The sequence below is a fragment of the Mesorhizobium sp. L48C026A00 genome (genome assembly GCF_000502375.1).
In the GTDB taxonomy this organism is placed as follows: Bacteria; Pseudomonadota; Alphaproteobacteria; order Rhizobiales; family Rhizobiaceae; genus Mesorhizobium; species Mesorhizobium muleiense.
The window spans coordinates 455,772-513,442 of record NZ_AYWU01000006.1 but is presented as its reverse complement, the minus strand read 5'-3'; the positions used below and the strand labels follow the sequence as shown (position 1 = coordinate 513,442).

The window sequence follows — 57,671 nt, the reverse complement described above, 5'->3', positions numbered from 1 at the left end:
ATAGGCGAGCGCAATGTTCTTGCCGATGGTCGGGCCGTAGGCGACCGAGGTCGTGAACGATCGGCGGCCGAGTTCATCGACCAGCGTTTCACCCGTTTGCGGGTCCATCACCGGCAGCGTGCCGACGGGATAACGGGCAACGCCGTTGGAATCGACATTATCCGTCATGACAAGTGTGCAGAGCATGGCCGGCTGATGCGCGCGGGCGCGATAGTCCAGATGCTTTGCCTTGCCACTGAAATCGGCCTCCTTGACCTTTGGGCGGGCAAGATCGGCCTCCAGCAGATTGTACTCGGTCAAAAGATCCGCATTCTGCAGGCGCAGGCTCTTCTCCATGCGGCGGCTGTTGGCATAGGTCTCGACGCCAAAAGCCATCACGCCGGTCGAACGCAAAGCATCCCATACGGCCAGGCCGTCTTCGTATCGCATGTGCAGTTCCCAGCCCTGCTCGCCGACATAGGAGATCCGGAAAGCGGTCACGTCCTTGCCGGCGATCCTGACAGGCTTGATCGCCGCAAAGGGGAAATTCTCCGGCGTCAGGCCGTCCGGGTCTTCCACGACCTTGCTCAATGTTGCCCGGGCGTTCGGACCCCAGATACCGACGGTCACGTATTTTTCGGTCACGTCGGTGATGGCGACATCGAACCCTTTGTCTTCTGCCGTCCGCCGCATGTAGTGGAAGTCGCGCGGACCGGCATCTGCGCCGTCGATGACACGGCAGCGGTCGGCCATGCGGATGACGGTCAGGTCGGCGCGCACCATGCCCTCATCGTCGAGGAAATGGGTGTAGATGCCTTTGCCGATATTGCCGTCGCCGCCGATCCTGGCCGCGCACAGCCACTCCATCAGCGCGACATGATCAGGGCCTTCCACGTCGTACATTGCGAAATGCGACAGGTTGACGATGCCGCAATCCTCGCTCATGGCGAGATGCTCGGCATTGGAGACGCGCCAGAAATGGCGGTTGTCCCACTCGTTTTCGCGCACCGGCACGCGGTTGCCATATTTCTCGAGCAGGTGCTCGTTGGCGGCATAGCCATGGGCGCGCTCCCAGCCGCCGAGTTCCATGAAATAGCCGCCGAGTTCCTTCTCGCGCTCCCAGAAGGGCGAGCGGCGCACGTCGCGAGCCTTGGAGAAGGGCTCGCGCGGATGGACGGCCGGATTGTAGACCTTCATCGCCGTTTCGGTGCAGCGGTCCCAGATGAACTGCTCTTGCGTCTGGTGCGGATAGAAGCGCGAATAGTCGATGGCGTGGTGGTCGATCGACGTCCGGCCGTCCGTCATCCAGTCGGCGATGAGCTTGCCCATGCCGGGGCCGTCCTTGACCCAGATCGCGACGGCATACCAAAGGCCCCGCACCTTCTGGCTCTCGCCCATGGAGGGGCCGCCGTCTGCCGTCACCTGCAGAAGCCCGTTGAAGGAATGGCTCTCATTGTAGCCCAGTTCGCCCAGGATCGGCGTCAGTTCCATGGCGCGCTCGAGCGGCGCCAGGATCTGTTCCATGTCGAGGTCGCGCTGCGAGGGCGATAGACGGGCCTGGTCCTTCTCCAGAAGGTCGCGCGGATGGCAAAGGCGCGGATTGGTCTCTTCGTAGTAGCCCCACTCGATCTGCCCGCCTTCGGCGGTCTTGGGATCGCCGGTGTCGCGCATGTAAGCCGAGTTGCCCTGGTCGCGCAGCAGCGGCCAGCCGATCTCCTTGCCGGTGCCGGCGAACTCGGTATAGGGCCCGAAGAAGGTGAGCGGATGGTCGATCGGCATGACCGGCAGGTCCTCACCCACCATTTCCGCGATCAGCCGGCCCCAGATACCGGCGCAAACGATCACGTAGTCGGCTTCGATGGTGCCGCGATCGGTCACCACGCCCTTGATGCGACCGTTCTCCACGACGAGCGACCTGGCCGGCGTGTTGGCGAAGGATTTGAGTTTTCCGGAGGCTTCCGCCTGGTCGACCAGCTTGCCGGCGACCGTTTGCGAGCGCGGGATGACAAGACCGGCATCAGGATCCCACAGGCCGCCCTGCACCATCTCTTCTTCGATCAGCGGGAATTTCTGCTTGATCTCGGCCGGCTCGATCAGGCGGGCACGCGTTCCGAAAGCCTTTGCCGAGGCGATCTTGCGCTTGATCTCCGCCATGCGATCGTCGTCGCCGACGCGGGCAACCTCGAGGCCGCCGATACGGGCGTAGTGACCCATCTTTTCGTAAAAATCGATGGAGTAGAGCGTCGTCCAGCAGGACAGGAAATCATGGCTGGTGGTGTAGCAGAAGTCGGAGGCGTGCGCTGTCGAGCCGATATCGGTCGGGATCCCCGACTTGTCGATGCCGACGATGTCGTCCCATCCGCGCTCGATCAGGTGATGGGCGACCGACGCGCCGACGATACCGCCCAGCCCGACGATGACGACCTTCGCCTTTTCCGGAAATCCTGCCATTGCCCGCGACTCCAAAGTGGTAAAGCGGGCACCGGCGCCCGTTGATCGGCGCACAATATGCAGGCGCCAGCCGCCGTGCTACCGCCTGTTTGCGACACGCTGCAGATGCGACGCGACCCGAAAGATCAGCTGCTTTCGGGCCCGGGGCTACCCCTCAGGCGAAGGCCCAGATGTCCTCGGCCTGGAAGCCGACCTGGTAGCCGGGGTCTTCAACTTGACCACGACCTGGCCGATCTCGGCCGCCGGCAACGCACCAACCTCGACCTTGATCATGCCGGGACGGTAGCGCTCGAGGTCGAGCTGCTCGAAGACGATCCAGTCGGCGCCTTCGCAATCGACAAGGAAGGCGTCGATATGGGTGATGCCGTTGCGGTCGAGCAGCGTCTGCAATGTCTCCGACGGCACTTCGATATCCCTGAGGTGCGGCGCGAATTTATTGAAGTTGGCATCGGCCTGGCCCCAGGCATTCTTGCCCGACATCAGATTGGTGTCGGTCACCGACGAGCAGCCGATGAACTCGATCGGCAGCGTGCCAGCCTCGAGTGCGGCGGCATCGAAGGTGTGGACCGTGATCGTTCCCTTGCTCTTCGTCACCGCGACCGGCTCGATGATGAAGCGGCCCGTATCGGTATAGTTGGCGCGCAACCGCTTCTGGTTGTGCGGGATCGGCTCGACCAGTATGGCGCGAGCGTGCGGGATGCGGTGCAGCCACGGCGTCACATCGTCGAACAACACGCCATCGCAGGCGCCGATATTGACCATCTGGAACCGCCTTTTTGCCCCACTGAGGCGCGCCTTCAGCGCGGCCTTCGCCAGGAACTTCGTACCGCGCATCGACGGCCCGCGATCGAGGATGCCAGCGGGGGGAGGCCGAGCGACAGCGCGATGCGCGCCAGGCTGGAAACGGAACTCATGACTTGTCTCCAGGAATGACGTGCAATGGCGCGGCGCCGCGCCCTTTGGTGCTCGCTGATGCCCACAACGCCATGAATGGCCCGGCGAGCAGCAGGAATGGCGGGATCAGATTGGGAAAATAGATGCGGGTGTCGTGGATCGGGAAGACCGTGAATTTGGCCAATACGCCGAGCACCAATGCCGCAAACAGAATGCCGGCGCGGCGGTCGAGCTTGAAGCCGGCACGGCTTGAGGCATACCACCCCGCCAGCGCCATCACCGAGACGCCGACCCAGTTGTTCAGGCTGACGGCACGGATCAGGGAGGCGGCAAAAGCCCGGAGGTAGGCGACAGCCGAGAACGGCGGATCGAAGCCGGCCATATTGTAGTGCTGCTCGATCGAGGAGAACCACAGATGCGGCCACCAGCCGGGATGCTGCGCCCAGTGCGAGATGGCGAAATAGGCGACGAGCGAGGCGGCAAAGCCGGCCAGCGCGCCCCACGCCTTCTGCCGGAAGACCAACAGCAGCACGGCAAAAATAGCAAGGAAAACAATATTGTCGGGCCGAGCCATGAAAGCGAGGAAGAGCAGGATCGCGGTGGCCACTTCACGACCGCGCCTATAGGCAAAGAGCCCGCCGAGGAACAGCGCTGAGCACAGCAGGTCAGGCGTCAACGCCCGCGCCGCGTCGCCGAAATCGGCCATCATCAGCACCGCGCCGAGAACCGGCGCCAGCGCCAGCGCGCCCTCTGAGCGCAGCCAGAGCAGCGCGATCGCGCCGAACAGCAGCACCGAGAACACCTGCAGCAGCCGCATTGCCGCGATCGGCGACATCGCCGAGCTCATCGTCGACAGGATCTCGGCGTAAAGGAACTTGATCCGGTACATGCCGAGCAGCGAATGGAAATCGGCGGCATTCCCGGCCATATGACTGCGGAAGCCGCCGCCATCATCGGTCAGCGCCTTGTAGTCGCTCGCCGATAGGCCGTCCCTGACCGTGCCATAGGCATAATCGTGCAGCGCCTGCACATCGCGATAGGTGCCCTCCTCGGCGATCGCAAGGTAGGGCAGCATGTCCCAATTGGCGTCAGGCATGAACCATGCCGTCGCCGCGGTCAGCAGGATGTAGAGCGCGAAGGCAGCNAGACGCGCATATGTGCCCTCGCCCCATGCCAGACTGGCCTTGGTCAGCCGGTCGAGCAGGTTTGTCGGAGCCGGAGACTTGCTCAGCATGGTCTCGCTCGGCGCACCTGGCTAACGAACCTGGCTTTTGACGAAATCCTTCACGATCGACACGATGCCGCGCGACAACAGGCTGTCGAGCGCCTCGACGAAGCGGTCGACATGTTCGCGCTGGCAGATCAGCGGCGGTTCGAGACGGATGACGTTGCGGTTGTATTCGGTGAAGGCAACGAGCACGTCATAGTCACGCAGCAGCAAAGCACCAATAAAACCGGACAAGGATCCCTTCAGCTTGTCGTCAAGCACGCTGACCACAGGCCGCAGCACCATCGGCAAGGTCTGCGAAAAGTCGTGGAATTCCAGCCCGACCATAAGGCCTTTGCCGCGGACCTCCTTGATGATCTTCGGGTATTTTTCCCGCAACGTCTGCAGGCGTTGCAGCAGATAGTCGCCGGTGACCGCGGCGTTGTCGATCAGCCCCTCGTCGTAAAGCACGTTGAGCGCCTCGATCGAGGTGACGCAGGCCTCGCCCATGCCGCCGAAGGTGGCCATGGCGTGGATCATCGCAGTCTTCGGCGTGCCGTAGGCCTTCATATAGACCTCGCGCCTGGCGATCATCGCGCCGACCGCCGCCTTGCCGCCACCGAGCGACTTTGCCAGCGCCGTCACGTCCGGAACGACGCCGTAGTGCTCGAAGGCATAGAAGCGGCCGGAGCGGCCATAGCCGCACTGCACCTCGTCGGCGACCCACAGAACACCGTATTGGTCGCAGAGCGCACGCAGCTTCTGCCAGTATTCGGCAGGCGCCTGGATGATCCCGCCGCCGCCCTGGATGGTTTCGAGCACGATGACGCCGACCTCGGGATCGGAGCGGAACGTGCGCTCGACCGCTTCGACGTCGCCGAACGGAATGCGCATGACATTGTCGGCCATCTTGAAGTCGGCGCGATAGAGCGAGCCGTCGGTGATCGCCAGCACGCCCTTGGTCTTGCCGTGGAAGGAATTCTCGGCATAGACGATTTTCGGCCGCTTCGGGCCGGCGGCGCGCTCGGCGAGCTTCACCGCCGCCTCCATGGCTTCGGAGCCGGAAGAGCCCAGAAACACCATGTCGAGGTCGCCGGGCGAGCATTTGGCGAGATTGTGCGCCAGCGCCGCCGCATATTGCGACATGAAGGCGATGGCGATCTCGTGCCGCTTCTCCTCCTGGAACTTTTTGCGCGCCTCGAGAAGGCGCGGATGATTGTGGCCGAAGGCCAGCGAGCCGAAGCCGCCGAAGAAATCGAGGATCTTGCGGCCGTTCTGGTCGATGTAGAACATGCCTTCGGCGCGCTCGACCTTGATCTTGTGGAAGCCGAGCAGCTTCATGAAATGCAGCTGGCCGGGGTTGAGATGCGCCTTGAACAGGTCGGTCATGCGCGCGACGTCCATCGCCTTGGCCTGCTCGACGCTGATCAGATCGGGCTTGGCGGTGGTGGCGGGCGAAAGCGCCGGCGCGCTGACCGTGGCGCGCGCAGTCGTGTGGTCTGGCTTGGTCATCACGGTCATCTCAAGAGTCTCCTGCTGGCCCGTCACTCGGCGGGCACATGTTTGGCGGCGACGGCATGGCCGTCTTTCTTGGCGCGATATTCGCTGTAGGCGGCGATCAGCATGTCCTCGTCGCGATATTGCGGCACCCAGCCGAGCTGGCGTTCGGCCTTGGACACGTCGAGCACGCAGTCCTCGTCGGCGATCAGATACTGCTCCGGATCCATGATCGGCATGTTCAAGAGGTCGAGCAGGTCGAGCGTTCGCTTGACTGCCCAGCCCGGGGTCGGGATCAGGATCGATTTCGAGCCGGCATGCCTGATCAGGTCGCCGAGCAATTTCCGGACCGGCGGCGGGTTGAGCGAGCCGAGATTATAGGCCTCATCAGGCACGCCGGCCTTCCACGCGGCGCGCGCCGCCTCGGCGCAGTCGAACACCGAGATGAACTGATACGGGTTCTTGCCCGAGCCGATCATCGGCACCGGAAGGTTCCAGTCGATCAGCTTGAACAGTTTTTCGAGGATGCCGAGGCGGCCGGGGCCGATGATCAGGCGCGGCCGAAACAGCGAGATCGACATGCCGCGCTTGCGCCATTCGACGGCCAGTTCCTCGGTCTTCTGCTTCGACCAGCCATACTCGCCGAGCGGCGCAACCGGGTGTTCCTCGGTCATCGGCTGCGTGACCGTGTGGCCGTAGATCATGTCGGTCGTGTAATGGACGAGCTTGGGCGCGCCGGCTCTGTCCATCGCCTGCATGATGTGCTCGGTGCCGTGGAAATTCACCGGGAAGAAGAATTCGTGGCGCCTGGCGCGCACCTGGATCGGCGACAGCATTTTCGCCGACAGATTATAGACCATGTCGTCGGCCTTCAGCCCGACCGAATCGACCGAGGCCGGATCGGTGACGTCGCACCCGACATATCGGGCGGAGCGGTAATGCGGCAGGTCGCTTTTAGCGATATCGGCGACGACCACCTCCTCGCCGTCGGCCAGAAGTTTTGGGGCAAGGTGGCGGCCGACGAAACCGTCGCCGCCGAAGATCACATGTCTCATCGAACGATCCCACTGTGAATCTTGTCGGACGAAAGGGAGGCGGTTTCCTCGTCATGCCCGCGACCACCCAAATCCCGGCCGCTTTGGGCGATCAGCACCGTGCCGACGCAGATGAAAGCGATGCCGGCGATACGCCAGCCATTGAGGTCTTCGCGGAAAATGAAATAGGCGAAGATCGCAACGGCGACATAGGCGAGACTGAGGAACGGATAGGCGAAGCTGAGCTCTACTTTGGACAGCACATAGAGGTGCGACGCCATCGAGATGACGAAGGTGCACAGGCCGAGGAAAATCCATGGGCTGAAGACGATCTGCAACAGCTTCAGCAACGGATTGGCGCCTTCGAAGGAAATCGAACCGAGTGACATCATGCCCTGCTTCAGCATGAGTTGCGCGGCGGCATTGGTCATGACCGTGAACAGAATGAAGACGATGTATTTCATGTTTTTTCCATCAACCCTCCCCCGTCCTATTGAAAACCTCCAAACATTTCGTGAAGCACAAAAAGTCTTGAGGAAAGCTTGAGTTATCGACGCATTAACCACGACCTATTCGAATGTTATCTATTCCGCGGCTTCGGCGGTTCCGTGTCGCGCCTCGAGCTTTTTCGCCGTTCGCGCCCAGAAACTCGACATGAAGGCGGGATCGCGGATCGCTTCGAGGCGTTGCCATTCCGGAAAGGAGGCTGCGAAAACGTCGTCGCCCATGCGGGCGTCCTTGTAGGGATTGATCGCGCCACCGGCCTCGACTGTGATTTGGTCGAGTTCCTTCAGCAGCGCCAGCGTCGCCCGGCCACGGTTGGGGAAATCCAGCGTCAGCGTGAAACCCGGCCGCGGGAACGACAGCAGTGCCGGCGAGCGGACCCCGCCGAAGCGCTTCAGGACTGTGAGGAACGAGCCCTGCCTGGCCCGTTTTGCCGCCGCAAGCAACGTCGGCACCACTCGGCGCGCGACGTCTTGCGGCATCACGCTCTGGTGCTGGAAAAGCCCGTTCGGCCCATAGAGCCGGTTCCAGTTGCCGACGCCGTCGAGCGGAAAGAAGAAACCCTGGTACCCGACCTGGCGCGGCGCCGTCGACCGGCCTTTCTTCCACCGGTAGGCGGCATTGAACGCAGTCAGGAACGGCCGGTTGAGCACGTTGAACGGCGGCTGGAACGGCACCGAAAGATTTTCACCGGCCCGCAAGGCCACATGGGAGCCATGCTCGGCGTGATTGCCGGTGAACAGCAGCCCGCGCCCGCGACTTTGGCCGCCGGCAAGCTGGTCGATCCAGGCGACGACGTATTCGTTGGCCTGATCGGCCGCTTCTGCAAGTTCGAAGAACTCGCCGAGATCACGGAACGGCGTCACCTTCTCGATGATGTCGAGCGATGGCACCCTCATCAGCCGGATCGATGCGGACAGTATCAGGCCAGTCAGCCCCATGCCGCCGATCGTCGCCGCGAACTGGCGTTCATTCTCGGTGGCCGAGCAATAATGGGCCTGTGCGTCTGATCTGAGCAGCGTCAAGGATTCGACGTGGCAGCCGAAGGTGCCGCGCCGGTGATGATTCTTGCCGTGAACGTCGTTGGCGATGGCGCCGCCGAGCGTGACGAACTGCGTACCCGGAACGACGGCGGGAAAGAAGCCGTATGGCGCTGCATGGGCGATGATGTCGGACAGAAGCACGCCGGCCTCGGCCTCGATCACGCCGGTCTCGGCATTGAAGGCGCGGATCCTGTTCAGCGGCCGCATATCGACGATCGTGCCGGCTCCATTCTGGCAGGAATCGCCATAGGAGCGGCCGTTGCCGTAGGCGAGCAAAGCGTTTCTTGTCGCGTTGCCGCTCTTCAGCAGCGCAACAGCGTCGTCCGCCGGGATCACATCGAGTGCCGGTGGCGTGGCAAGACCGAAGCTCTGGAACCGCTCCTGCCCCACGTCTACCAGCCTCCGACGACCAGAAACACAGCGCCGATGAGCACGACGATCTGGCTGCGCCAGTCGCGGATGATGAAGACGACCGGATCGTCATGCATCTGGTCGCGGCGGGCGAGAATCCAGACGCGCATGGTCAGGTAAAGCACGATCGGCGCCAGCGGCCAGACCAGCCAAGGATGCGGATAAAGTTCGCGCACCGCAGCGCTGTCCATATAGAGCGCCAGCACCAGCGCCGAGGAAAAGGCCGACGCCATGCCCGCCTGGGCGACGATCTCCTGGTCTTCGGTGCGGTAGCCGCGGCCGGCAATGCGCTCGCCGGCCGGAATGGCGGTCGTGCGCAGCTCGACAAACCGCTTCACCAGCGCCAGCGACAGGAAAAAGAAGATCGAGAAGGCCAGCAGCCAGAACGAGACGTCGACCCCGGTCGCCGCGGCGCCAGCCAGAACGCGGATGGTGTAGAGACTGGCCAATGTCAGCACGTCGATCAGAAGCATGCGCTTGAACGACAGCGAATAGCCGGTGGTGATGACCATGTAGCCGCAGAGCACGCCGAGGAATTCGATCGGCAGCAGAAGCCCTGCGCCAACGCCTATTGCGAGCAGCACCATCATTGAACCGAGGCCGAACGGGATCGACAGCGCGCCGCTGGCGAATGGCCGGTTGCGCTTGGTCAGGTGTTTGCGGTCGAGCGCGAGATCGAAGAAATCATTGAGGATGTAGATGGCGGAAGCGACCGCGCTGAACGAGACGAATGCCAGCAGGCATTCCCAGATCATGTCGGCGTTGAAGTATTCGTGCGACAGCACCATCGGCACTGCGATCAGCGAGTTTTTCAGCCACTGATGAACGCGCAGCATCTTGACGATGGTTCTGAATGTCGGCTTCGGCGCCGGCATGATTTCAGCACTGTGCGCGGCCTGCCAGCGCGCGGCATGACGGTCGGGCGCGACGACGATTGCCGTGCGCGCGGCGTCGAATACCTTAAGGTCGTGCCGACTGTTGCCGGCATAGTCGAAGCCGCCATCGCCATAGGCGGCGACAAGCGAGGCGCGCTTTCTGCCTGACGTCATGTTGTGGGGGCCGTCAGTCGCCAGGACGCGATCGAATATCCCGAGATGTGCGGCGATCGCCTCGGCGAATTTACGCGGCGTCCCGGTCGCCAGCACGATCTTGCGGCCTTCGCCATGTTCGGTGCGAAGGCGCTGAAGCAGCGCCTCGCGGTAGGGCAGCGACGCAGGATCGATGTCGATGCGTTGAGCGATGGCCTGCTTCAACCGCGCCGGCCCGCCGGCGAGCCAGAACGGCACCAGGAAAACATAGAGCGGATTCTTCTTGAGAAGGATGAACAGACCTTCCCACAACAGGTCCGTCGCGATCAGCGTGCCGTCGAGATCGACAGCAAGCGGGATTGCGTTCCTGTCCGACCGCGCATCCATTCTTCGTTGCCCTGCCTAAAAGCGCATGATCCCGAAAGCCGACCTATCGGAAAGGATCAGGCGCCGATCCAAAACCCCATGCTTCGGCGTCTTCGGCCCGATATAGCGGGCAACAGCGCAGCGATCGTTAAAGCGTCCGGCCCGGCCTGGCTTGCCTGACGGTATTTTCCCTTTCATCGTTAAGTTTCGATAACCCGAAACGATCAAAGGCCGGGCATTTGCCCGGCCTTCTAAAAACTAGTCAACGTTTTTTGACGCGGTTACTTGATGCGGGCGACGCCGCCAGAGATTTCGATTGTTTCCGAACCGGTCAGCGCTTCGAGGTCGCCATTCGGCATGGTAACGAAACAGCCGGTCGGGCAGAATTCAGCGGTTTCGCCGGCGGCCAGCGCCAGCTCCGTCTTGCCACCGCCTTCGGTCACGACGAGTGTGCGGGTCTCGGCGTCCTTGTTGGTGGCGCTGGCGGCAAAGGCTGAACCGCCCACGGCAAGAAAAGCGATGGCGGCGACGAGCGACTTCCACATTTGCAGTATCGGTGTTGCCACCGCCTCTGTTGCATTTCGCAAGGCATTCCCGCCCTTTGCATGTGAGCTTATATGAGATGCAAGCTGAACGGCAACTGAATGCCGCATTCATGCCGCAATTGCTTTGGCTGCGTCGGAAGCGCAGGTATCAGCCGTTCGCAGGCCGGCTGAATATCAATAAACCCTAATCGGGATCCGGCTTGCGGGTCTTGCGCCCGGATCTGGCCAGGCGTTTCGTCTCGGCCACGGCTTCCGCCTTTGCTTGCTCCTGTTCGGCAAAATCGACTTCGATCTTGTCGTCATCGATCGGCCACGCCTCATGCTTCTTGGTCTCGACGACGGCGCGCGGCGCCGACGGAATTTCGATATGCTGATCGGCGAACTCGTCGAGGACGGCAAACCGAATGTCGTTCTGCACGATGTTGCCGTTCATCACGTCGGCCAGGAACACACGGATTTCGAATTCGAGAGCGGCCGCCCCGAAATTGGTGAACAGCACGAAGGGTTCCGGATTTTTCAGCACCAGCGGATGACCGCGCGCAATCTCCAACAGCACAGCATGGGCCTGCTTGACGTCGCTGCCGTAGGCGACGCCGACCTTGATGTCGATGCGACCGAGCTTGTTGCGGTGCGTCCAGTTGCCGACCGCATTGTTGATCAGGTTTGAATTGGGCAAGATCACCGACTGCCGCTGGAACGTCTCGATCTCGGTAGCGCGCACGCTGATCTTCTTGACCGTGCCGCTGATCTCACCGGCGACGATCCAGTCGCCGACCTTGAACGGCCGCTCGGCCAAGAGGATCAGGCCGGAGACGAAGTTGGAGACGACATTCTGCAGGCCAAAGCCGATACCGAGCGACAGGGCGCCGGCGACAAGCGCCAGGTTGGAGAGATCGATGCCCGCCGCCGAGACGCCGACGAGGGCTGCGAGCGCGACGCCGGCATAGCCGACCGCCAGCCGGATCGAGTTGCGCACGCCGGTATCGACCTTGCCGCGCGCCATCACCGAGCCGTCGAGCCAGCCCTGGAACCAGCGCGTCAGGAAATAGCCGATGATGAAGACGACGATGCCGGTGAGGATGCCGGTCACCGAGATCGTCACGGAGCCGACGGTGAGGCCCGTCGCCAGCTTGTAGGCCCAGGCCTCGATGTCGCCGGGCTGGAAGCCCCACATCAACAGGATCAGCGGCAGGAACACCAGCACGATCATCAGGTTGATGGCGACGCTGACGACCAGGCCGAGCTGGTCGAGCGCGGACTCCTCATAACTGGAATTGGTCGATAGCCAGCGCCCGATCGACGTGTTGGCAAAGCCACCTTCCTCGCTGATCGCCCGCGCTGACAGGAAGCCGATATAGGCGGTCACCAGAATGGTACCGGTGACCACGACCTGCAGCGAGACGAAGATGGCAAGGCCGATATAGCCGAGCAGCGCCGTGGCAATGGTGAAAAGGCCTAGCGCGACAGCGGTGTAGCGCAGCCACGCCGGCCAGGGGCGCCAGCTTCCGTCGGTGGCCTTGAACGGCTTCAGCAGCGCCATCAGGATCAGGATGATGCCGACGATGACGGTGGCGACAAAACTTCTGGCGATGGTCAGAGACAGCGGCGAGCCCATCGTGTCGTTGACCACCGACAGGAAATAGTTGACGCCGATCACCACCGCCATGGCGGTCGTCAGCCGCACCAGCCAGCGTGCCGGGCCTGATTCAACGGGGATGAGCCGCCAGTTCGGCAGCCGCGGCTCCAGCGTCGCATTGGCCAGTCGGTTGACGCAGAACACCACCGCGATGACCCCGACCAGCGCCTTCAGGAAAACGCCAATGTCGCCGCGCAACACATTGTAATAGTTGAAAAAGAACACGGTCGAGACCAGGAAGACGCCGACCGCCAGCGTCGGCAGCAATGTCGACCAGAACGCCACCGACAACCGGCTGAGATAGGACGGATCTTCGACCGACGGGTCCGCTTCGAAGATACGCCCGAACAAACGCCGCCCACCGACAAAAAGCACCGCCGCCAGGGAAAGCGCCGTCAAGGTCGCGGCCAGCACGGCCTGGAACTTGAACTTGAAGACAAAGGCCAGCCACGACGACACTGCCTTGCTGAAGCCGGTAAATTCACCATTGGCATCGGAAATGACTTCAGGGCTCAACGCGTCGGACAGCACGTAGCGCTTGGTGAGCAGATTGCGAAACAGCTCGCTGCGCATATTGGCGATCTTGGCGATGAGGCCGCTGATTCGGATCGACAGGTTTTGCGCCGCGGCGATGACAGCATTGATCTCGGCCTTTTCGGACGCCAGCGCCTGGCGTTCGCTGGTCACGATGTCGGGTTCGGGTGGCTGGCCCGCGGCCGGCGGCGCCGCGAGCTGATCGAGCCTTGCGTTGATCTCCGAAAGGCGCGGGCGGAAGACAAGCGCGCTGTCCAGCGCACCTCGCGACATTTCCTCGAGCTGCAGGCGGATGTCGACAAGGCTGGCGTCGTCGTCACCGTCCTCCTGGATTTTCTTTTCGAGATTGTCGGTCCTCGTCGTCAGGTCCTGCAGGATTTTCTGCTGGTCGGCGACCACTCCAGAGGCAGCCTGCTCAAGCCCCTGCGCCGCCGCATCAAGCGACAGCGGCGCCGAGGCGACGATCGCCAGGACCAGAACGAAGCGGAGCAGTCGGAAAAGCATGATCGTTTGGCGACTCACAGGCGGTAAGGCGTTCTAAAGCTCGCCTTTGATAAAGACGCTGATACCGGGGAGCAAGCCGTCCCGCCCTGCCCGCCCTTCGGAGTCGGCCAGTCGAAAAGCGATGGCGCAATATTGGCTTTGCGGCAGCGGCCTGCTCTATAATGTGCCGCATCGCCCAAAACGGCTGACGAAAAGCCAGAACGGACAACAAAAAGAATGGCGGAATATTCGGCCTTCTCGCTTCTCAAAAATGCGCTGACCGGCAACAAGGACTGGAAACCGGCCTGGCGCAAGCCGGACCCGAAGGCGTCCTACGACGTGATCGTCATCGGCGGTGGCGGCCATGGCCTGTCGACCGCCTATTATCTCGCCAAGGAGCACGGCATCACCAACGTGGCAGTGCTGGAAAAGGGCTGGCTCGGCTCCGGCAATGTCGGCCGCAACACGACAGCCGTCCGCTCCAACTACCTGCTGCCGGCCAACACGCGCTTCTACGAACATTCGATGAAGCTGTGGGAGAACCTGTCGCACGATCTCAACTACAACGTCATGTTCTCGCAGCGCGGCTGCCTCAACCTCGCGCACACGCCCGCCCAGCTCGACGATTTTGCCCGCCGCGGCAACGCCATGCGCCATCTCGGCGTCGACGCCGAACTGATGACCACGGCCGAGATCGCGCGCCTGGTGCCGGCGCTGGACGTCTCCGCCACGGCGCGCTTCCCAATCGTCGGCGGCCTGATGCAGCGGCGCGCCGGCACCGCCCGGCACGATGCCGTCGCCTGGGGCTATGCGCGCGGCGCCGACCGCCGTGGCGTCGACATCATCGAGAATTGCGAGGTCACCGGCTTCCTGCGCGACGGCGAACGCATATCGGGCGTCACGACCTCGCGCGGCGAGGTCCGCGCCAGGAAGGTGGCGGTCGCGGTGGCCGGCAGCACCGGGCAGGTCATGCGGCTCGCCGGCATCGATACGATGCCGATCGAGAGCCACGTGCTGCAGGCCTTCGTGACGGAATCGCTGAAGCCGTTCATCAACACGGTCCTGACTTTCGGCATGGGCCATTTCTACATGTCGCAGTCGGACAAGGGCGGCCTTGTCTATGGCGGTGACCTCGACGGCTACAACAGCTACGCCCAGCGCGGCAGTTTGCCTGTTGTCGACGAGGTGATGAGCGAGATGCTGGCGCTGTTTCCGGGTCTCGCCCGGGTTCGCATGCTGCGCTCCTGGGGTGGCGTTTGCGACATGTCGATGGACGGTTCTCCCATCATCACCACCGGCCCGCTGCCGGGCATGTATCTCAACTGCGGCTGGTGCTACGGCGGCTTCAAGGCGACGCCGGCCTCCGGCTGGTGCTTTGCGTGGACCATAGCCAAGGATGAACCGCACGACATCAACGCGCCCTTCACCCTGGATCGCTTCCATCGCGGCCTGGTGATCGACGACAAGGGCCAGGGCGCGACGCCGCGGCTGCATTAGACCATGATCCCGAACCGCAGGTCGGCGTAACCAAGAGTGGAAACCGGTTTTCGGCCAAGATCATGGTCAAACGAGAAGATACAATCGCATGCTGATTACCTGCCCCTATTGCGGCCCGCGCGACGTCATCGAGTTCACCTATCAGGGTGACGGCAACCGCGAGCGCCCTCAGCCTGCCTCGCAGGACCTCGATACCTGGAATGCCTATGTCTATGACCGATTGAACCCGGCGGGTGACCACAACGAGATCTGGCAGCATTCCGGCGGCTGCCGCGCCCATCTCAGGGTCGTGCGCAACACGCTGACACACGAGATCTCCAGCGTCGCGTCCACGCGCGGCGACCACAAAGTGGCTGCCCGGCACAAGGCGGAGGCCAAGTCATGAGCCCGCGCCGCACCGATGCCGGTGGCCGGATCGACCGGCTGCGAACCATCCGGTTCACCTTCGACGGCGCGCCTTACACCGGCCATGCCGGCGACACCCTTGCCTCAGCGCTGCTGGCCAATGGCGTCACCCTGTTCGGACGCTCGTTCAAATATCACCGTCCTCGCGGGGTGCTGACAGCAGGCGTCGAGGAACCGAACGCCCTGGTGACGGTGTTGCGGGGCGAGGTTCGCGAGCCCAACATCGCCGCGACCATGGTCGAGATCTATGACGGGCTGACCGCCGTCAGCCAGAACCGCTTTCCATCGCTGGCCTGGGATGTCAGCGCCGCCAACCAGCTCGGCGGCAAGCTTCTGTCCGCCGGCTTCTATTACAAGACCTTCATGGGGCCCGCGATCGGCCCGCTGAAGAGCACGCGTTTCTGGATGTTCTGCGAGCATTTCATCCGCCGCGCCGCCGGTCTCGGCCGCGCCGGGACGGCTGCCGACTCGGCGCGTTGCGAGCGGATGAACGCCTTCTGCGATGTGCTGGTGATCGGTTCCGGTCCGGCCGGACTGATGGCCGCCAGGGCAGCCGCCGATCAGGGCGCGCGTGTCATCCTCAGCGAGCTCGAACCGCATTACGGCGGCTCGGCCAACTGGTCGGGCGAGACGATCGACGGGATGCCCGGGGCCGACTGGGCAGCGCGAGCCGCCGGCCAGCTCGAAGGCTACGACAATGTCCGCCTGCTGCCACGCACCACGGTCTGGGGCTATTACGACGGCAACACGCTCGCCGCGCTTGAACGGGTTGCCGACCACAAGGAGAGGCCCGGCAAGGGCGAACCACGCCATCGCTACTGGATCATTCGCGCCAAGTCGGTGGTGCTGGCCACCGGCTCCTTCGAGCGGCCGCTGGTGTTTCCGGGCAACGATCGGCCGGGAGTGATGCTGGCGCATGCCGCCGAACGCTACGCCAACGAGTACGGCGTGTTGGCGGGCAACAGGATCGCACTGTTCACCAACAATGACAGCGCCTATCGCTCCGCCCTGACGCTGAAGAAGGCCGGTGCGGCGATTGTCGCCATCGTCGACGTGCGGTCGGAGCTTTCGAGCAGGATGCGCGAACTCGCCGATGAAGCGGAAGCCAAGATCCTTTTCGGTCACGCCGTGGTCGCCACCGAAGGCGGCAAGGCGCTGTCCGGCGTCAAGGTGCAGCGCTTCGACATGGTCAACGGCGCGCTTGCCGGCGAGGCGCGCAGCATTCAAGCCGACTGCCTGCTGATGTCGGGAGGCTGGTCGCCGACCATCCATCTGGCCAGCCAGGCCGGCGCCAAGGCGGAATGGAATGCCGCCAGACAAGCCTTCCTGCCACCGAAGCCAACCCAGCAATGGATTGGCGCCGGCGCTTTCACCGGCAGCTTTTCCACCGCCGAGGCAATCGCCGAAGGCCGCGCCGCCGGGCTTTTGGCGGCAGGTGGAACAGGTGCGCCAACGGCCCTGCCGGTCGTCGAAGCCGCACCCGGCGGTCCCGACCCGGCGCCGGTGTTCGAGATCAGGGCCAATGGAAAAAGCTTCGTCGATTTCCAGCACGACGTGACCGCGGAGGATGTACGGCTTGCACATCGCGAAGGCTTCGTCTCGGTCGAGCATCTGAAGCGCTACACCACGCTCGGCATGGCAACCGACCAGGGCAAGAGTTCCAACATACCCGGCCTCGCCATCATGGCCGAGGCGCTGGGCAAGCCGATTCCCGAAGTCGGCACGACACGCTTTCGCCCACCTTTTTCGGCCGTGTCGATCGGCTCACTCGCCGCCGAGCGTTTCGGCGACCTGAGGCCCCAACGGTTGACGCCGATGCATGACTGGCACGTCGCCAACGGCGCGACCATGTATTCGGCCGGCCTCTGGTATCGCCCGATGATCTATGGCCATCCCGGCGAGACGATCGAGCAGGCCTATGTGCGCGAAGCCAGGGCGACGCGCGAGAGCGCCGGCATCGTCGATGTCTCGACGCTGGGCAAGATCGCCGTGCAGGGCCCGGACGCGGCGGAATTCCTCGACCAGGTTTACACCAACATGTTCTCGACATTGGCCGTCGGCAAGGCCCGCTACGGGTTGATGCTGCGCGAGGACGGCCTCGCCTTCGACGATGGCACGACGTGGCGGCTCGGCGAACAGGACTTCCTGATGACCACCACGACCGCCAATGCCGGCAAGGTGATGCAGCAACTGGAGTATTTCCTCGACGTCATCTGGCCGGGGCTTAAGGTCCATGTCACCTCGGTGACCGACGAATGGGCGGGTGCGGCGATCGGCGGGCCTAGGGCGAGAGAGATCCTTGCTGCTTGCGTCACCGGCACCGCCGTCGACAACGCAACCCTGCCTTTCATGGGCATCGTGCACGGCAAGATATCAGGCGTGCCGGTGATGATCTGCCGGCTTTCCTTCTCCGGCGAAATGGCCTTCGAAGTCTACTCCGGCGCCGGCTACGGCGCCCATGTCTGGGAAGCCTTGATCGAAGCCGGCAAGCCGTTCGGACTGGTGACCTACGGGCTTGAGGCGCTTGGCACGTTGCGCATCGAGAAAGGCCACGTCACCGGCGCCGAGATCGACGGCCGCACCAGCGCGCGAGACCTGCATCTCGACTGGATGCTATCCAGGAAGAAGCCCTTCATCGGCTCGGCGATGATGGATCGCGAGGGCCTGATCGCGCCTGGCCGCCTGGAACTCGTCGGCCTGATTTCTCAGGACAACCAGCCGCTCAACGGCGGCGCGCACATCGTCGAAGCGCTTGACGAAGCCAATCCGCACGATTCCATCGGCCACATCACCGCTTGCTGTTATTCGCCGGCGCTCGGCAAGTACATCGCGCTCGCTCTGGTCAAGGACGGCAAGGCACGGCGCGGCACGCGCGCCCATATCTCCGATCCTCTGCGCAACCGGTTCGGCCCGGTCGAGATCGTCTCCAATCACTTCTTTGATCCGGACGGGAGCCGCATGCATGGTTGAGCGCCAATCCCCGCTTGAGCTGGAGCTGCGCACCGGCTCGCATGGCGATTTCGAACACGGCATCGAGGTCATCCTCTCCGAAACCAGGCCGGGATCGATCCTGCAGCTCGCTGCCTGGCCGGGCCAGGAGAAGGCGTTGATAGCAGGCATTCGCACCGTTACCGGCCTTGCGCTGCCCGACGGCGCCGGCGCCGGCAGCACCAACGGTGTGAGGTCGGTGTTCGGTTTTGCGCCGGGAAAATTCACCGTGGTCGACGAGGCCGAGGGCCTGGCATCGGCCTTTGCCAATGTCGTCACCCCTGATATCGGCACGGTGACCGACCTGTCGCACGGCCGCACCGGGATCCGCATCGCCGGACCGAAGGCGGAATGGGTGCTGGCAAAGTTCTTCGCCATCGACTTCGCGCTGCCGGCCTTCCCGGTCGGTGCCGGCCGCTCGACCATGCATCATGATGTCTTCGCCCAAATCCAGCGCACCGGCGCCGACCAGTTCGACATCTATGTGTTCCGCTCGTTTGCGCGCTCGTTCTGGAAGGCGCTCTGTCACGCCAGCGAGGAAGTCGGCTACGAAGTGCAGTAGACCGACGCGGCGCGTCGTCACCACGCTTGGCGTCACCTCAACTGGCGAACGTCACCCACTCTTCCAGCGGCGCGCGGTCGGTGCGGAACGCGTTTTCGGGCTTGGATGTGTCCTCACGGCCAAGCGCCATGCCACAGACGACGATCTCCTCGTCGGGAATGTTGAGCACCGGCCTGATCTGCTTGTGATAGGGTGCAAAGGCCGCCTGCGGGCAGGTGTGCAGACCCCTGCCCCGCGCCGCCACCATGATGTTCTGCAGGAACATGCCGTAATCGATCCACGAGCCCTTGTTCAGCCGCCGGTCAACGGTGAAGATCATGCCGACCGGTGCGTCGAAGAAGACGAAGTTGCGGTCGTGCTGCGCGCGCATCCTGTCGACCTCACGCCGGCCGATGCCGAGCACGCTGTAGAGGCCGAACCCGTTGGCTCGCCGCCGGGTCAGATAGGGCTCGAAGAACTGGTCGGGATAGTAGCGATACTCGTCCCACTCGGCCTTTTCGGCACGGATGCCGGAGTTGAGGATGGCGTCGGTGATCCGCTGCTTGACCTCGCCCCTGGTCACGTAGACCCGCCAGGGCTGCATGTTGGTGCCCGAAGGCGCCCGCGCGGCAACGGCGAGTATGGCGCGGATCGTCTCGTCGTCGACCATGTCGGGCAGGAACGCCCGCACCGAACGGCGCGACGTGATCGCCTCGTCGACGATCGCCGCGCCATCCGTAATCTTAGTCCTGTTTTCCAGCATGGGCGTCCCTTTGCGCGTGCCACGGAAACCGGAATCGATTCCGGAAAGGATACATGCGCCGTCTAGAAATGAGAGAGCACCATTGCGGTCCAATTTGACGCATGGCGCTCTAACGCAAGCCTCGACCGGACGCCCTCACTGGCCGTTCGAGGCCAAGCCTTTGCCTGAACCGTCAAAACGGCGCAAGCAAATCTTGTGGCCCTCATGAAAATTCTCTTGATTTTTTCACGAACCTGACCCCTGATGAAATTTGCCCTCAATTTTTCACCAATTTCACCAGACAGATTTTTACCGAGAAAAAAGCTTTGACCTCAACCGCCGTCAGATCGGAGCAGGAAAACCGCGAACGGCTGCTGGCCGGCGATATCAGGGCGCTGCGCAGGGCGCGCGGGCTGACGCTTGCCGAGACCGGCCTGAAGCTCGGCCGCTCGGTCGGCTGGGTCAGTCAGGTCGAGCGCGGCCTGTCGATACCGTCGCTTAGCGATCTCAGAGGCTTCGCGGAATTGTTCGGCGTGCCGGTCAGCCTGTTCTTCAGCCACGACGTGCCCGTCGAGAACGAGCGCGGCGTGGTCGTCCGCGCCGGCAGCCGCCGCACGCTTGGCACAAGCGATTCCGGCCTGGTGGAGGAGCTTCTTTCGCCCGATCTCGGCGGTAGCTTCGAGATGCTGCGTTCGGTCTTCGCGCCGGGTGCTGAACTGAAGACCGAAGCCCGCCGGCCGACGGAGGAAGCCGGATATGTCGCTTCCGGCAGCTTCGACATCGAGATATCAGGCGTCTGGCACCGGCTTGGCGAAGGCGACTCCTTTCGCTTCGACGGCAAGCCGTTCCGCTGGCGCAATCCCGGTGCGGAGCCGGCGGTGGTCATCTGGGTGGTTTCGCCACCTGTCTACTAGAGGTCTGGAGAAGAATATGGCCGGTTTGCCGACCACGGCACGTGTGGTGATCATCGGAGGCGGTGTCGTGGGTGCGTCGGCGCTCTACCATCTCGCAAAGGCGGGCTGGACCGACTGCGTGCTCCTCGAAAAGAACGAGCTCACCTCCGGCTCGACCTGGCATGCGGCCGGCAACGTGCCGACCTTCTCCTCGTCATGGTCGCTGATGAACATGCAGCGCTATTCGACCGAGCTCTATCGCGGGCTGGCCGACGCGGTCGGCTATCCCATGAACTACCATGTCACCGGCTCGCTCAGGCTGGCCCATACAGCCCAGCGCATGCAGGAGTTTCAGCGCGCCAAGGGCATGGGCCGCTACCAGGGCATGGACATCGATGTGGTCGGGCTCGACGAGATCAAGCGCCGCTACCCGTTCATCGAAACGCATGAATTGAAGGGCGCGCTCTACGATCCGAGCGACGGCGACATCGACCCGGCGCAGTTGACCCAGGCGCTGGCCAAGGGCGCCCGCGACCTGGGTGCGAAGATCATTCGCTTCTGTCCGGTCACCGGCGTGCGCCGCGACAAGGACGAGTGGGTGGTCGAGACCGCTCAGGGCGAGATCCGCTGCGAGATCGTCGTCAACGCCGCCGGCTACCGTGCGGCCGAAGTCGGCAGGATGTTCGGCCGCGACGTGCCGATGATGGTGATGAGCCATCAATATATCCTGTTCGAGGAAATCCCCGAACTGGCCGCGTGGTCGAAGGAGCAGGGCAAGAAACTGCCGCTGCTGCGCGACGTCGACACCTCCTATTATCTGCGCCAGGAAAAGAACGGCATGAATCTCGGCCCCTATGAGCGCAATTGCCGTGCCCATTGGGTCGGCCACAACGATCCGATGTCAGACGATTTTTCGTTCCAGCTGTTCCCCGACGATCTCGACCGGCTCGAGGACTATCTGGCCGATGCCGTCGCCCGGGTGCCGATTCTCGGCACCGCCGGCCTGTCCAAGGTCATCAACGGTCCGATCCCCTACGCGCCGGACGGCAACCCGCTGATCGGCCCGATGCCCGGCGTGCCGAACGCCTTCGAGGCCTGCGTCTTCACCTTCGGCATCGCCCAGGGCGGCGGCGCCGGCAAGGTGCTGGCCGAATGGGTGACTGAAGGCCAAACCGAATGGGACATGTGGTCCTGCGATCCACGCCGCTTCACCAGCTTTGCCTCGGCCCCGGATTACTGCGTCGCCAAGGGCATGGAAATCTACGGCAACGAATACGCCATCCAGTTCCCGCGCCATGCCTGGCCGGCAGGCCGCGACCGCAAACTGTCGCCGATCCACGATCGCATCAAGGCGCTCGGCGCTTGCTTCGACGCCTATAATGGCTGGGAGCGCGCCACCTGGTACGCGCAGGCCGGCGACGACGTCTCGGAAACCGCGACGCTGACCTTCCGCCGCGACGGGCCGTGGCAGCATCGCGTGCGCGAAGAATGCCTTGCCGTGCGCGATGCCGCCGGCATTTTGGACCTGCCCGGGTTCTCCCGCTTCAATCTCGACGGTCCGGGCGCGGCCGACTGGTTGAGCCAACAGATCACCGGCCTGGTGCCGAAACCCGGCCGCATCGGCCTCGTCTATTTTGCCGACGACAAGGGCCGCATCGTCACCGAAATGTCTGCCGTTCGCCACGACGAGAATTTGATGACGCTGATCACCGCCGCGGTGGCGCAATGGCACGATTTTGAATGGCTGAAATGGCGCATGCCGAAGGACGCCTCGTTCAGGCTGGTCGACCGGACCGAGGAATACGCCACGCAGATCCTCGCCGGGCCCAATTCGCGAAAAATCCTCGCCGATGTCTGCGCCGCCGACCTTGCTCTGCCCTGGCTGACCCACCAGGAGACGACAATTGCCGGCCGTTGGGCAAGGCTGTTGCGTGTGTCCTTCGCCGGCGAACTCGGCTGGGAAATCCACACCAGGATCGACGATACCTCCACCGTGTTCGACGCCGTCTGGGCGGCAGGGCAGAAGCATGGGCTGAAGCCGTTCGGCATGTACGCACTGGATTCATTGCGGCTTGAAAAATCCTATCGCGCCTGGAAAGGCGACCTGTCGACCGACTATTCGATCCTGCAGGGTGGGCTGGAGCGTTTCGTGAAATGGGACAAGCCGGATTTCCGTGGCAAGGCGGCGCTGCAAAACGAGAAGCAGCAGGGCGTGAAGAAGCGCTTTGTCACGCTGGTCGTCGAAAACCCCGGCGACTGCGACGCGCCAACCATGTCGACGCTGTGGCATGACGGCCGGATCGTCGGCGAGACGACGTCCGGCGGCTGGGGTCATCGGATCGACAAGTCGATCGCGCTCGGCGTGCTGCGCGCCGACCTGACTGAGCCGGGAACTGCGGTCGAGGTCGAGATCTTCGGCGAGCGCTTCAAGGCGGTCGTGCAGAAGGACGAACCGCTGTGGGATCCAAACAACGAGAGGTTGCGCGCATGAATTCAGTCATTCTCACCGACGGCGGCATGGGCCAGGAACTGGTCCGCCGCAGCAGCTCCGATCCCACCCCGCTATGGTCGGCCAGGGTGCTGATCGACGAACCGGACCTGGTGCGCGACCTGCATGCGGAGTTCATTCGGGCCGGCGCCCGCGTCATCACCATCAACACCTATTCCGCAACCCCCGAGCGGCTGGCGCGCGAGGGCGCGGAAGAGCTGTTCAAGCCGCTGCAGCAGCGCGGCATAGAACTGGCAAGGCAAGCGCGCGACCAGGCCGGCGACGCGGCAATCGCCGGCTGCCTGTCGCCGCTGTTCGGCAGCTACGCACCGGCCCTGACGATATCCTTCGAGGATACGCTCGACATCTACCGCCGCATCGTTGCCGAGCAGGCCGACGGTGTCGATCTGTTCCTGTGCGAGACCATGGCGTCGGCCGAGGAGGCGCGCGCGGCTGTCACCGCCGCGTCGGAAAGCGGCAAGCCGGTGTGGGTGTCGTGGACGCTCGCCGATCACGGCGCGCCGCGGCTGCGCAGCGGCGAAACCATAGCGGCGGCAGCAAGAGCTCTCGACGGCCTGCCGGTCGCAGCCAGGCTGATCAATTGCTGCCGGCCCGAAGCCATTGCTGCAGCGCTGCCCGAACTGATCGCTCTCGGCGGGCCGGTTGGCGCCTATGCCAACGGCTTCACCTCGGTCGAGGCGCTCAAGCATGGCGGAACGGTGGAAGTGCTGCACGCCCGCCACGACCTCGATCCGGATGCCTATGCCGACCAGGCGGTCGGCTGGGTCGAGGCCGGCGCCGACATCGTCGGCGGCTGCTGCGAAGTCGGGCCGCCTCATATCGCGGCCCTGCGCGACCGGCTCGAACACGCCGGCTACGAAATTTCGGGAGTAGCATAATGCCCAGACCGTCATCGCGCATTTCCGGCATCGTGCCTTCCGGCAAGGACGGCTGGGAGGTCCATTTCGCCGCCTGGACGCGCAAGCAGGCCGGCGAGGACATCATCATGCTGTCGGTCGGCGACCATGATTTCGACACGCCGACGCAGACGATCGAAGCCTGCGTGACCGCGGTTCGCGCCAGCAATCACCACTATACCCCGCTTGCCGGCATTCCGCGCCTGCGCCAGGCCATGGCGGCGGCCTCGACCGCCTGCACCGGCGTTACGACCAACCCCGACCAGGTCATCGCCACACCGGGCGGGCAGGCGGCACTTTACGCGGCGGTGCAGGCCGTTCTCGACCAGGGCGACCATGCCATTGTGGTGGCGCCCTATTACGCGACCTACCCCAACACCTTCAGTGCGGCGGGCGCAGATTTCACCGTGGTCGAGACACCCGCCGAGGATGGTTTCCAGCCGCGCGCCGCCGACATTCGCGCAGGACTTCGGCCGAACACCCGCGCCATCCTGATCAACACGCCGAACAACCCGACGGGTGCCGTCTATTCGCGCCAGCGGCTGGAAGAGCTGGCGCAGATCTGCCGGGAGCATGACCTCTGGCTGCTGTCGGACGAGGTCTATTGGACGCTGGGCGGCGGCGAGCACGTCTCGCCGCGTTCACTGCCAGGCATGGCGGAACGCACGCTGGTCATCAATTCCATGTCGAAGAGCCACGGCATGACCGGCTGGCGGATGGGCTGGCTGAGCGGGCCCGAACAGATGATCTCGCTGCTGACCAACCTCAATCTGGTGACCACCTACGGCCTGCCGGCGTTCATCAGCCTCGCTTGCGCCGAGGCGCTGGAAAACGGCTACGGCGTCAAGGAGATCGCCGAACGCTATGCCGCACGGCGCAGCGTCGTCCTCGATGCCATGCGCGGCATGAACAACATCACCGTGCGCGGCTCCGAAGGCGGCATGTATGTCATGCTCGATATCTCGGCTCTCGAGCCGGACGACGAGAAATTCGCCTGGGCTCTGCTCGACAAGGAAAAGGTCGGCGTCATGCCCGGCTCGAGCTTCGGCGAGGCCGCCGCCGGCCATATTCGCGTCAGCCTCTGCCAGCCCGAGGCGGTGCTTCTGGAAGCAACCCTTCGCTTGCGCCGCTTCGCGTCCAGCTACCGCCGCGAGGCCGCATGACCGTCCCGTCTGCCAAAACCATTCCTCCCAAGGCGAGGGCCGTCATCATCGGCGGCGGTGTTTCAGGCTGCTCGGTCGCCTACCATCTGGCCAAGCTCGGCTGGACCGACATCGTGCTGCTCGAGCGCAAGCAGCTGACATCGGGCACGACATGGCACGCCGCCGGCCTGATCGGCCAGTTGCGCGGTTCGCAGAACATGACACGGCTGGCGAAATATTCGGCCGACCTCTACGTCAGGCTGGAAGCCGAGACCGATGTCGGCACCGGCATGCGCCAGGTCGGTTCGATCACGGTGGCGCTGACCGAGGAACGCAAGCACGAGATTTATAGGCAGGCGTCGCTCGCCCGCGCGTTCGATATCGACGTGCGCGAGATTTCGCCAAACGAAGTCAAGCAGATGTACCCGCATCTTAATGTTTCCGATGTGGTCGGCGCCGTGCATCTGCCGCTCGACGGCCAATGCGACCCGGCCAATATCGCCATGGCGCTGGCCAAGGGTGCGCGCCAGCGCGGTGCGACGATCGTCGAGAATGTGAAGGTCACCAAGGTTCACACCAGGAATGCTTGCGTCACCGGCGTTTCCTGGATGCAGGGCGACGAGCAAGGCACGATCGAGGCCGATGTCGTCGTCAATTGCGCCGGCATGTGGGCACGCGAGCTTGGCGCCCAGAACGGCGTCAGCATCCCGCTGCATGCCTGCGAGCATTTTTATCTCGTCACCGAACCGATCCCCGGCCTGACCCGGCTGCCCGTGCTGCGCGTGCCGGACGAGTGCGCCTACTACAAGGAAGATGCCGGCAAGATGATGCTCGGCGCCTTCGAGCCGGTGGCCAAGCCGTGGGGCATGGACGGCATAAGCGAAGATTTCTGCTTCGACCAGTTGCCCGAGGATTTCGAACATTTCGAGCCCATCCTCGAAATGGGCGTCAACCGCATGCCGATGCTGGCCAGCGCCGGCATCCACACTTTCTTCAACGGCCCCGAGAGTTTTACGCCTGATGATCGCTATTATCTCGGCGAGGCGCCGGAGCTTTCCGGCTACTGGATGGCGACCGGCTACAACTCCATCGGCATCGTCTCCTCAGGCGGCGCCGGCATGGCGCTGGCGCAATGGATCAATGATGGCGAAGCACCCTTCGATCTGTGGGAGGTCGACATCCGCCGCGCCCAGCCGTTCCAGAAGAACCGCCGCTATCTCAGAGAGCGCGTCTCCGAGACGCTCGGCCTGCTCTATGCCGACCATTTTCCCTACCGGCAGATGGCGACCTCTCGGAACGTCAGGCGCTCCCCGCTCCATGAACATCTGAAGGCACGCGGCGCGGTGTTCGGCGAGGTTGCCGGCTGGGAGCGGGCCAACTGGTTCGCGCGTGAGGACCAGGAGCGCGAGTACCGCTATTCCTGGAAACGGCAGAACTGGTTCGACAACCAGCGCGACGAACATCTGGCGGTCCGAAACGGCGTCGGCCTGTTCGACATGACCTCGTTCGGCAAGATCCGTGTCGAGGGCCGCGATGCCTGCGCCTTCCTGCAGAGGCTTTGCGCCAACGACATCGACGTGGCGCCGGGCAAGATCGTCTACTCCCAGATGCTCAACAAGCGCGGCGGCATCGAGAGCGACCTTACCGTCTCGCGGCTATCGGAAACGGCTTACTTCCTCGTCGTGCCGGGCGCCACGCTACAGCGTGATCTCGCCTGGTTGAAAAAACATCTCGCCGATGAATTCGTCGTCATCACCGATGTCACCGCGGCCGAGGCCGTGCTCTGCCTGATGGGCCCGGATTCGAGGAAGCTGATTCAAAAGCTGAGCCCGAACGATTTCTCCAACGAAACCAATCCGTTCGGAACGTTTCAGGAGATGGAAATCGGCATGGGGCTGGCCCGCGCCCATCGGGTGACCTATGTCGGCGAACTCGGCTGGGAGCTTTACGTCTCGACCGACCAGGCCGCACACGTGTTCGAGGCGATCGAGGCGGCCGGCGCCGATGTCGGCCTGAAGCTTTGCGGCCTGCACACGCTGGATTCCTGCCGCATCGAAAAGGCCTTCCGGCATTTCGGCCACGACATCACCGACGAGGACAATGTGCTGGAGGCAGGCCTTGGATTCGCAGTGAAGACTGCCAAGGGCGATTTTCTTGGCCGCGATGCCGTGCTGAGAAAAAAAGAAACCGGATTGAACCGGCGGCTGGTGCAATTCCGCCTGAAAGACACGCAACCCTTGCTCTTCCACAACGAAGCGATCCTGCGCGACGGCAAGATTGTCGGCCCGGTCACCTCGGGCAATTACGGCCATCATCTCGGCGGCGCTATCGGCCTCGGCTACGTGCCTTGCCAGGGCGAGAGCGAGGCGGATGTGCTGTCGTCTTCCTACGAGATCGAGGTCGCCGGCGAGCGCTTCGCCGCGGAAGTGTCGCTGAAGCCGATGTATGATCCGAAGGCGGAACGGGTGCGGATCTAGGGCGCCCTTCCCTTCTCCCCTTGTGGGAGAAGGTGGCCGAGCGAAGCTCGGTCGGATGAGGGGTGTTCCAGCTTGGCACCCCCGCACTCCGTCGAGCACCCCTCATCCGTCTCGGCGCTGCGCGCCGATCCACCTTCTCCCACAGGGGGAGAAGGAGATCTCCGCCAGCTCAAAACCGCTCCAGTTTCGCCCGCACTTTCGCAAGGAAAGCAGCCCGGCTCCGGGGTGTCGACGCATCCATCAGGTAGTGCGCCAGAAAGAATGTCCTGCAGCGGGTGGCGCAGAGCGCCCGCATGCCGCGCAGGATTGTCTTGCGTCCCGGCTGGCCGACGACGACGCTCCACCAGGTCGGTGCGCCGCAGGTCGTGATCACCCCGATCTTCGTCACATGCCTCACCAGCGAATGGATCCGTCCCTTGCCGGCCGGCAGTCGGAAGGCGACGTCGGTCGCCCACACCCGGTCGAGCCAGCCCTTCAGCATTGCCGGCAACCCGTACCACCATGTCGGATAGATGAAGAGGATTGCCTGGGCCCAGTTGAGATTTTCGAAATGCGGCTTGAGCGCCGGATCCTGCGGGGCGTGCTCGTTATAGAAGCGTCGCTCGTCGCAGCCCATGACCGGATCGAAATTTTCCGCATAGAGGTCGAGCAGCCGCACCTCCCAGCCTCTCGCCTTCAGCACCTCGATGGCACTATCCCGGATCGCGGCGCAAAAGCTTTCCGGAACCGGATGGCAATAAACCACCAGGACCCGCATCAGAAGGCATCCATGCTGGCGGCGACCTTCGCCGTAAATCCCTTCCGCGTTTCATCGGTCGACAGGTTCATCGAATAATGCGCGAGATACGACACCGAGGCGCCTGGCTTGACCGTCGCGCGCAACACACGCTTGACCAGCTTACGCGGCGGGTCGCCCATCAGCATGGCGTGGAGCCGGCTGCCACCATAGGTGGTGACCGCCGCCAGCTTGCGGATGTTGTGCAGCGACGGCTGCACCTTGCCATTGGCCAGCTCGAAGGAGACGCCGGGCAGGAAGACGCGGTCGAAAAAGCCTTTCAGGATCGCCGGATAGCCGTAGTTCCACACCGGAAACGACAGCACCAGCGCCTCTGCCCGCAGCAGGCGCTCGACATAGGGCGCTGCCGGATCACCGGCGCCGCGCTCGTCGTGATAACCGAGCCGCTCGGCCCGTGTCAGCCGCGGGTCGAAATCCTCGGTATAGAGATCGCAGTCGTCGACGGCGTGACCAGCGGCCGTCAGCCGCTCGACGATCGTCCGGTGCAGACCGGCGTTGAAGCTGGTTTCGACCGGGTGGGCATAGAGCACGAGGATTTTCACCGAAGACCTCGCAGGTCAGCGCGACAGCGCCACACGCTCGTCATCATTCACCCCGCCTTCTGCAACCCCTTGAACAGGAACGACTTGCCCGAGCGATAGTCATAGTCCGGGTTTTCCCAGGCGATCATCTTGCCGGGGTTGAGCAGCCCTTGCGGATCGGTTTCGCGCTTGAAGGCGAGCTGCACCTCGTCCGTCTGCTTCATGCCGCCCTCTTCCAGCGTGTAGCGGTGCGGATTGAAGACCCAGCAGCCATTGTCCTCGTGGATGCGGATGATCTCATCGAGCCGCTCGGCCGTGGTGAAGCGGACCAACGGCAGTCCGGCGACGCCGATCGCGCCGTCGAAGCGAATGAATTCGAGATGAACCGGCACCTCGTCGCCGAAGCGGTCGATCATCGCCTTGACGTAAGCGAGGTGATCCGGCGAGGGATAGCGGGTCTGCAGATAGGTAATATCAGGGTCGACCCTGATGGCGCGCAGCGTCGTGTGGTTCCAGGTCAGCTCATAGGCCGGCGGCAAGCCCTTGAGATCGGCCTCCTTGTCGGCGCGGAAGACGATCTCGCCCTTGCTGCGCGCCGTGAGGGCGACAAAGGCGTCCATCGCCTGCGGTACGATCATGCAGACGACGATGCTTTGCTCGCGCCTGAAAAACCGCTGGTGCCGCTTGAAATAGTCGTAAGGGATCGGCGCGGCGATCGGCGTGATCAGCTTCGCCAGGATGCCGTCCTGGATGGCGAGATCGTTGCCGAAGCCGGCCGCATCCATGAAATCGTCGAAGCCGACGATGACGTCGATCCAGTCATAAGCAGCGGTCAGCGGCATCTCGACCTCGGTGATGATGCCGTTGGTGCCGTAGGCATGCATCACCTTCAGCACCTCCTCACCGGCAAGATCCATGATGCGAGGCTCCGCCTCCATGGTCACGGTCCTGAGCCGGATGAGGTTGCCGAGGTCGCGCAGCCCGCCCCAGCGGATCGAGCCGATGCCGCCCGAGCCGCCGGCGACGAAGCCGCCGATCGAAGCGGTGTTATAGGTCGACGGCGACATCCGAAGCTCCTGGCCGGAATGGGCGCGCGTCGCCCTGTCGATGTCGGCGAGGACGGCACCGGGACCGGTCACGACGCGGCCGGGCGCGATCGCCTTGATTGCGTTCATCTCGGCGAGATTGAGCACGACGCCGCCGGACAAGGGCATCGCCTGACCGTAATTGCCGGTGCCACTGCCGCGCGGCGTCACCGGAATGCCATGCCGGTGGCACGCGGCAAGCACGCGGATCACCTCGACTTCGGTCTTTGGCGTCACGATCAGGTCGCCGGTGACATGGTCGAGCTGTTGCTTCAGCACCGGGCTGTACCAGTAGAAATCGCGGCTCTTCTGCTGGATGATCGCCGGATGGTCGTCGATCTTCAGACCGTCGAGGTCGCGCTTCAGTGCCGAAATGTCCATCATTTCTCCATCAGATCGTCGAGTTCGGCATAGTCGGGCAATTGGCGCTCGATGGCGCGACCATCCCGCACCACGATGCGATCCGATTCGGGTCGCGACAGCAGTTCCGTCCAGTTCCGCCCCCTGAAGACGACGAAGTCGGCACCACCGCCGGCGGCAAGGGTGCCGAAACCGTCGAGCCGCATCACCCTGGCCGGCGTCGAAGTCACCACTTGCGGCCAGTCGCCGACCGGGTGATCGAAATGCAGGATACGCGTCGCCATGCGATAGACCTCCAGCACGTCGAGATCGCCATAGGCGTAGAACGGATCGCGGGTGTTGTCGGAGGCGACGGCGACGGGAATGCCGCGCGCTTTCATCTCGTGCAGCAGCGTCACGCCGCGCCAGCGCGGCGTGGTGTTGTCGCCGCGCCGGTCCTGCAGATAGAGATTGCACATCGGCAGCGACACCACGGCGAGCCCCGCCTTCGCCATCTTGTCCAGCGTGTCGAGCACGTCGAGATCGGGCTGGCGTGCCAGCGAGCAGCAGTGGCCGACGAGGATGTTTCCCTCAAACCCGTTCCACAGCGCCGCCTCGGCGATCTTCTTCAGCGAGATCGCCGAGATGTCGTCGGTCTCGTCGGCATGGAAATCGAGGTCGAGGCCATGCTTGATCGCCTGCGCGAAAACCCGATCGAGAAGCTCTTCCAGGTCCGGCAGCATATAGGTGACGACGCCAAGCACGCCGTTGGCCGCAGCGACGCGTTTGGCCAGGCTCTCGAACCATTTCTCGTCGCGTACGCCTTCGATGCCGAGCAGGCAGGCGGCCTGCAGCTCGATGCGGCCACGCCATTTCTCCCGTACCGTCTCGAACACCGGCCAGGAGATCTCCTCCTGCGGTGCGACGCTGTCGAGATGGGTGCGCAAAGCCCTGGTGCCGTGCGCGTAGGCGCAGCGCAGCGAAAAATCCATGCGGCGAGCGACGTCCTCGGGGCTCCAGCGGGCAGCACGGTCGGCGCCGGTGGCGTTCAGCGCACCCATGAAGGTGCCGTCCGGATTGGGTTTTCGAGGCCAGATATGGCCTTTGTCGATATGGGTGTGGCAGTCGACGAAGCACGGCATGACGATACGGCCGCCGAGGTCGACGGCGCCTGCGGGTGTATTGGACCGGCGATTCGCGACGATGCTGGCAATCCTGCCGTCGGCGACGGCGATGTCGGCGAGTGCAAAGCCGTCGCTGTCATAGGCAGCGGCAAGGTCCGGCGTCAAAGATGAATGAAGCCGGACGTTGGAAAGTACGAATTGGCCGGTTTCGGGAATAATTTCTGAGGTCATCGCTGCCCCTCATCTGCCTGCCGGCATCTTCTCCCCGTGAACGGGGAGAAGGGGGCTGACGGCAGCCTTGACGCTCGTTCTGCGACGCTGGTGGTTGGCGAAACCGCCGATGAAAGCGCCCTTCTCCCCGTCTCTATACGGGGAGAAGTGCCCGGCAGGGCGATAAGGGGCAGCGCCAACGACGAAAAGGACGCCAGGCAGTTTTTGCCTTGAACACACAACATCATCATCGCTCCTGCTTCAGCGCACTCTCGTGCCAGCGTCGCAGGATCAGGTGCGAGATCAGCGACAGCACCAGGAAGATCAAAATGCCGGTGAACGAGATCAGGATCAGCGCCGCAAACAGCCGCGGTGCGTTGAGCCGGTAACCGGCCTCGATGATGCGCGAAGCCAGCCCCGACGACTGTCCCTGGGCCCCGGCGACGAACTCCGCCACCACCGCGCCGATCAGCGACAGGCCGCCGGCGATCTTCAGCCCGCCGAGGAAATACGGCATCGCCGCCGGCAGGCGCAGATAGCGCAATTGCTGCCAGCGGGTTGCGCCGTTGAGCTTGAACATGTCGCGCAGGTTGCGGTCGACGGAGTTGAGGCCGAGCGTCGTGTTGGACAGAATCGGGAAGAAGGCGACGATCCAGGCACACAGCAGAAGCTTCGTCGTCTGGTTGTCGACATAGATGTTGATCAGCGGGAAGATCGCGACGATCGGCGTCACCTGCAGCACGATCGCAAACGGGAAGAACGACATCTCGACCCATTTCGATTGCGTAAACAGCACCGCCAGCCCGACACCGCCGATGACGGCCAGAAGCAGGCTGAGAAAGGTGATCCTGAGCGTCACCAGCAGCGAGGAGAACAGCAGCCCGGCATCGTCGAACAGCGTTTGCAGCACCACAGCGGGGCGCGGCAGGATATATTTCGGGATGTCGTTCCAGACGCAGATGCGGTCCCACAGCCAGATCGCCAGGACCATGATCGCCAGCGGCAGCAGCCATCGGCCGATCCGCTCGAGCCGCTCCTGGCGCACGCGACGCGCCTCCTCTGGATCCAGGGTTACGGCAGTATGATCAATGGCCGTCATGATGCGGTCCGGCGGTTGAGTTGATGGCGCCGATCAGCACATCGGACGCCTGGCGGCAGAGCGCGGCATAGGCGGGCGAGGTGCGGAAGGCTTCGTTGCGCGGATAGGACGCATCGATGGCGAGTTCTTTGAAGACCCTGCCCGGCCGCGCCGCCATGACGACGACGCGGCTGGAGAGGAAAACGCTTTCGAAGACGCTGTGGGTGACGAAGACGACGGTAAAACGCTCGTCCTGCCACAGTTCCAGAAGATCGTTGTTGAGCTTGAAGCGGGTGATCTCGTCCAATGCCGCAAATGGCTCGTCCATCAAAAGCACGCGCGGCTTGGTCACCATGGCGCGGGCGATCGAGACGCGCATCTTCATGCCGCCGGACAATTCGCGCGGCACGGCTTTCTCGAAGCCGGTCAGATGAACCCGCGCCAGCATCTCCATCACGACAGGCGCAGCCTTGGCCCGCGACATGCCCTTCAGCCTGAGCGGCAGCCAGACATTGTCGAAGACGTCGGCCCACGGCAGCAGCGTCGGTTCCTGGAAGACGAAGCCGATGTCAGAGCGATCGGCAGCGCTGCTGCCGCGCCAGTCGAGCAGGCCGGAGGTCGGCGTTGCAAGACCGGCGATGAGGCGCAAGGCCGTTGACTTGCCACAGCCGGACGGGCCGAGAAGGCTGAGGAAGTCGCCGTCCCGAATCGTCAGGTCGACGTCGCTGAGCGCTGTCACGCCGTTGGAAAAGACTTTGCCGACGCCGCGCAGCGCCAGCAGCATCGGACCTTTGCCCGATGCGCTTGCCGGCGCTTGCGCCACTTTCTCCTGCATCATGCCCGGGTGCTATTTCTTCAGGTCGATCCCGACGCCCTTGTTGACGAAGGCCAGTGTGTAGGACTTTTTGATGTCGACGTCGGCCGGCACGACCTTGGCCTTGACCATCTTGTCGTAGAAGCTCTGGATGCGCGCGTCGGTCATCGCGCCGATGCCGAGTTTTTCCGTATCGCCGGAATCGACGATGCCGAATTTCTTCATCTGCTCGATCGAGAACGCGATCTGCTCGTCGCTGATGTCGGGGTTGTCCTTCTTGATCGCCGCGTTGGCGGCAGCGTTGTCGCCGTAGAGATAGTTGTACCAGCCCTTGGCCGAGCCATCGACAAAGCATTGAACCACCTCCGGCCGCTTGTCGATCGTCGCCTGCATGGTCTCGATCGTCGTCGCATAGGTGTCGAAGCCGTAGTCGGCGAGCAGGAACAGATTGGGCTGGAAGCCGCCTTCCTTGGCGACGGCGAAGGGCTCCGAGGTCACGTAGCCTTGCTGGATCGACTTCGGATTGGCGATGAAAGGTGCGGGGTTGAACGTATAGGGCACGCGCTTGGCCGGATCGAAGCCGAACTCCGTGATCATCCACTGGAAGTAGCTCTGTGCACCTTCGTCGCCAATAATGTACTGGTCCGCATTCTTCAGATCCTCCCATCTGTCGAGCCCCTGACCCGGATGGCTCATGATCACCTGCGGCTCTTTCTGGAACGAGGCGGCGACGACGCGCAGCGGAATCTCCTGCTGCACGGCATCGAAGGCCTGCAGCATGTTGCCGCCCATGTAGAAGTCGATCTTGCCGGCAAGCAGCAGCGGCCGGCCGCTGACCTGCGGTCCACCTTGCATGATCGTCACGTCGAGCCCGCAGGCGGCATAGGTGCCATCAGCCACCGCCTGATAATAGCCGCCGTGCTCGGCCTGGGCGAGCCAGTTGGTGCCGAAGGTGATCTTCTCGTTTGCTGCCGCGTTCAGCGTGCTTGCGGCAAGCAGCACGATCGCGCCAGCCGAAATCTTGAGTTTTCCGTCCATTCACACCACCCTCAGTTGACTCCGGCGCGCCGCGCGCCGGGCTCGACACCATCGATCGAAGAAGCAAGACACATGCCATCGCCCGGACCGCCCGCCTTGCGCAACAGTGGGGCGCGAAAGCCGGACTGGTCATGCCGTACCGGGGGCATCGTGCCTATTTTTTGAACGCCTGTCCATAATCGCCCTGATAGTATGCACTGCATCTTGAAGGCTCGCCTGATCCGGCTTTACGCTGGCAGTCAGACCGGAGATTTTCATGTTCAAATTCCTGACGCCGAAGTCGATCAAGCCGCCCTTTGCCCGCTACAGCCATGGCGTCGAGGTGCCGCCCGGCAAGCGGCTGGTGCTGTGTTCTGGCCAGGTCGCCATCACTGTGGACGATCAGATCCCGGAGGATGCCGGCGCGCAGGCCGAGCTCTGTTTTCAAAACATCGCAGCGATTCTCGGCGACGCCGGGCTTGGACTTTCCGACATCGTGCGCATCAACGCCTATGTCACCGATCGCGTCTTTCTGAAACCCTATATGAACGTTCGCGATCGCCTGTTCACCAGCCCGGCGCCGGCATCGACGCTAATGATCGTGTCCGGCTTCGCGCGGCCGGAATTCAAGGTCGAGATCGAGGTCGTCGCGGCAGGGTGAGGAGCCGGCTGGAATCGACAGGCCGTTGATCTCCAGTTACACGACAAAGGCTGGTGCTGCCTCTCATCCGCCTGCCGGCACCTTCTCCCCGTATAGTGACGGGGAGAAGGGAAGCGCTCCGACGCTGGCGCCCCCCTCTCCCCGTCTCTATACGGGGAGAGGGTACGGGTGAGGGGCAGCGCCAACGCCGCCAGTTTGCTCGAGGTTTCAAAATGACCGTTGCAACGAAACGCGTGTGGTGGGGCGACTATCGGACCACAGAATACGCCACCATCGACCCGGAGGCGACAATCGCAGTTGTGCCGGTGGCGGCGATCGAACAGCACGGGCCGCATCTGCCGGTTTCGACTGACACCTCGATCATGAACGGCATGCTCGAAACGGTGATCGCGCGCCTGCCTGGCGATCTCGACATCCGCATCCTGCCGGTCCAGGCGGTGGGCAAGTCGAACGAGCACCTGCATGCGCCGGGAACCCTTACATTGCCGGCGGCGAACTTGATCGAGGCCTGGACCGAGCTTGGCCTGTCGGTCGCACGGGCCGGGTTAAGGAAGCTGATCGTCGTCAACTCGCATGGCGGCAACGAGGAGATCATGGGCATCATGACGCGAGAATTGCGCGTGCGGGCAAAGATGCTGGCGGTGAAGACGAGCTGGCAGCGCTTTGGCCGGCCGGCCGGCTTGTACACCGAGCTTGAGGATAGCCACGGCATCCATGGCGGCGATGTCGAGACCTCGCTGATGCTGCATTTCCGGCCGGATCTCGTCGACATGGCAAAGGCCGACAATTTCGTGTCCAACGTCGCCCGCGCCGAAAAGCAATTTTCGCTGCTGCGCCACACCGGAACGCACGCCTTCGCCTGGATCGCCACCGACCTCAACCCGAACGGCGTGGTCGGCGACGCCAGCATTGCAACGGCCGAAAAGGGCCGGCTGACCGCCAACCATCAAGCCGACGGATTCATCAGCCTGTTGAAGGACGTGCGAAAAGCGAAGCTGGCCGACTGGTTGGCGTAGGGTCTGTTTCAGATCAAGGTGAGCCACACACGCCCCGCTTGAGGTTGAAGACAGACAGCCCACTTTGATGGCGCTAGTTTCCAGATCATGCGTAAGGTAAAGTCTCGCTGGTTTGTCTCTCTAGTCTCACATCCACGGGTGCGCGATGGTTGTCGTCACAAAGGCACTGACGCTCGCTGACTTCCATGCAGCCCACGCACTCATCGCGGAGATGGGCCAATGGGACGTTGCCCAATGCGGGGTGCACGGTCTTCCGTCGGAAGGCGTGATTTCCGCCTACTATTCTGACGATGCCGCGAGCTTGTTGGAAAAGTGCACCTTGCCCAGCACAGGCATGTACCTCGCTCGGATTGGCTCTGTCGCCTTGGGCTGCGTCAGCCACGTCAGCCATGGAAATGTCGCCGAGATCGTTAAGCTCTTCGTGCGTCCGGAAGGACGAGGAAAAGGCGTAGGAGCCCGCCTCCTTGCGACGGCGCTCGATGCTATCGAGGAGTCCAAGTGCCGAAAAGTGAACCTGGTGACAGTTTCATTCATGACGAGCGCTATCGCTCTTTACCGCAATTTCGGCTTTCAAGAGTGCGAACCATTCGAACCAGCACCGAAGGGCTTGGAGGGGGTTACGCGATACATGGAAAGGGTCACCAAATAGCTTGGACGGCTGCCGTGAAAACAAGCGCGGCCTTAGCCCGATCGGGACGGATCAGGCCTCTGACCAGAATCAGCCGTCGATCTTCAACGCAAAAGGCGTGCCCTCGAAGGCCTCGGCGCCGCGCCCGATCGCCTGGATCGCACGGGTCATGCGGCCGTTGCGATCGAGCAGCGCGTCGGCGACCGCGATCAGCCGCGGGTTGGGTGTGGCCGTGGGCGACAGTGCACGCAGCGTCTGAGCCAACTCGACCTCGCAGCGCTGCGGCGCCAATGCCGCCGCGATGATGTAGGCCGAGGCCGTCGACCGGCTGATACCGGCATAGCAATGCACGACCAGCGGCTTTGCACGATCCCATCGGCGCGCGAAATCGAGCAGGTTGCGAACATGCTCCTCACCCGGCATGGTCATGCCCTCCTGCGCCACCGCGATATCGTGCATGACCAGGTGCAGATGGTTCTCCCGGGCGATCGACGCCGGCCGCGTCACCTCGGTGCCGGCAGCCAGCAGCGAAAGCAGCCGCTCGGCCCCGGTCTTCGCGACGGTTTCCTCGATTTTCGACAGCGAACAGACATGGATCATTGGTTGAGCTCCCAGTGCATGTCGCGCAAAAGTGCGCAGCGGTTTTGCGATAACGACATGCATAAAAACAAGAACTTAAAGCGCGTCGCATGAGTCCGTTCAATTGCGACGCGCTTTAGGCCCCATCGTCGCGCTGTTGCGACCAGTCGGCAAGAGCCGATTCGAGCCGCTGCCATTCCTCGCCCTCGCCCGGCAGCCCGGCGCGCAGCACCTCCGGCCGGCCGGAGAAATGGCGGAGCAGGATGCCGCGCTCGCCAAGCCCCGAAAACAGACCGGCGGCGTCCCTCAGCCTGACATAGCGAAACAGCGTGGTGCCGCCGGCGACCGGGATACCGAAGCGGCCGAACAGCGCATCGAGCCGTGCTGCATCCCTGGCCAGACGGCGCCGCATCTCGGCCTGCCAGCCGCTGTCGGCAAGCGCACGGATGCCATATTCGAGCGCCGGACCGGCAACCGCCCACGGCCCGAACTGCGCCTCCAGCCGTTCGACCGTCAGTGCGTCGGCCAATGCAAAGCCGAGCCGCAGGCCGGCAAGGCCAAAAAACTTGCCGAAGGAGCGCAGCACGACGATGCCGCCATGCTCGACATCGCCGGCCAGGCTTTCGCCAAGCGGGCCGACATCCATGAACGCCTCGTCGACGACCAGCAACCCGCCTCTGGCGCGCAATCGTTCGGCAAGCGCAAGCAGGTTCTTGCGCTCGACGATGCGACCGTCCGGATTGTTGGGGTTGACGACGATGGCAAGGTCGGCTCCTGCCAGGGTATCGAAATCATCGATCTCCGTCACCGCATGGCCGGCGATTGCCGCTGCCCGCTGATGCTCGGCATAGGTCGGCCCGAGCACCAGCGCCTTGCCGGGGCTGACCAGCGAAGCGACGCGCGGCAACAGGATCTGCGTGCCCGGCGCTGCCACCACATTGGCCGCCGATGGCGCGCCATAGGCGCTTGCCGCGACCTCGGCCAGATCACGGACCCGCGCAGCTTCCGGCAATCTCGACAGGGCGGTGGCGGGCAGCTCGAAAAACGGATAGGAGTGCGGATTGATACCGGTCGAGAGGTCGACGAAGGGCTGCGGCGCATGCGGAAAAAGCGCCCTCGCCCGGCCAAGGCTTCCGCCGTGATCCACCACTGCCGCCGCTCCATCAAGAGACTTCATGTCGATCCTGATCGCTTTCCTGTCACTGCTTGTTGAATTCGCTGTCGGCTATCCCAGCTGGCTGCTCGGCGCCATCGGCCATCCCGTCACCTGGTTCGGCAGGCTGATATCCTTTCTCGACCGCAGGCTCAACCGCGATACTGATTCCGACGCCCTGCGCCGCCGGCGCGGTGTTCATGCGCTGCTGATCATCGTGCTTGTGCCGGCCACCATCGCTTTCGCGGTGGAAACCATGCTTGCGGGCATTCCAGCCGGATTGATCCTCACCGCGCTCTTGGCGACATCGCTGCTGTCGCAGAAGAGCCTGACCGAGCATGTCGAGGCGGTGGCCGACGGGCTCGACAATGGCGGACTCGACATCGGTCGTGTTGCCGTCTCGCAGATAGTTGGCCGCGATCCGGAAAAGCTCGACAGAGCCGGCGTCTGCCGCGCGGCGATCGAAAGCCTGGCCGAGAATTTTTCCGACGGCGTCGTCGCGCCGGTCTTCTGGATCGGCGTCGGCGGGCTGGCCGGCGGCGTCGCCTACAAGGCCGCCAATACCGCCGATTCGATGATCGGCCACCGCACGCCGCGCCACGAGGCCTTCGGCAGGGCGGCGGCGCGCTTCGACGATCTGATCAACCTGCCGGCGTCGCGGCTGACCGCGCTGCTCATCGTGCTGGCCGCCTTCCTCGTCAAAGACGCCGATGCCGGCAACGCCTGGCGCACCGTGCAGCGCGACGCGAAAAAGCACCGCTCGCCGAATGCCGGCTGGCCGGAGGCCGCGATGGCCGGCGCGCTCGGCCTGGCGCTGGCCGGGCCGCGCTCCTACGACGGCGTCATGGTCGACGACGCGTTCATGGGTGAAGGCGGCCGCCGCGATGTCGAGAGCGTGGACATCAGGCGAGCGCTAAGACTCTATCGGGTTGCCGACTTTCTGCTGATGGGACTGTTCGGCTTGCTGTCGGTGATCGTCATCGTTGCGTGACGTCCACTGTGCGGCCTTTCCTTCTCCCCTTGTGGGAGAAGGTGGATCGGCGCGCAGCGCCGAGACGGTTGGGGTGTTGGACGGAGTGCTGTCGGTGCCAAGCTGGAACACCCCTCATCCGACCTCGCTTCGCGAGGCCACCTTCTCCCACAAGGGGAGAAGGNGCCAAGCTGGAACACCCCTCATCCGACCTCGCTTCGCGAGGCCACCTTCTCCCACAAGGGGAGAAGGAAGAAGAGGCGAACGAAACCTCAAAACTCTATGCCTTGCTGCGCTTTCACGCCGGCGGAAAAGTGATGCTTCGTAACTCCCATCTCGGTGACCAAATCGGCCGCCTCGACCAGCGCCGGCTTGGCGTTGCGGCCGGTGACGACGATATGCAGGTTTTCGCGCCGGCCCTTCAGCGCCGCCACCACCGTGTCGAGATCGAGATAGTCGTAGCGCAGCGCGATGTTCAACTCGTCGAGCACCAGAAGGCTAATCGATGGATCGGCCATCAGCTCGAGCACCTTGGCCCAGGCAGCCTCGGCGGCGGCGATGTCGCGCTTCAAATCCTGCGTTTCCCAGGTAAAACCCTCGCCCATCGTGTGCCAGACGACCCGGTCGCCGAAAGCGGCAAAGGCGTCCTTCTCGCCGGTATGCCATTTGCCCTTGATGAACTGGACGACGCCGACGCGCCTGCCGTAGCCGAGCATCCTCAGCGCCAGCCCGAAGGCGGCAGTGGTCTTGCCCTTGCCGGGCCCGGTGTTGACGATCAGCAGTCCCTTCTCGACCGTCTTGGCCGCGACCTCGGCGTCCTGCACCGCCTTGCGCTTGGCCATCTTGGCGCGGTGGCGTTGCTCGTCCCTGTCATCGATATCGGTCATATCACTTCACCTTGAGCGGCAGTCCCGCCACCATCAGCAGCACCGTGCCGGCGACGGCGGCGACCTGCTGGTTGAGCCGGCCGGCGGCATCGCGAAACCGGCGGGCAAGCGCATTGTCAGGCACGATGCCCTGGCCGACCTCGTTGGAAACCACGAACCACGGGCCGCGCGGCCGCGACAGCACATCCGCCAGCCCTCGGCATTCGGCCTCAATGTCGCGTTCGGCCAGCATATGGTTGGACAGCCACAGCGTCAGGCAGTCGATCAGGACAGGCCGGCCGTCAGGCAGCGCCCCGATCGCGCCGACGAGATCGAGCGGCGCATCGATCGTCGTCCAGCCGTCGCAACGCCGCGCCCGGTGCAGCGCGATGCGTTCGTGCATCTCGTCGTCATAGGCTTGCGCCGTGGCGATGTAGGTCCACGGCGCTGGACAGGCCGTCACCAGGCTTTCGGCATGCGCGCTCTTTCCCGAGCGTGCACCGCCGACGACCAAGGTCAGCTTGCTGCCTGGAGCAGCGCGATCAGGCAAGGCTATCGCGCAGGCCGGTTGCGGTGCCGGTCAAGCGGCCGCGCACCAAGCCGACGACAGCGCCGAGCACCAGCCAGAACACCAGATTGGTCAGCGTCACCGCCACCACGAACTGGTGGTGCAGGCCTTCCGGGATGGGCGATTCGAAACTGTCGGGCTGCGGCGCGCCGACAATATGCGGCGCGACGATCAACGCTACGGCAAGAAGGGCCAGCGGCAGCGATTTGCGAAAGGCGAGCAGCCCGAGACCGGCAGCCGTCGCCACCACGGTCGCCGTCCACCAGATCTGGCGCTGGGCGAAATCGGCCGCCGGCATCGCCGGCAATTCGGGCGGCAGGCCGAGGTTCGGGGCCAGCGTGAACACGGCGAAGCCGGCAATCCCCCAGAACAGGCCCTGTCGCCAATTGCCGATGCCGCCGGCGAATTCCGAAGCGGCGACCAGGATCAGCGCAAAGCCGATGCCGGTGACGACGTTGGCAACGACGTTGAAAGCGAAGCGCTCGAAGCCATCGGCCGGCGCCCAGCCTTCCTCTTCCGCGGTGGCTGCTTCAGCCGGCACGGCGCTGCTCATGGCATTGCTGCCTGCTGCGGCCGGCGCCAAACCATGGTCATGCGTGTGACCACCGCCGGCCTGTTCGTAGACTTCTGCCTTGAGGATGAGTGGCACGGTGGCGTAGGCCTGCATGCAGGCCAGAACGACGCCGGCCACTAGCCCTGCGATCGCCGCGATGAACACGACGTTGCGAAACAGTGTCATGGTGTCAGCCCCTCGTCAGTGGCAGGGAAAGCCCATCGAATGGCGATAGTCGTGAGCGGCATTGTGGACCGCATCGATATGCGAGAAGCCGACAAAGCCCATGACGAAAACGCCGAGAAATGCAGCAAGCGCCAACTGCACAAAGCGCGACTGCGAGGAGACGGAAGCGCCGAGCGAGACGGAAGCGGTATTCATGTCTTGTCCTTTCGCCCTCCACCCGAGGGCATAGAAGTCAGTTCTCCTGTCGCCGGCAGGTCTCCTGGCTCGCGGATCAGCGCCCTTCCCCACCTTCCCGAAGAAGCTCTTCCCGAAGAAAATCTTCAGTGGCATATGGAGAGGACTACCGCACACAGTTGCGGGGGCAGCCACGGCATCGGGCGAATTTTGCCCCTACCGCATTCCCTCTTGGTTCCAAAACGGAACCGACGACGGCTGCGACTATAGGCAGAATCGCCGCGCCCGGCAAACCAAATTCCGCCAGCTAGCAGCGCGAATGCGCCGTGCCGGCAGACCAGCTTGGTTCCTCGACGCCGCGATCTTGACAGGTTGAAAGCCGATCGTCCGCGCTGCCCCGGGGCGCTGTCATCGATGGTTTCGCCAATCACCAGCGTTGCAAGAAGGGCGCCGGCGTTGCGGCCAGCTTCTTTCGCCCCGTTTACGGGGAGAAATGCCCGGCAGGGCAATGAGGGGCGGCGCCGGCCTCGACCACTGGCTGCGAGCGGCATACGGCGCTTTAGCCTAAGCCCTGGGCATCAATGGGCCCTGTCTTCTTTTGTCCGGGGCAACCATGATAGTCGTCTTGCAGCACTGAATCAGAATTGCGAGACCATGACCATTCCTACGCCGGCCGTTCAGGACCGATCCAGGCGCATCATCGCCATCGACGTAGCCCGCGGCATCGCTTTGCTTGCCATGGCGAGCTACCATTTCACCTGGGATCTCGAATTCTTCGGCTACACCGATCCCGGCCTGACCGCCTTTGGCTGGTGGAAATTCTACGCGCGCTGCATCGCTTCGACCTTCCTGTTCCTGGTCGGCGTCAGCCTGTTCCTCGCCCATGGCAAGCAAATCCGCTGGAACGGCTTCTGGAAACGCTTCGCCATGGTCGGCGGGGCGGCGCTCGCCATATCGGCCGCCACCAGGCTTGCCACACCCGACAGTTTCATCTTCTTCGGCATCCTGCACGAGATCGCGCTCGCCAGCCTGCTCGGCCTGGCGTTTCTGCGGCTGCCGGCGCTGCTGACGCTGGTTGTCGCAGCTTTCGTCATCACCGCGCCGCTCTACCTCAGGTCCGAGATCTTCGATCATCCGGCCCTGTGGTGGGTCGGCCTGTCGGCAACCAACCCGCGCTCCAACGATTATGTCCCGCTGTTTCCATGGTTCGGCGCTGTGCTTGCCGGCATCGCAGCGGCAAAGCTTGCCTTCGCCTCCGGCATGCTGACGCGGCTGGCGGGCCTAACGCCCGGCCGCTGGACTAATCCGCTGGTCTTTATCGGCCGGCACAGCCTCGCCTTCTATCTGATCCACCAGCCGGTGCTGATCGGCTCGGTCTGGCTGATTTCGCAAGTCATGCCGGCAGCCGTCGAAACCAGGCAGGTCACCTTCCTGAAAGAATGCCAGGCATCGTGCGAGCAATCGCGCGACACGGAGTTCTGCAGCAGCTATTGTGTCTGCATGCTCGATACGCTCGAGGGCGAGGCCACGTTTGATCGGCTCTACCGCAACGACCAGGCTGCGGAATGGAAGGCGCATCTCGACGAGCTCGCCGGCGCCTGCACTGCCAAGGCCGACGGCACTTTGATGGAGGGAGGAGCACAATGACCGACCATCAGCAGAAACCGGGCCAACAGAAACCGGGACAGCAAAAACCGGGGTTTATACCGTGGCCGCCGCTGATCTATGTCGCGGCCATCGCCGTCAGCATCGCGCTTGGCTTGCTTTATCCGCTGCCATGGATCGGCGGCCTTTTGGGCGACATCCTGTTCGCGGCCGGCTGGGTGGCATTGTTCGGCGTCGTCGCACTCTGGTTCACGGCGATCCGCATCATGATCCGGGCAAAGACGACGCTCCACCCGAACGCCGTGCCGGACCATCTGGTTACATCGGGCCCCTTCGCCGTCAGCCGCAATCCGATCTATCTGGCCAACACGCTGCTGATGATCGGCGTTGCCCTTATCTCGGGGAACGTATGGTTCCTGCCGCTGGCGATCATCGCCGCCTTCGCAACGCAGAAAATGGCGATCGAGGGCGAGGAAAAAGTTCTGGCAACGAAATTCGGCAAGAAATACCGGGATTACGCAAAAAGGGTGCGCCGCTGGATTTGAGGCGGCAACCGGAGCGGAGCGTACATTTGAGTAGGTGAGCATCGGAAGCGCAGAAAGCCACGCTGGCTGGCCGCCAGAGTAGAATTATCAAAAAGGCCGATCAGGTGTTGACGCCAAGCTCCACCAGCCGCTCGACGCAGGACTCTTCGGCCTGGTCGAGTTCGGCCAGGGTCTCTTCGAGATCGCGGCGCTTCTGGCGCAGATCCTCGCGCTTTTCCTCGATGCGCTTGATCATCAGATTGAGCTGACCGACCTCGCCGGGCGGCTCCTTGTACATCTGGATGATTTCGCGGATCTCGTTGATCGAAAAGCCGAGCCTCTTGCCGCGCATGATCTGGCGGATGAGATGCCGGTCCGACGGGCGAAACAGCCGCGTGCGGCCGCGCCTCACCGGCTGCACCAGCCCCTCGTCCTCGTAGAAGCGCAGCGTCCGCGTCGAAACATCGAATTCGCGGGTCAGTTCGGTTATCGAATAATATTCCCGCATCATCACTCCAAATGCCCGGCCGCGCTGCGAGTTCCAACCATGCGGCCTCGCTATCCGCACGTGTGTCAGAATCGGCCAGAGGCTGTTCCAAAATCTCGCATGGCATTTACGTAAAAGTCAATTGAGCGGGCGTCGCTCACACGCCGAACCACCATGTGGCGAGGCCGAGAAAGGCAAAGAAGCCGACGACGTCGGTGACCGTCGTGACGAAAACCGCCGAAGCCACGGCCGGGTCGATCTTGAACCGGTCGAGCAGCAGCGGGATCAGGATGCCGGCAAGTGCGGCCACGAACATGTTGATGATCATCGCCGCGGCGATGATGCCGCCCAGGTTGGGATCGCGGAACCAGGCGGCGGCGACGATGCCGATCAGGATGGCGAAGATGATGCCGTTGATGAAGCCCACCCCCATCTCGCGGCGAATGATGCGGCCGGCATTGTAGATGTCGAGGTCCCTGGTCGCCAGCGCCCGCACCGTGACCGTCATGGTCTGCGAGCCGGCATTGCCGCCCATGCCCGCCACGATCGGCATCAGCACGGCCAGCGCCACGATGTGCTCGATCGTGCGGTCGAACAGGCCGATCACCGAGGCCGCCAGGAACGCCGTCAAAAGGTTGACGAGCAGCCACGGAACGCGCGAGCGCGAGGTCGAAAGGATGCTGTCCGACAATTCTTCGTCGCCGACACCGCCCATGCGCAGCAGATCCTCCTCGGCTTCCTGCTGGATGACGTCGACCACGTCGTCGATGGTCAGCACGCCGACCAGCCGCTCGTTCTCGTCGACGACGGCAGCGGAGAGAAGGTCGTATTGTTCGAATTCGCGCGCCGCCTCCTCCTGGTCCATCGTCGCCGGAATGGCGTGCCTGGTCTCATGCATGACCTCTTCGACCTTGATCGAGCGCTTGGTGCGCAGGATCTGGTCGAGGTCGATGGCGCCGAGCAGCTTAAAGCTCGGATCGATGACGAAAATCTGGCTGAAGCGGTCGGGAAGGTTGTTGTCCTCGCGCATGTAGTCGATGGTCTGGCCGATCGTCCAGAATGGCGGCACCGCGACGAACTCGGTCTGCATGCGGCGACCGGCAGTCTCTTCGGGATAGTCGAGCGAGCGGCGCAGCCTGATCCGCTCGGTGAACGGCAGTTGCGACAGGATCTCGTCCTGGTCTTCCTTTTCGAGATCCTCGAGAATGTAGACCGCGTCGTCGGAATCGAGGTCCTGGACCCCCTGGGCAATCTGGGCGTTGGGCAGGCTGTCGACGATGTCGCGGCGGATAGCCTCGTCGACCTCGGTCAGCGCGGAAAAATCGAAGTCGGCGCCCAACAATTCGACCAGCGCGCGGCGCTGTTCTGGATGAAGCGCCTCGATCAGGTCGCCGAGTTCCGATTGGTGCAGGTCGTCGACTTCACGCTTTAGCGTCAGCGTGTCGCGATCGGCGATCGCGGCACCGATCTGGGCAAGGAACGACGATAGAATGGCGCCGTCCTCGCCATAGATGTCGGCGCTGTCCTCAGCGGTCCTGGCGCCGGTCGTCTGTTCGTCCTGGCCTTCCACAAGCGCCTCCCGCCATTCAGAATTCCGGAAAAGCTGCGTGTCAGGTCTAGCGCATGACTATGAAAATCGGAATCGATTTCCAGAAAGGATCATGAGCAGCGTCAAATTGCTACAGCGTCTGTCAGATTTCGAAGTCGATGTCAGCCGGCGCAATCATCCACCAATCGCACAACGTCTTCGGCTCTCCCATAAGCGTCGCGCCGAGGCTCCTCGGTATGTTCCCTATCGGCGTCTCTGGGGGCTATCATTGCGGGCGGAGTCAATATTCCCACCGACGTGCCACCAGCCTGGCGGCCGCCTGGCGCTTTCGACATTTGCGGATGGCGGCTGGAAACCTTATATAACCCAACTTGTGCATGCTGCGGCGTGCACAGATCAATCGTAGAGAAGGATACAGATGCCGGACTCGGATGCGGCGATACCTCGAATTGCTCTCATTTCAACCCACGGCTACGTAGCAGCCAACCCGCCACTGGGCGCGGCCGATACCGGCGGACAGGTGGTCTATGTCCTGGAACTTGCCAAAAAGCTGGCCCAGTTGGGTTATGCCGTCGATATCTGGACGCGACGATTTGAAGACCAGCCTCCTGTCGATGAAGTGGCCGACGGGGTTCGCGTCCTGCGTGTCGCCTGTGGCGGACCCGATTTTATTCCGAAGGAATATCTCCACCGCCACCTTCTCGAGTGGTGTGAAAACGCGCTGCGGCTGATTCGCCGGGAAAATCTCTCCTACGACTTCATCAACAGTCACTACTGGGATGCGGGCGTGGCGGGGCAGCGACTGTCGGAAGCGCTCACTGTCCCGCACATCCATACGCCGCATTCGCTCGGCATCTGGAAGCAGCGCCAGATGAAGACGGACTACCCTGACAAGGCCGATACTTTCGAGGCCGAGTTCAATTTCACCGAGCGCATCAAGCACGAGACGATCATCTATCGAAGCTGCGCCATGGTGATCGCAACAACGCCGCCGCAGGTCGACATGCTGGTCGAGGACTACAGCCTCGAGCGCGACCGCGTGCACATGATCCCGCCCGGTTACGACGACAACCGGTTCTTCCCCGTCAGCGAGGCGTCTCGCCGGTTGATCCGCCATCGGCTCGGCTTCGAAGGGCGAACGGTCCTGGCGCTCGGCCGGCTGGCCACCAACAAGGGCTACGACCTGCTGATCGATGCGTTTTCCGTGGTGGCGCCGCGTGTGCCGGATGCGGTCCTGAGGCTCGCTGTCGGCGGCGAGAACATGGACGAGCAGGAACAAAAGATCCTCAACCAGCTCAAGCAACAGGTCGAACAGCTAGGCTTGCAGGATCGTGTCGTCTTCTCCGGCTATGTTGCCGACGAGGACCTGGCCGACACCTATCGGGCGGCGGACATGTTCGTCCTGTCGAGCCGCTACGAGCCGTTCGGCATGACCGCGATCGAGGCAATGGCCTGCGGAACGCCGACCGTGGTTACGATCCATGGCGGCCTCTATCGCGGGATCAGCTATGGCCGGCACGCGCTTTTTGGCGATCCGTTCGACAAGGAAGATCTCGGCATCACCATCGTCAAGCCGATGAAGCACCAGCGCCTCTACGGCCGTCTGGGCCGCATGGGCGCGCACAAGGCGCGCAGCCTGTTCACCTGGACAGGCATCGCGCAGCAGCTGGTCAGCCTTGTCGAAGGCCGTCCGGTGCTGAAAGCGGTCGACGATCATGACTGGGACGAGCCGTGGAACGACGGCGATTGAAACCGATCGCGCTTTTGTCGAGTGATCTCGACGGTACCCTGGCTGGCGATGCGCCGGCGACGTCACGCTTTCGGTTGAAATGGGAAGCGCTCGATCCCGAGCACCGGCCGGTTCTCGTCTACAACAGCGGTCGCCTGGCCGACGATATCTTGAACTTCGTCGACGAAGTCGCCCTGCCGGCGCCGGACTATGTGATCGGCGGTGTCGGCACGATGCTCGCCGGTCCGCGGCACACCTCGCGCCTCGGGCGTTTTACCCAAAGATTTTCGGAAGGCTGGTCGCTTGAAAAGATCGACGCGGTGCTCGGGTCGCTCAAAGACACAGTCCGCCAACCCGACGGCTATCAACACGCCTTCAAATCGAGCTGGTACCTGCTCGACGCAAGTCCGGAAGCCCTTGCCAGCATCGAGCGTGCTCTGGCCGAGGCCGGCCTGTCGGTGACGATGGTCTATTCGAGCGGACGCGATCTCGACATCCTGCCGCGCTCAGCAGACAAGGGTCAGGCGCTGGCCTGGCTCTGCAATGAGCTCGGCATCGGCCTGGATGAGGTGGTCGTCGCCGGCGATACCAACAACGACCGCAGCATGTTCGAGCTGCCGGGGGCGCGTGGAATTGTCGTCGCCAATGCCCTTCCCGAACTGCTTGACATGGCGCGGAACAACCGGCTGATCTACAGCGCGAAGGAACCGTTCGCCCTCGGCGTCGTCGAAGGCCTCGTTCATTGGTCGGTGTTTGCGGACGCCCGAAACTGAACTGGAAATCCAATCCTGAACTGGAAACAGGATTTCCTTGTCACGGTTTGAGCGCCCATACCGTCGCGTGTAGTACGGCGCCCGTTTCGGCGATGAGACGTGCCGATTGCACCGGCTCAAAACCGCTGATCCGCTTCGTGCCGGCCCAACGACCGCGATCCGCAAAAACCTCGATCGATCCGTAGTCGAGGAATATCCGCAGCCGTTTTGGACGGGCTCCCTTGGCAATATAGTGAGGGGATTCCACTGCGTCGTCTCCATGACGAATGGCAAGTCCCTCGTCGTCGACGACAACCTCGAGCCGGACAGTTGGATGTTGCAGCTTCAAGTGGAAATGGGCACCCGGCTTTTCCAGCTCGAACAGGATTTCGACGGCGCCGTTGATAAAGCTTACCTGCTCTCCGGCTGCGAGGCGTGTCCGGTCCAGAATATGGCTCCGCAGGCTCTCGGCAGCGCCGATGGGCGGGGTGTGCAACTCGCCTGCAGACAGATGGATATTGCGAGGCAACGTCATGGCTGTGGGGAAATCGATTGCCGGCCCGGTGTCGGCCCAGTTGGCAAGCCAGCCTATACCAACAATGGCATCGCCGTCGGCGAAGGCCTGGAAGGCGTAATTATCCGTCCCGAAGTCCAGTTCCTGTTCGAATTCCTTGGCAAAGGTCCGACCATCGAACCAGCCGACAATGGCCATTGTCAGGTTCTTGCGCCGGGTCGACTGGTCTTCACTGTTCATCAGCCCGAGAATCAGGACCCAGCGCGTCGCTGGGTCGGTCGCAGGCCCGTCGAGCGGCAGCAGACAGGGACATTCGATCGCCGTCGTCCGATAGTGTTTCTCGACCAGAAGCTTGCCGACATACGTCCAGCCGGTGGCGGCCGTATGGTCACGGGTTTCGTAGAGCAGGACAACGCCGCCTTCATCGCTCTGGCTGCCCAGCAGCATTTTCCAAAGGCCATCCGGTCCCCTGAAGACGTATGGGTCACGAAAATCCGCTGTCAATCCCTGGTCAAGCGGGCGGTATGGCAGGATGACGTGCGCGTCTCCCGCCATGATGAGGTCGCTGGAAGTGGCCGTGAGTTGGATCTGCTGTTCCGGGATACGGTCCTGTACCTGCTCGGTGAAAAAGACGCGAATGCCCGGGCCATCGGCAAGCGGGATGGCCGAGCCGGAATAGGCGCCGCCCCGTTTGTCGGGCCTGGCGGTGAGATCTTCCGACGGAAACAGGAAGATTGGCATGTGACGCCACCGCAAATAATCCGAAGAGACGGCGTGCCCCCAATGCATCGTGTTCCAGCGAAGGCCATGCGAATAATGCTGATAGAACAGATGTGGGCGGCCTCCAAACCGGCCAAATCCGTTCGGATCGTTCATCCAGCCGAACGGCGGACGAAAATGATAGCTGTCGGGGATGTTCGGTGGGGCATTTCCCGGATTGGTGTGGAGAACTGTAATGCCTGTCTCCAGCACGTCGGCCAATGCGAACCAGTAGGCAACCGAAACCGAGGTCTGATCCGCATCGTAATCCAGTTCGACACTCCCGCCGCCGAAGACGTGAAAAATTCTGAATTCATGCTCTTCGGCGTTCGCGACGCTCACCTCGCCGAACTTGCCGCGAACGTTGGAAAACGACAGCGAGCCTGGAACGTCCGGCCTGGTCGCCTTGAGCCAGATATGGAAGGTGGCGTTGACCGGCAGATCGGCATGCAGGCTTCGAATGGTGTTCCCGGCCGCAATCCTTACCTGGCTGTCACTCATAAATAGGGCTCCGTTGCGTGCGGCTTTCCCAGGCAAAACCGGATGCTCGACCTGGAATGCATTGCAGAAGGTTAAGGCTGGATTTTGACTTTGGCAAAGTCATTCCCCAGGATCGACAGTCCTTGAGGTCAAATCGCCGCACGGATCGCCGCCTGCAACTGCTGAACTCGCGGCGTAATAAGGTTGACGGCTCGCAGAGCATGATTGCATTGTCCGACGGCGCAACACCTTCTCTTTTCCGCGGGTTTCGACCCGCGGCGCAATCCCGTGCAGCCATTGTCCAGATCGGCCAACCAGTTGTCCGCATACGATGGAACGACGAACGGGACCCCGCCCGTCCGGACCGACTGCCGGGTTGGATCGGACCGTCGGTCCTGCGCTATGATTGAAAGCTGGATTTAGGAGGAGCTCATGGCCATCGGCGCTGACACCAAAGGCGTCTACACCATTGCCCCGACGCCGTTCGAGGCGGATGGCAAGATCGACTGGGAATCGCTTGATTCGATGGTCGATTTCTACGAGCGCTGCGGCGTCGATGGGATGACAATCCTCGGCATCATGGGTGAGGCCCCGAAGCTCGACGCCGGCGAATCGATCGAGATCGTCAAACGTGTCGTGGCGCGCACTAGGCTGCCGGTCATCGTCGGCGTCTCTGCCCCTGGCTTCGCCGCCATGCGCAGCCTTGCGCGCGCCGCGATGGAGCTTGGCGCGCAGGGCGTGATGATCGCGCCGCCGCCGGCGCTGCGCACCGACGACCAGATCGTCACCTACTTCCGCAACGCATCCGAAGCGGTCGGCGAGGATGTTCCTTTCGTCCTGCAGGATTATCCGCTGACCCTCTCGGTGATCATGACGCCGGCCGTCATCCGCCGCATCGTCACCGACAACCCGGCCTGCTTCATGCTCAAGCACGAGGACTGGCCGGGCCTGGAGAAGATCAGCGCGCTGCGCGACTTCCAGAAGGACGGCTCGCTGCGGCCGCTGTCGATCCTTACCGGTAATGGCGGCCTCTTTCTCGACTTCGAGACGGAGCGCGGCGCCGACGGCGCGATGACCGGCTATGCCTTCCCCGATATGCTGGTCGACATGGTGAAACTGTCCGCCGCCGGCGAGCGCGACAAGGCGCACGATCTTTTCGACGCCCACCTGCCCTATCTGCGCTATGAGCAGCAACCCGGCGTGGGGCTTGCGGTACGAAAATATGTGATGATGAAGCGCGGCGCCATCGCGTCGGACGCCCAGCGCAAGCCGGGCAGTGCATTGTCGGCGGCGGCCAGACAAGAGGTCGATTATTTGCTCATGCGGCTGGAAAGTCGCGTCCGCAAACAAGCCTTGAGATAATGCACTAGCGGGCTATTTTGCCGCGCAATCACATCAATATACAGCCGCTTGCGTGGAAAGCGCATTTTTCGCCGAGCATTCCCACGTGTCCGTTTCGCGGCACGGTTCGGTCTTTGAAGCAGCTGGCATATGATGGCGGGTCAAACCACGCGGTCAGGGCGCGGCATTCCGCATCCAAACAGCAACGGGTTCGCGCAGTGTTCAGTTTGCACAAGCAGTCTTGGAAGGACTGCAGGGAAACAAAAAACGCACAATAAAAAATAACAGCTTATTGGATAAAGCTGGTGCGGTCGAGAAGACTCGAACTTCCACGGGTTGCCCCACAGCGACCTCAACGCTGCGCGTCTACCAATTCCGCCACGACCGCACGTGGTAGGAGCCGGAACGAACCGGCTCGCGGCGTGTAGCAAATCGTTTCCAGCGAAACAAGGGCGCGTCGCGCAATAATTGCCCGGGCTTCGGCATAACCCTCCAAAGAGCTGAAACGCGCTCGCAACTGGACGTTTCACCCGATTGCCGCCATATGTGAGGCGACACGAGACACACCATGACAGAACGCAGCCAGATCGCCACGTCGTTCCTGCCCCTGCCCGGTTCGGCGCCGGTCGAATGGCGGATCGAACCCGGCCTCACCGCCTATCCGGATGCGCTTGCCGTGATGGAGGCGCGTGCCGAAGCGATCCGAGGCGGCGCCGCCGGCGAGATGGTCTGGCTGGTCGAGCACCCGCCGCTCTACACCGCCGGCACCAGCGCCCGCATCGAGGACCTGATCGAGCCCGAACGTTTTCCGGTGTTCGCGGCGGGACGCGGCGGCGAATATACCTATCATGGGCCGGGCCAGCGGGTCGCTTATGTGATGCTCGACCTGAAGCGGCGGCGCGAGGATGTCCGCGCCTTCGTCGCGGCACTTGAACAATGGATCATCGGCACGCTGGCCGCTTTCAACGTGCGCGGCGAACGGCGCGAGAACCGTGTCGGCGTCTGGGTGGTGCGGCCGGATCGCCCCGCCCTGCCCGACGGATCGCTCGCCGAGGACAAGATCGCCGCCATCGGCATCAGGCTGAGGCGCTGGGTGAGCTTTCACGGCATCGCCATCAATGTCGAGCCGGATCTCAGCCACTTCAGCGGCATCGTGCCGTGCGGTGTGCAGGACCACGGCGTCACCAGCCTCGTCGACCTCGGCCTTCCCCTGGCAATGGCCGATCTTGATCTCGCGCTGAAATCCGCGTTCGAGGATGTCTTCGGACCCACCGCAGCTCCGCTTGTCGAAACGGCCCGCAAGGCCGGCTGACAAGGCGGCGCTGAACCGCAGAGCTCCGACGCAGCCCCTCACCCGTGAAGAACGGGCGCGCTGCCTCACATCGCTCCGATCCAGATCGCCATGGAAATGAGAAACGTGCTCATGCACACCAGTGACACGACATCCTGAACAAGACCGGTCATAACGCTCTCCTGTTTTCAGTATGTTCGCATTTTGTTCTGATTTTGTTCGAATGTCAACGGCCTCAGTCAGAGCGTGTCGCGAAATTCGGGCGCTCAGTTCGGCACGGTTAAGGAAAGGTTGAGATCGGATTTCACTGTTTCCGCGCTGGCTGCGCGTGGGGAGATGCAGCCAGACAGCACACCTAGAGCGGAACAACCTTGCCGTCGGCCAGCGTGACGCGACGGTCCATGCGCGAGGCAAGCTCGTGATTGTGGGTGGCGATCAGCGCCGCCAGGCCCGACTGCCGGACCAGCGCCCCCAGTGCCTCGAACACATAGGAGGCGGTGACCGGGTCGAGGTTGCCTGTCGGCTCGTCGGCCAGCAGCACCAGCGGCGCATTGGCGACGGCGCGGGCGATGGCGACGCGCTGTTGCTCGCCGCCGGACAGTTCGGACGGCCGGTGCTGCGCGCGTTTGCCGATCTGCATGTAGTCGAGCAGTTGCGCCGACCGCTCGGCAGCCTCCTTGCGCGTCAGCCCTTTTATCAGTTGCGGCATCATGATGTTTTCCAGCGCCGTGAACTCGGGCAGCAGGTGATGGAACTGATAGACGAAGCCGACATCGTTGCGGCGGATCGCCGTTCGCTCGTCGTCGGAAAGCCGCCCGCAGGCGCGGCCGGCCAGAATGACATCGCCGGCGTCCGGCCGCTCCAGCAGTCCGGCGGTGTGCAACAGCGTCGATTTGCCGGTGCCCGAAGGCGCCACCAGCGCCACGATCTCCCCGCGCTTCAACGAAAAATCGGCGCCGTTGAGGATGGTCAGCTTGCGCGGCCCCTGGACATAATGCCGCTCGACGCTCTTCAGCTCGATAATGGCATCGGCCATCATTCGTACCTCAGCGCTTCGACGGGATCGAGCCTGGCCGCGCGCCATGCCGGAAACAGCGTCGCCAGGAACGACAGCACCAGCGCCATCAGCACCACCGAGATCGTCTCGCTGGCGTCCATGCGGGCAGGCAACTGGCTCAGGAAATAGAGCTCGGGATTGAACAGCCTTTCGCCGGCCAGCCAGGAGAAGAACTGGCGAATGCGCTCGACGTTCAGGCAGATGACGACGCCGAGCAGGACGCCGGCGAGGGTGCCCACCACGCCGATCGCCGCCCCCGTCATCAGGAAGATGCGCAGGATCGCGCCGCGCGTGGCGCCCATGGTGCGCAGGATGGCGATATCGTGGCCCTTGTCCTTGACCAGCATGATCAGCCCCGAAATGATGTTGAGCGCGGCAACCAGCACGATCAGCGTCAGGATCATGAACATGACGTTGCGCTCCACTTGCAGCGCATCGAAGAATGTCCGGTTTCGTTCTCGCCAGTCGACCATGGTTATCGGCCGCTGCGATGCCTCCTCGACCTTCGGCTTCAGCGCGTCGACATTGTCGGGATTGTCGACATAGATCTCGATCGCCTGGGCCCGGCCATCCATGTTGAAATAGAGCTGCGCTTCCGAAAACGGCATGTAGACGATGGAGCTGTCATATTCCGACATGCCGACCTCGAAGATCGCCGTGATCGGGTAACCCTTCATGCGCGGTGTCGTGCCGAGCGGCGTGACATCGCCGTCGGGGGCGATAAGCGTGATGGTGTCGCCGAGCACAAGACCAAGATTGTCGGCCATGCGGCTGCCGATGGCGACGCCCTCGCCTGTGTCGAAGCCGGCGATCGAGCCCTGCTGGATATTGTTGGCGACGATTGAAATCTTGCCCAGGTCCTCGCCGCGTATGCCGCGCACCAGCGCCCCCGACCCGCCGCCGACATTGCCTTGCGCCAGCACCTGGCCGTCGATCAGCGGAATGGCGTATTGGACGCCGGGCACGCCGTTGATGCGGCCGGCGATCTGCGCATAGTCCTCCAGCGGCATGTCGAGCGGCTGCACGATCAGATGGCCGTTGACGCCGAGGATGCGCGTCAGAAGCTCGGCGCGAAAGCCGTTCATGACAGCCATCACGACGATCAGCGTGGCGACGCCCAGCATGATGCCGAGGAACGAGATCGAGGCAATGACGGAGATCACCGTCTCCTTGCGGCGCGAGCGCAGATAGCGCCACGCGACCATGCGTTCAAACACGGAAAAAGCTCCGGCGGCCATGGGTTTAGCTGCTGCCGCTCCACTCATCCGGCAAAACCGAAGCGTTTCTTCACGTCTTCGATCGGCAGCGTCTCACGCTCGCCGTTCCTGCGGTTCTTGATCTCGACCTCGCCGGCGGCCACGCCGCGCGGCCCGACGATCACCTGCCACGGCAGCCCGATCAGGTCGGCTGTGGCGAACTTGCCGCCCGGCCGCTGATCGGTGTCGTCGTAAAGCACGTCCTTGCCGACGGCGACAAACGCTGCATAGAGTTCATCGCAGATGCGGTCGCAGTCGGCGTCGCCGGCTTTCATATTGATCAGGCCGACGTCGAAAGGCGCCACCGCCTCCGGCCAGATGATGCCGTTGTCGTCGTGGCTGGCCTCGATGATCGCCGCGACCAGCCGCGTCGGGCCGATGCCGTAGGAACCTCCGGAAGCAAAATGATCCATGCCGTCGGGCCCGGTCACCTTGGCGCCCATCGGCTTCGAATATTTGTCGCCGAAATGGAAGATGTGGCCGACCTCGATGCCGCGCGCCGAGACCCGGTCGCTTGTCGCGACCTTCTCCCACGCCGCCTCGTCGTGCATCTCGTCGGTCGCCGCATAAGGCGTCGTCCATTTCTTGACGATGTCGCCGATCTCGGCATCGTTGGAGAAGTCCGTGTCCGCCCCCGGCACATCAAGTGCGAGATAGTCGCGATGGCAATAGACCTGGCTCTCGCCGGTTTCGGCCAGGATGATGAATTCGTGGCTGAGGTCGCCGCCGATCGGCCCGGTATCGGCACGCATCGGGATTGCCTGCAGCCCCATGCGCGTGAACGTCCTGAGATAGGACACGAACATCCTGTTATAGGCCGCCCTGGCGCTTTCGAAGTCGAGATCGAAGGAATAGGCGTCCTTCATCAGGAACTCTCTGCTGCGCATGACGCCGAAGCGCGGCCGCACCTCGTCGCGGAATTTCCACTGGATGTGATAGAGATTGAGCGGCAGATCCTTGTAGGACTTCACATAGGCGCGGAAAATCTCGGTGACCACCTCCTCGTTGGTCGGTCCATAGAGCATGTCCCGATCCTGCCGGTCCTTGATGCGCAGCATCTCCTTGCCATAATCGTCATAGCGGCCGCTTTCGCGCCACAGCTCGGCCGACTGGATGGTCGGCATCAGGATCTGAAGCGCGCCGGCCCGGTCCTGCTCCTCGCGAACGATCCGGCAGACCTTGTCCAGCACCCTCTTGCCGAGCGGCAGCCAGGAAAAACTGCCTTGCCCCTGCTGGCGGATCATGCCGGCGCGCAGCATCAGCCGGTGCGAGACGATTTCGGCCTCGCGCGGATTTTCTTTAAGGATAGGCAGGAAATAGCGCGACAAACGCATGGACCGGTCCGTGAGAGAGAGGATTGCCGCACCGGAATCGGCGCAGCGCAGGCTTGCTTGCCCCGGCTTCATAGCCATTTCATGACGGAATGGAAACCCGCCCCCGCGCCAACTGGGCGCCCGATGGGGCGTCGCAAAGGCGCCGCAGTGCCGCGTTCGCCTTGCTGGTCGTTTCGCAAGCAACGCCTGCCATACTATTGTGCAGTGCAGCACGAGATTGCTTATTTCCGGGCAAAATTCTGCGTGACATTTTCACCCGGCTTGGTCTAATGTGCGCCGATAAACGAGAGGGCGGAAAGAAATCTGCTCTCCTACGCGGTCAAAGTCTTGGGAGGATGCGATCTAGGCGCGGTTACTCGCTGCCGCCGGATACCGGAAACAGATCGGACGCGTTTAATTGCAAGGCCTCGTGCCTTGCATTTTTTTTGTGCAATCATTTGGTTAGCACGACAAATTGCTAAACCGCTTTACCTGGCGCCAGCACAGCCGGTTCGGAACCTGCATCGGCTTCCAGCCCGGATTGGTGCTCGCATGCAAGATGTGGCCAGCCGTACCCGGCGGTCTAGTTTTCGGGACTCCGGCTGAAATCCGGCACGATGTGCGGGATGTCGTCGATGCCGAGGCCGAGCCCCCGCGTCATGCCATAAAAGATGCCAAGTAGAACCAGCGTGACGATCGTCGTCCGCAGCACCGCGCGCAGCATATGCGGTCCGCGCGGCGCGCTGGATACCGTGCCCAGCGTCACGTCCTCATCCTCGTCCTGCGTCCTCAGGCTGAACGGCAGGATGGCGAACAGCACCACCCACCATGTGATGAAGAACAGGGCGAGAAATGAAACCCAGCTCATGCTTGCTCCAGTTCGACCAGCGTGCCGAAGAAATCCTTGGGATGCAGGAACAGCACCGGCTTGCCATGCGCGCCGGTCTTCGGGTTGCCGTCGCCGAGGACACGGG

Annotated in this window: 51 protein-coding genes, 1 tRNA gene and 1 riboswitch (2 of these 53 cut by a window edge); of the genes, 19 read left to right on the top strand and 33 right to left on the bottom strand. The window is 63.1% G+C overall.

Going from position 1 to position 57,671, the window contains the following annotated elements; genetic code table 11:
• From X738_RS56400 to X738_RS56355, 10 genes are all read right to left on the bottom strand, one after another.
• On the bottom strand, positions 1–2,430 hold the 5' portion of the coding sequence (locus tag X738_RS56400) for a GcvT family protein (RefSeq protein WP_023798917.1). Its footprint begins 132 nt before the window's first position; 2,430 of the gene's 2,562 nt are visible here — the first part of the coding sequence; the start codon lies at positions 2,428–2,430; the stop codon falls past the left edge of the window.
• A 147-nt stretch (positions 2,431–2,577) separates the two neighbouring features.
• On the bottom strand, positions 2,578–3,264 hold the full coding sequence (locus tag X738_RS56395; RefSeq protein WP_245277642.1) for an FkbM family methyltransferase: 687 nt from the start codon (positions 3,262–3,264) through the stop codon (positions 2,578–2,580).
• 76 nt (positions 3,265–3,340) lie between these two features.
• Entirely contained in the window at positions 3,341–4,558 is a 1,218-nt protein-coding gene (locus X738_RS56390) for a hypothetical protein (RefSeq protein WP_023798916.1), read from the bottom strand.
• 21 nt (positions 4,559–4,579) lie between these two features.
• Positions 4,580–6,052 (bottom strand): aspartate aminotransferase family protein, encoded by a 1,473-nt coding sequence (locus tag X738_RS56385; RefSeq protein WP_023798915.1) that lies wholly within the window; start codon positions 6,050–6,052, stop codon positions 4,580–4,582.
• Between the two features lie 23 nt (positions 6,053–6,075).
• Positions 6,076–7,083 carry an NAD-dependent epimerase/dehydratase family protein gene (locus tag X738_RS56380; protein WP_023798914.1) on the bottom strand — a complete coding sequence of 336 codons (1,008 nt, stop codon included), beginning with the start codon at positions 7,081–7,083 and terminating at the stop codon, positions 6,076–6,078.
• Positions 7,080–7,526 carry an EamA family transporter gene (locus X738_RS56375; RefSeq protein WP_023798913.1) on the bottom strand — a complete coding sequence of 149 codons (447 nt, stop codon included), beginning with the start codon at positions 7,524–7,526 and terminating at the stop codon, positions 7,080–7,082. The genes X738_RS56380 and X738_RS56375 overlap by 4 nt, the downstream gene beginning before the upstream one ends.
• Positions 7,527–7,646: 120 nt before the next feature.
• Positions 7,647–8,999, bottom strand: a complete 1,353-nt coding sequence (locus X738_RS56370; RefSeq protein WP_031254774.1) for an FAD-binding oxidoreductase — start codon at positions 8,997–8,999, stop codon at positions 7,647–7,649.
• Between the two features lie 2 nt (positions 9,000–9,001).
• A complete protein-coding gene (locus X738_RS56365; protein WP_023798911.1) occupies positions 9,002–10,435 on the bottom strand; it encodes a UbiA family prenyltransferase in 1,434 nt (477 codons plus the stop codon).
• Positions 10,436–10,695: 260 nt separating this feature from the next.
• A complete protein-coding gene (locus X738_RS56360; protein ID WP_023798910.1) occupies positions 10,696–10,959 on the bottom strand; it encodes a hypothetical protein in 264 nt (87 codons plus the stop codon).
• Between the two features lie 184 nt (positions 10,960–11,143).
• Entirely contained in the window at positions 11,144–13,633 is a 2,490-nt protein-coding gene (locus X738_RS56355; RefSeq protein ID WP_023798909.1) for a mechanosensitive ion channel family protein, read from the bottom strand.
• A 216-nt stretch (positions 13,634–13,849) separates the two neighbouring features.
• On the opposite strand from X738_RS56355, the gene X738_RS56350 reads away from it, so the two are divergent.
• The 4 genes from X738_RS56350 to X738_RS56335 all read left to right on the top strand — a co-directional run bounded on the left by X738_RS56350 (position 13,850) and on the right by X738_RS56335 (position 19,064).
• Complete coding sequence (locus X738_RS56350) at positions 13,850–15,109, top strand: sarcosine oxidase subunit beta (protein WP_023798908.1); 1,260 nt, start codon at positions 13,850–13,852, stop codon at positions 15,107–15,109.
• Between the two features lie 88 nt (positions 15,110–15,197).
• A complete protein-coding gene (locus tag X738_RS56345) occupies positions 15,198–15,494 on the top strand; it encodes a sarcosine oxidase subunit delta (RefSeq protein WP_023798907.1) in 297 nt (98 codons plus the stop codon).
• The gene (locus X738_RS56340) at positions 15,491–18,484 is read left to right on the top strand and encodes a sarcosine oxidase subunit alpha (RefSeq protein ID WP_023798906.1); all 2,994 of its coding nucleotides are present in this window, start codon (positions 15,491–15,493) and stop codon (positions 18,482–18,484) included. Before X738_RS56345 ends, X738_RS56340 begins: the two co-directional genes overlap by 4 nt.
• On the top strand, positions 18,477–19,064 hold the full coding sequence (locus X738_RS56335) for a sarcosine oxidase subunit gamma (RefSeq protein WP_023798905.1): 588 nt from the start codon (positions 18,477–18,479) through the stop codon (positions 19,062–19,064). The genes X738_RS56340 and X738_RS56335 overlap by 8 nt, the downstream gene beginning before the upstream one ends.
• A 37-nt stretch (positions 19,065–19,101) precedes the next feature.
• Here X738_RS56335 and X738_RS56330 read toward each other — a convergent pair whose 3' ends face one another.
• Complete coding sequence (locus X738_RS56330) at positions 19,102–19,806, bottom strand: nitroreductase (RefSeq protein ID WP_023798904.1); 705 nt, start codon at positions 19,804–19,806, stop codon at positions 19,102–19,104.
• A gap of 305 nt (positions 19,807–20,111) precedes the next feature.
• On the opposite strand from X738_RS56330, the gene X738_RS56325 reads away from it, so the two are divergent.
• From X738_RS56325 to X738_RS56305, 5 genes are read left to right on the top strand one after another with little or no spacing between them, the layout of a single operon-like run.
• Positions 20,112–20,699, top strand: coding sequence for a helix-turn-helix domain-containing protein (locus X738_RS56325; RefSeq protein WP_031254773.1), 588 nt, complete (start codon positions 20,112–20,114; stop codon positions 20,697–20,699).
• 16 nt (positions 20,700–20,715) lie between these two features.
• Positions 20,716–23,169, top strand: coding sequence for a GcvT family protein (locus X738_RS56320; protein ID WP_023798902.1), 2,454 nt, complete (start codon positions 20,716–20,718; stop codon positions 23,167–23,169).
• On the top strand, positions 23,166–24,065 hold the full coding sequence (locus tag X738_RS56315; protein WP_023798901.1) for a homocysteine S-methyltransferase family protein: 900 nt from the start codon (positions 23,166–23,168) through the stop codon (positions 24,063–24,065). Before X738_RS56320 ends, X738_RS56315 begins: the two co-directional genes overlap by 4 nt.
• Entirely contained in the window at positions 24,065–25,246 is a 1,182-nt protein-coding gene (locus X738_RS56310) for a pyridoxal phosphate-dependent aminotransferase (protein WP_023798900.1), read from the top strand. The genes X738_RS56315 and X738_RS56310 overlap by 1 nt, the downstream gene beginning before the upstream one ends.
• Complete coding sequence (locus X738_RS56305) at positions 25,243–27,702, top strand: GcvT family protein (protein ID WP_031254772.1); 2,460 nt, start codon at positions 25,243–25,245, stop codon at positions 27,700–27,702. The genes X738_RS56310 and X738_RS56305 overlap by 4 nt, the downstream gene beginning before the upstream one ends.
• Positions 27,703–27,871: 169 nt before the next feature.
• On the opposite strand, the gene X738_RS56300 is transcribed toward X738_RS56305, so the two are convergent.
• From X738_RS56300 to X738_RS56270, 7 genes are all read right to left on the bottom strand, one after another.
• A complete protein-coding gene (locus X738_RS56300; RefSeq protein WP_023798898.1) occupies positions 27,872–28,459 on the bottom strand; it encodes an NAD(P)H-dependent oxidoreductase in 588 nt (195 codons plus the stop codon).
• Positions 28,459–29,040, bottom strand: a complete 582-nt coding sequence (locus X738_RS56295) for an NAD(P)H-dependent oxidoreductase (protein ID WP_023798897.1) — start codon at positions 29,038–29,040, stop codon at positions 28,459–28,461. Before X738_RS56295 ends, X738_RS56300 begins: the two co-directional genes overlap by 1 nt.
• A 47-nt stretch (positions 29,041–29,087) precedes the next feature.
• Positions 29,088–30,488, bottom strand: coding sequence for an FAD-binding oxidoreductase (locus tag X738_RS56290; RefSeq protein WP_023798896.1), 1,401 nt, complete (start codon positions 30,486–30,488; stop codon positions 29,088–29,090).
• Positions 30,485–31,798: a cytosine deaminase gene (locus X738_RS56285; RefSeq protein ID WP_373420404.1), complete on the bottom strand. Its 1,314-nt coding sequence runs from the start codon at positions 31,796–31,798 to the stop codon at positions 30,485–30,487. Before X738_RS56285 ends, X738_RS56290 begins: the two co-directional genes overlap by 4 nt.
• Before the next feature lie 226 nt (positions 31,799–32,024).
• Positions 32,025–32,876 carry an ABC transporter permease gene (locus X738_RS56280; RefSeq protein WP_023798894.1) on the bottom strand — a complete coding sequence of 284 codons (852 nt, stop codon included), beginning with the start codon at positions 32,874–32,876 and terminating at the stop codon, positions 32,025–32,027.
• Complete coding sequence (locus X738_RS56275) at positions 32,863–33,693, bottom strand: ABC transporter ATP-binding protein (protein WP_023798893.1); 831 nt, start codon at positions 33,691–33,693, stop codon at positions 32,863–32,865. The genes X738_RS56280 and X738_RS56275 overlap by 14 nt, the downstream gene beginning before the upstream one ends.
• A 9-nt stretch (positions 33,694–33,702) precedes the next feature.
• Positions 33,703–34,707 (bottom strand): ABC transporter substrate-binding protein, encoded by a 1,005-nt coding sequence (locus X738_RS56270; protein ID WP_023798892.1) that lies wholly within the window; start codon positions 34,705–34,707, stop codon positions 33,703–33,705.
• A 256-nt stretch (positions 34,708–34,963) separates the two neighbouring features.
• Between X738_RS56270 and X738_RS56265 the strand changes: the two genes are divergently transcribed.
• From X738_RS56265 to X738_RS80810, 3 genes are all read left to right on the top strand, one after another.
• Entirely contained in the window at positions 34,964–35,347 is a 384-nt protein-coding gene (locus X738_RS56265; protein WP_023798891.1) for a RidA family protein, read from the top strand.
• Between the two features lie 212 nt (positions 35,348–35,559).
• The gene (locus X738_RS56260) at positions 35,560–36,363 is read left to right on the top strand and encodes a creatininase family protein (protein WP_023798890.1); all 804 of its coding nucleotides are present in this window, start codon (positions 35,560–35,562) and stop codon (positions 36,361–36,363) included.
• A 145-nt stretch (positions 36,364–36,508) separates the two neighbouring features.
• Complete coding sequence (locus X738_RS80810) at positions 36,509–37,012, top strand: GNAT family N-acetyltransferase (protein ID WP_023798889.1); 504 nt, start codon at positions 36,509–36,511, stop codon at positions 37,010–37,012.
• A gap of 69 nt (positions 37,013–37,081) precedes the next feature.
• On the opposite strand, the gene X738_RS56250 is transcribed toward X738_RS80810, so the two are convergent.
• Together X738_RS56250 and cobD are read right to left on the bottom strand one after the other, a co-directional pair.
• On the bottom strand, positions 37,082–37,591 hold the full coding sequence (locus tag X738_RS56250) for a tyrosine phosphatase family protein (RefSeq protein WP_023798888.1): 510 nt from the start codon (positions 37,589–37,591) through the stop codon (positions 37,082–37,084).
• 115 nt (positions 37,592–37,706) lie between these two features.
• Positions 37,707–38,747 carry a threonine-phosphate decarboxylase CobD gene (cobD, locus tag X738_RS56245; protein ID WP_023798887.1) on the bottom strand — a complete coding sequence of 347 codons (1,041 nt, stop codon included), beginning with the start codon at positions 38,745–38,747 and terminating at the stop codon, positions 37,707–37,709.
• On the opposite strand from cobD, the gene cbiB reads away from it, so the two are divergent.
• Positions 38,746–39,714 carry an adenosylcobinamide-phosphate synthase CbiB gene (gene cbiB / locus X738_RS56240; protein WP_023798886.1) on the top strand — a complete coding sequence of 323 codons (969 nt, stop codon included), beginning with the start codon at positions 38,746–38,748 and terminating at the stop codon, positions 39,712–39,714. The two genes, cobD and cbiB, sit on opposite strands and share 2 nt — an antisense overlap.
• Positions 39,715–39,965: 251 nt before the next feature.
• Here cbiB and cobO read toward each other — a convergent pair whose 3' ends face one another.
• The 4 genes from cobO to X738_RS56220 are packed head-to-tail and all read right to left on the bottom strand — an operon-like array spanning position 39,966 to position 42,061.
• Entirely contained in the window at positions 39,966–40,580 is a 615-nt protein-coding gene (gene cobO / locus X738_RS56235) for a cob(I)yrinic acid a,c-diamide adenosyltransferase (protein ID WP_023798885.1), read from the bottom strand.
• A gap of 1 nt (position 40,581) precedes the next feature.
• Positions 40,582–41,079, bottom strand: coding sequence for a bifunctional adenosylcobinamide kinase/adenosylcobinamide-phosphate guanylyltransferase (cobU, locus tag X738_RS56230; protein WP_156942580.1), 498 nt, complete (start codon positions 41,077–41,079; stop codon positions 40,582–40,584).
• Positions 41,080–41,101: 22 nt separating this feature from the next.
• A complete protein-coding gene (locus X738_RS56225) occupies positions 41,102–41,866 on the bottom strand; it encodes a CbtA family protein (RefSeq protein WP_023798883.1) in 765 nt (254 codons plus the stop codon).
• 15 nt (positions 41,867–41,881) lie between these two features.
• Complete coding sequence (locus X738_RS56220) at positions 41,882–42,061, bottom strand: CbtB domain-containing protein (RefSeq protein WP_023798882.1); 180 nt, start codon at positions 42,059–42,061, stop codon at positions 41,882–41,884.
• A 37-nt stretch (positions 42,062–42,098) separates the two neighbouring features.
• Positions 42,099–42,308: riboswitch (cobalamin riboswitch) on the bottom strand.
• A 386-nt stretch (positions 42,309–42,694) separates the two neighbouring features.
• On the opposite strand from X738_RS56220, the gene X738_RS56215 reads away from it, so the two are divergent.
• Together X738_RS56215 and X738_RS56210 are read left to right on the top strand one after the other, a co-directional pair.
• Positions 42,695–43,687 carry a heparan-alpha-glucosaminide N-acetyltransferase gene (locus X738_RS56215; protein WP_023798881.1) on the top strand — a complete coding sequence of 331 codons (993 nt, stop codon included), beginning with the start codon at positions 42,695–42,697 and terminating at the stop codon, positions 43,685–43,687.
• Positions 43,684–44,190 carry a methyltransferase family protein gene (locus tag X738_RS56210; protein ID WP_051407790.1) on the top strand — a complete coding sequence of 169 codons (507 nt, stop codon included), beginning with the start codon at positions 43,684–43,686 and terminating at the stop codon, positions 44,188–44,190. The genes X738_RS56215 and X738_RS56210 overlap by 4 nt, the downstream gene beginning before the upstream one ends.
• A 100-nt stretch (positions 44,191–44,290) precedes the next feature.
• Here the strand turns inward: X738_RS56210 and X738_RS56205 are convergent, their stop codons facing one another.
• Both X738_RS56205 and mgtE read right to left on the bottom strand, forming a co-directional pair.
• On the bottom strand, positions 44,291–44,677 hold the full coding sequence (locus X738_RS56205; RefSeq protein ID WP_023685221.1) for a MerR family transcriptional regulator: 387 nt from the start codon (positions 44,675–44,677) through the stop codon (positions 44,291–44,293).
• A 136-nt stretch (positions 44,678–44,813) separates the two neighbouring features.
• Positions 44,814–46,226 carry a magnesium transporter gene (gene mgtE, locus X738_RS56200; RefSeq protein ID WP_023798879.1) on the bottom strand — a complete coding sequence of 471 codons (1,413 nt, stop codon included), beginning with the start codon at positions 46,224–46,226 and terminating at the stop codon, positions 44,814–44,816.
• A gap of 397 nt (positions 46,227–46,623) precedes the next feature.
• Here mgtE and X738_RS56195 point away from each other — a divergent pair, with 397 nt between their 5' ends.
• Both X738_RS56195 and X738_RS56190 read left to right on the top strand, forming a co-directional pair.
• Complete coding sequence (locus tag X738_RS56195) at positions 46,624–47,955, top strand: glycosyltransferase (RefSeq protein ID WP_023798878.1); 1,332 nt, start codon at positions 46,624–46,626, stop codon at positions 47,953–47,955.
• Entirely contained in the window at positions 47,952–48,707 is a 756-nt protein-coding gene (locus tag X738_RS56190) for an HAD-IIB family hydrolase (protein WP_023798877.1), read from the top strand. Before X738_RS56195 ends, X738_RS56190 begins: the two co-directional genes overlap by 4 nt.
• A 40-nt stretch (positions 48,708–48,747) precedes the next feature.
• Here X738_RS56190 and X738_RS56185 read toward each other — a convergent pair whose 3' ends face one another.
• Positions 48,748–50,460, bottom strand: coding sequence for a GH32 C-terminal domain-containing protein (locus X738_RS56185; RefSeq protein ID WP_023798876.1), 1,713 nt, complete (start codon positions 50,458–50,460; stop codon positions 48,748–48,750).
• Between the two features lie 411 nt (positions 50,461–50,871).
• Here X738_RS56185 and X738_RS56180 point away from each other — a divergent pair, with 411 nt between their 5' ends.
• Entirely contained in the window at positions 50,872–51,801 is a 930-nt protein-coding gene (locus X738_RS56180; RefSeq protein WP_023798875.1) for a dihydrodipicolinate synthase family protein, read from the top strand.
• A 282-nt stretch (positions 51,802–52,083) separates the two neighbouring features.
• On the opposite strand, the gene X738_RS56175 is transcribed toward X738_RS56180, so the two are convergent.
• Positions 52,084–52,168: transfer RNA gene (locus tag X738_RS56175), tRNA-Leu, on the bottom strand.
• Positions 52,169–52,348: 180 nt separating this feature from the next.
• On the opposite strand from X738_RS56175, the gene lipB reads away from it, so the two are divergent.
• On the top strand, positions 52,349–53,092 hold the full coding sequence (lipB, locus tag X738_RS56170; RefSeq protein ID WP_023798874.1) for a lipoyl(octanoyl) transferase LipB: 744 nt from the start codon (positions 52,349–52,351) through the stop codon (positions 53,090–53,092).
• Positions 53,093–53,426: 334 nt separating this feature from the next.
• Here lipB and X738_RS56165 read toward each other — a convergent pair whose 3' ends face one another.
• The 5 genes from X738_RS56165 to mce form a co-directional block, all read right to left on the bottom strand.
• Positions 53,427–54,107, bottom strand: coding sequence for an ABC transporter ATP-binding protein (locus X738_RS56165; protein WP_036269595.1), 681 nt, complete (start codon positions 54,105–54,107; stop codon positions 53,427–53,429).
• Positions 54,107–55,393, bottom strand: a complete 1,287-nt coding sequence (locus tag X738_RS56160; RefSeq protein ID WP_023798872.1) for a lipoprotein-releasing ABC transporter permease subunit — start codon at positions 55,391–55,393, stop codon at positions 54,107–54,109. The genes X738_RS56165 and X738_RS56160 overlap by 1 nt, the downstream gene beginning before the upstream one ends.
• Positions 55,390–56,718: a proline--tRNA ligase gene (gene proS, locus X738_RS56155; protein WP_023798871.1), complete on the bottom strand. Its 1,329-nt coding sequence runs from the start codon at positions 56,716–56,718 to the stop codon at positions 55,390–55,392. Before proS ends, X738_RS56160 begins: the two co-directional genes overlap by 4 nt.
• 562 nt (positions 56,719–57,280) lie before the next feature.
• Entirely contained in the window at positions 57,281–57,565 is a 285-nt protein-coding gene (locus X738_RS56150; RefSeq protein WP_023798870.1) for a DUF1467 family protein, read from the bottom strand.
• A protein-coding gene (gene mce, locus X738_RS56145; protein WP_023798869.1) for a methylmalonyl-CoA epimerase crosses the window boundary here: on the bottom strand, positions 57,562–57,671 show its end. The gene runs 295 nt beyond the window's last position; the window shows 110 of its 405 coding nt (coding positions 296–405); its start codon lies off the right edge, out of view — the gene reads right to left on this strand; it ends in the stop codon at positions 57,562–57,564. Before mce ends, X738_RS56150 begins: the two co-directional genes overlap by 4 nt.

Bases quoted from the DNA above. Each gene is read 5' to 3' on its own strand.
- X738_RS56375 (WP_023798913.1), bottom strand. From the start codon at position 7,526: ATGAAATACATCGTCTTCATTCTGTTCACGGTCATGACCAATGCCGCC.
- X738_RS56345 (WP_023798907.1), top strand. From the start codon at position 15,198: ATGCTGATTACCTGCCCCTATTGCGGCCCGCGCGACGTCATCGAGTTC.
- X738_RS56320 (WP_023798902.1), top strand. From the start codon at position 20,716: ATGGCCGGTTTGCCGACCACGGCACGTGTGGTGATCATCGGAGGCGGT.
- X738_RS56250 (WP_023798888.1), bottom strand. From the start codon at position 37,591: ATGATCCATGTCTGTTCGCTGTCGAAAATCGAGGAAACCGTCGCGAAG.
- cbiB (WP_023798886.1), top strand. From the start codon at position 38,746: ATGTCGATCCTGATCGCTTTCCTGTCACTGCTTGTTGAATTCGCTGTC.
- X738_RS56185 (WP_023798876.1), bottom strand. From the start codon at position 50,460: ATGAGTGACAGCCAGGTAAGGATTGCGGCCGGGAACACCATTCGAAGC.
- lipB (WP_023798874.1), top strand. From the start codon at position 52,349: ATGACAGAACGCAGCCAGATCGCCACGTCGTTCCTGCCCCTGCCCGGT.
- X738_RS80810 (WP_023798889.1), top strand. From the start codon at position 36,509: ATGGTTGTCGTCACAAAGGCACTGACGCTCGCTGACTTCCATGCAGCC.
- X738_RS56305 (WP_031254772.1), top strand. From the start codon at position 25,243: ATGACCGTCCCGTCTGCCAAAACCATTCCTCCCAAGGCGAGGGCCGTC.
- X738_RS56285 (WP_373420404.1), bottom strand. From the start codon at position 31,798: ATGACCTCAGAAATTATTCCCGAAACCGGCCAATTCGTACTTTCCAAC.
- X738_RS56160 (WP_023798872.1), bottom strand. From the start codon at position 55,393: ATGAGTGGAGCGGCAGCAGCTAAACCCATGGCCGCCGGAGCTTTTTCC.
- X738_RS56350 (WP_023798908.1), top strand. From the start codon at position 13,850: ATGGCGGAATATTCGGCCTTCTCGCTTCTCAAAAATGCGCTGACCGGC.
- X738_RS56360 (WP_023798910.1), bottom strand. From the start codon at position 10,959: ATGTGGAAGTCGCTCGTCGCCGCCATCGCTTTTCTTGCCGTGGGCGGT.
- X738_RS56180 (WP_023798875.1), top strand. From the start codon at position 50,872: ATGGCCATCGGCGCTGACACCAAAGGCGTCTACACCATTGCCCCGACG.
- X738_RS56260 (WP_023798890.1), top strand. From the start codon at position 35,560: ATGACCGTTGCAACGAAACGCGTGTGGTGGGGCGACTATCGGACCACA.
- X738_RS56330 (WP_023798904.1), bottom strand. From the start codon at position 19,806: ATGCTGGAAAACAGGACTAAGATTACGGATGGCGCGGCGATCGTCGAC.
- proS (WP_023798871.1), bottom strand. From the start codon at position 56,718: ATGCGTTTGTCGCGCTATTTCCTGCCTATCCTTAAAGAAAATCCGCGC.
- X738_RS56205 (WP_023685221.1), bottom strand. From the start codon at position 44,677: ATGCGGGAATATTATTCGATAACCGAACTGACCCGCGAATTCGATGTT.
- X738_RS56225 (WP_023798883.1), bottom strand. From the start codon at position 41,866: ATGACACTGTTTCGCAACGTCGTGTTCATCGCGGCGATCGCAGGGCTA.
- X738_RS56380 (WP_023798914.1), bottom strand. From the start codon at position 7,083: ATGAGACATGTGATCTTCGGCGGCGACGGTTTCGTCGGCCGCCACCTT.
- X738_RS56310 (WP_023798900.1), top strand. From the start codon at position 24,065: ATGCCCAGACCGTCATCGCGCATTTCCGGCATCGTGCCTTCCGGCAAG.
- X738_RS56300 (WP_023798898.1), bottom strand. From the start codon at position 28,459: ATGCGGGTCCTGGTGGTTTATTGCCATCCGGTTCCGGAAAGCTTTTGC.
- cobO (WP_023798885.1), bottom strand. From the start codon at position 40,580: ATGACCGATATCGATGACAGGGACGAGCAACGCCACCGCGCCAAGATG.
- X738_RS56220 (WP_023798882.1), bottom strand. From the start codon at position 42,061: ATGAATACCGCTTCCGTCTCGCTCGGCGCTTCCGTCTCCTCGCAGTCG.
- X738_RS56385 (WP_023798915.1), bottom strand. From the start codon at position 6,052: ATGACCGTGATGACCAAGCCAGACCACACGACTGCGCGCGCCACGGTC.
- X738_RS56275 (WP_023798893.1), bottom strand. From the start codon at position 33,693: ATGATGCAGGAGAAAGTGGCGCAAGCGCCGGCAAGCGCATCGGGCAAA.
- X738_RS56365 (WP_023798911.1), bottom strand. From the start codon at position 10,435: ATGGATGCGCGGTCGGACAGGAACGCAATCCCGCTTGCTGTCGATCTC.
- X738_RS56165 (WP_036269595.1), bottom strand. From the start codon at position 54,107: ATGGCCGATGCCATTATCGAGCTGAAGAGCGTCGAGCGGCATTATGTC.
- X738_RS56195 (WP_023798878.1), top strand. From the start codon at position 46,624: ATGCCGGACTCGGATGCGGCGATACCTCGAATTGCTCTCATTTCAACC.
- X738_RS56270 (WP_023798892.1), bottom strand. From the start codon at position 34,707: ATGGACGGAAAACTCAAGATTTCGGCTGGCGCGATCGTGCTGCTTGCC.
- X738_RS56355 (WP_023798909.1), bottom strand. From the start codon at position 13,633: ATGCTTTTCCGACTGCTCCGCTTCGTTCTGGTCCTGGCGATCGTCGCC.
- cobD (WP_023798887.1), bottom strand. From the start codon at position 38,747: ATGAAGTCTCTTGATGGAGCGGCGGCAGTGGTGGATCACGGCGGAAGC.
- X738_RS56335 (WP_023798905.1), top strand. From the start codon at position 18,477: ATGGTTGAGCGCCAATCCCCGCTTGAGCTGGAGCTGCGCACCGGCTCG.
- X738_RS56265 (WP_023798891.1), top strand. From the start codon at position 34,964: ATGTTCAAATTCCTGACGCCGAAGTCGATCAAGCCGCCCTTTGCCCGC.
- X738_RS56150 (WP_023798870.1), bottom strand. From the start codon at position 57,565: ATGAGCTGGGTTTCATTTCTCGCCCTGTTCTTCATCACATGGTGGGTG.
- X738_RS56290 (WP_023798896.1), bottom strand. From the start codon at position 30,488: ATGATGGACATTTCGGCACTGAAGCGCGACCTCGACGGTCTGAAGATC.
- X738_RS56315 (WP_023798901.1), top strand. From the start codon at position 23,166: ATGAATTCAGTCATTCTCACCGACGGCGGCATGGGCCAGGAACTGGTC.
- X738_RS56210 (WP_051407790.1), top strand. From the start codon at position 43,684: ATGACCGACCATCAGCAGAAACCGGGCCAACAGAAACCGGGACAGCAA.
- X738_RS56280 (WP_023798894.1), bottom strand. From the start codon at position 32,876: ATGACGGCCATTGATCATACTGCCGTAACCCTGGATCCAGAGGAGGCG.
- X738_RS56340 (WP_023798906.1), top strand. From the start codon at position 15,491: ATGAGCCCGCGCCGCACCGATGCCGGTGGCCGGATCGACCGGCTGCGA.
- X738_RS56395 (WP_245277642.1), bottom strand. From the start codon at position 3,264: ATGCGCGGTACGAAGTTCCTGGCGAAGGCCGCGCTGAAGGCGCGCCTC.
- X738_RS56215 (WP_023798881.1), top strand. From the start codon at position 42,695: ATGACCATTCCTACGCCGGCCGTTCAGGACCGATCCAGGCGCATCATC.